The organism is Cytobacillus sp. NJ13 (genome assembly GCA_030348385.1).
GTDB lineage: Bacteria > Bacillota > Bacilli > Bacillales > Cytobacillaceae > Cytobacillus.
Genome location: JAUCFP010000006.1, coordinates 3,437,501 through 3,495,171, shown reverse-complemented (window position 1 = coordinate 3,495,171; position 57,671 = coordinate 3,437,501). Strand labels below are relative to the sequence as shown.

Sequence of the window (57,671 nt, the reverse complement as noted above, 5' to 3'; positions counted from 1 at the left end):
AAAGACGTTTTATTTAACCACTCCAATTTATTATCCTAGCGGAAATTTACATATAGGGCATGCCTATACAACTGTTGCCGGTGATGCAATGGCGCGCTACAAGCGCATGCGCGGCTTTGACGTTATGTACCTGACAGGAACGGATGAACATGGACAGAAGATTCAGGAGAAGGCGGAAGAAAAAGGGGTAACACCGCAGCAGTACGTAGATGAAATTGTCGCCGGCATCCAGGATCTCTGGAAGAAACTCGATATTTCCTATGATGACTTTATCCGCACAACTCAGGACAGACATAAGCAGATCGTAGAAAAAATCTTCGCTCAGCTTGTAGAACAGGGCGATATCTACCTAGGCGAATATGAAGGCTGGTACTGTACACCATGTGAGTCTTATTACACAGAACGCCAGCTTGTAGACGGAAACTGCCCTGACTGCGGACGTCCCGTTCATAAAGTAAAAGAAGAATCCTATTTCTTTAAGGTAAGCAAATACGCAGACAGACTTCTGCAGTATTATGAAGAAAATCCATCTTTCATACAGCCTGAGTCCCGCAAGAATGAAATGATCAATAACTTCATTAAACCGGGCCTTGAGGATTTGGCGGTATCCAGGACAACTTTTGACTGGGGAGTAAAAGTGCCGAATAATCCAAAGCATGTTGTGTATGTATGGATTGATGCACTGTCGAATTACATCACTGCGCTTGGCTATGGAACCGATGATGATTCCAAGTATCTGAACTATTGGCCTGCAGATGTTCACCTGGTTGGAAAAGAAATTGTGCGCTTCCATACGATTTACTGGCCAATCATGCTGATGGCATTAGATCTGCCTCTTCCTAAAAAGGTGTTTGCACATGGCTGGCTTTTGATGAAGGACGGCAAAATGTCCAAATCAAAAGGAAATGTAGTGGATCCTGTTACCCTTATCGACCGTTATGGTCTTGATGCACTGCGCTATTACCTGCTTCGCGAAGTGCCATTCGGCGCAGACGGAGTGTTTACGCCAGAAGGTTTTGTGGAAAGAATCAACTTTGATCTTGCCAACGATTTAGGAAACCTTTTAAACCGTACGATTGCGATGGTTAATAAATATTTTGACGGTGTTATTCCGGCATATAAAGATTCAGAAGGAGAGTTTGACCAGCAGCTGATGCAAATGAACCGTGAGACGGTTTCTAAGTATGAGGAAGCTATGGAAAAAATGGAGTTCTCTGTTGCCCTATCTGCAGTCTGGCAGCTTGTCAGCAGAACGAATAAATATATAGATGAAACGCAGCCTTGGGCTCTTGCCAAAGAGGAAGAGAAAAGGGAAGAGCTGGCGAGTGTGATGGCTCATCTGGCGGAATCCCTGCGAAGAATCGCGGTGCTTCTGCAGCCATTCCTGACACGTACGCCAAAAGAAATCTTCACACAGCTGAATGTAAACGAAGAAGCATTAACATCCTGGGAAAGCCTTGAGACATTTGGCCTGATTCCAGAAGGCACAAAGGTATTAAAGGGAGAACCAATTTTCCCTCGCCTGGATATTAATGAAGAAGTTGACTTCATTAAAACCAAAATGCAGGGATCAGCTCCTAAAGAAGAAGCAAAGCCGGAAGCAAAAGCAGAGGAAAAACCGGATAGTGAGGAAATCTCAATCGATGACTTTATGAAGGTCGATTTAAGAGTGGCTCAGGTCATTGAGGCTGAACCGGTGAAAAAAGCTGATAAGCTCTTAAAATTACAGCTGGATCTTGGCTATGAAAAGCGCCAGGTCGTTTCCGGAATTGCCAAATTCTATAAGCCGGAAGACCTGGTCGGCAGAAAAGTCATCTGCGTCACAAATTTGAAGCCTGTGAAACTTCGCGGCGAGCTTTCAGAAGGAATGATTTTAGCAGGTGGAAAAGACGGCGAACTTTCCCTTGCTACAATCGCTGAATCTCTTCCATTGGGTGCACGGGTAAAATAATATTATTTATTTCTCCTGTTAAACAAAAAACATAGAAGTGTTAAGCGTATACCGTGAGCATTTCTATGTTTTTTATTTTGGGAAAAAAATTATTTTTGAAAAGTAATTTCTGGTGAGTTTATTCAATTTCAACCATTCTGCCAGCACATTATTTTTGTTACATCCCTGACATAATAGTAATAGAAAAATAATATGAACAAAAAGGAGTTTTTTGATGTTTTTCGACACACACGCACACCTTAATGCCGAACAATATAACGAAGATTTACAAGAGGTCATTGACCGGGCACTTAGTGAAGGAATTTCCAACATCGTGGTCGTTGGTTTTGACCGTCCAACGATTGAAAAAGCGATGGAGCTGACTGAGAAATACGATTTCATTTACGCCAGTGTGGGATGGCATCCGGTTGATGCCATCGATATGACAGAGGACGATCTTCAGTGGATCGAAGAGCTTTCCGGCCATCCAAAAGTGGTTGCACTGGGAGAAATGGGCTTGGATTATTATTGGGACAAGTCTCCAAAGGGTATTCAGCAGGAAGTCTTCCGAAAGCAAATCCGTCTGGCGAAAAAAGTCAAGCTTCCAATCGTTATCCATAACCGTGATGCCACAGCCGATATAGTCGAAATCCTTAAGGAAGAAGGAGCGGGAGAAGTAGGCGGAATCATGCATTGCTTTAGCGGCAGTCCTGAAATTGCCAAAGAGTGTGTGGATATGAATTTTTATATTTCCCTTGGCGGTCCGGTGACATTCAAGAATGCAAAAAAGCCAAAAGAAGTGGCCGATGTTATTCCGCTTGAAAAGCTATTGATTGAAACAGACTGCCCATATCTTACCCCTCATCCATTCAGAGGAAAACGGAATGAACCTAGCTATGTCAAACTAGTTGCAGAGCAGATAGCTGAAATAAAAGGACTTTCGGTAGAAGAAGTTGCACAAGCAACCACGGAAAATGCAAAAAAATTATTCGGCATAAACTGATATCTCTTTTTGTCGAAACCTGTGGGAGCTTGTCCAAATTTTTTCTGATTCTAAAAAGTTCTACATGTCTCCTTCCTCTCATAGGATAACCATGTCGATAAGTCTCTCTTTCCTTTCTCCTGGTTTTTTTGCATAATAGGAAATACGTTTACGAGAGAGCTTGCCATTTACTAGAAAAAGGTGCTGTTTTAGTACCCCTGCTGATCGAGCGGAGGGCGTTTGCTGCTAGTTGAGGAGCGTAACAGATAAAGAACCGGCAGTCTAAAGGCTTGAGGAACTTCCGGAAGCACTCCCGATTGCTGAACGCCTGGTCGGCAGAAAATAAGGGATTACCAAAAAGACGTAAAAATCCCTAAATCAAAAAAAGAAGGATTTTTCACATGAGTGTGGAAATGTATAAATCCAAGGCAAGCATCATCGAAAACGGGGCACTTGCAAGAAGGCATGCATAGAGAGGAGCTGTCTTTCATACATAGAGATAGAGTGCAGTTCTATGGATACAGGCAATCCTAGCCCGATGCCTGCATTCCGCCAGCCTTTCGGAAGCTGGAAAATTGAAAGAGTTGACAGTCGGCAAGATACTCTATATAATCACTCCGAGAGAAAAGGAGGCGTTTTTCATCGTGATTCAAAACATGAAAAACCTGTTATCCAAGTCTTTGAGTAAAAAGAAATTGGCCATTTTTTCTGCTAGTTTAGTAGTCTTTGCTGCTGCCTGCGGTTTCATTGCATATGAAACGACAAAGAAAACAGTAGCACTGACGATAGGTGGCCAAGAGAAAGTCATCAAAACGCATGCATCAACGATTCAAGATATATTCGATGATCTAGATATTTCACTTCGCTCAGAAGATTATGTGTTTCCCTCGGTAAACACAGAGGTTAAGGACAATACAGAAATTGTCTATGAACCGGCTAAACAGGTGAAAGTTGTAACAGATAACGAGAAGAAAACGATTTGGACGGCTGCAAAGACGGTCGGGGACGTTTTAAAAGAACAGAATATTACTCTGACTGAACATGATAAGGTTCAGCCAAAACCAGAGGATAAAATTAAAAGCAACCTTGAAATTCAAGTAGAGAAAGCATTCGCTTTAACGCTTAATAATGGCGGTAAAGAGAAGCAGGTTTGGTCAACTTCGACTACGGTCGCTGACTTTTTATCACAGCAGGGAATCAAGATCAATGATTTAGACCGTGTTGAACCAAAGTTGGAAGAGACAGTCAAAGCCAATGACAATATAAAAGTCATTCGAGTTGAAAAAGTCACCGATGTAGTGGAAGAACCAATTAATTTCGCAGTTGTGACAAAAAAAGATAATAGCTTGGCTAAAGGCACTGAAAAGGTGATGAATGCTGGAAAAGAAGGCCTAAAGGCGAAAGAATTTGAAGTCGTCCTGGAGAATGGCAAGGAAGTTTCCAGAAAGCTGATCAGTGAAAAGCAAGTGAAAGAGAAGCAGGATAAAGTCGTTGCTGTCGGAACAAAGGTGGCTGCAGCAACACAGGTCGTTTCCCGTGGAACAAGCAGCAAGGCAAGCGGAAAAGAAATATATGTATCGTCAACTGCCTATACGGCCAATTGCAGCGGATGCTCAGGCAAAACCGCTACTGGCTTGGATTTGCGTGCCAATCCGGGTGCTAAGGTAATAGCTGTTGATCCAAGTGTCATTCCACTTGGAACGAAGGTCTATGTTGAAGGCTATGGCTATGCCGTTGCAGCTGATACGGGCGGTGCTATTAAAGGAAACAAAATCGATGTATTCTTCTCTTCCAAATCAGAAGCTTACAAATGGGGAAGAAAAACCGTAAAGATTAAAATACTGAACTAATTTTTGTGATACAGGGGCTTTCCCCTGTATTTTTTATTTTATTGCAGAGAAGGTTAATAATTAACATTTTTTCATTTTCCAGCTGCATCATATATAATAAGAACTATTCTTTATTAATATATTCTTCTTACATCTAATTAGACGAATTACATTACAGAAATGTTTCAAGTTTTTTTCAATTTTTTTATATTTTCTCGCGGAAAGAGAAGTTATATAATTTTGAACATCGATAATTGTCTAGCGCAAGCAGCCTGCTCCCTCGAGGGGGCTTAGGGTGGGCTGCTTGCGCTTTTCTTAGGAGGAAACATGAAGATCAAAGAAATTATTGTTGTAGAAGGCAAGGATGATACAGCGGCGATCAAAAGAGCCCTGGATGCCGATACAATCGAAACCAATGGATCTGCCATTAATCAGGAAACCATTGAAAAAATAAAGCTTGCCCAGAAGACCAGAGGGGTAATCGTATTCACAGACCCGGACTTTCCCGGACAAAAAATCCGGAATACGATCACCAATGATGTACCCGGCTGCAAGCATGCCTTTATAGAAAAAGCGGATGCTCTTCATAAGCATGGCAGAGGAGTTGGCGTTGAGCATGCATCGCCTGAAATGATCCGCCAGGCACTAAAGGACGCCCAAGTTATGCAGGAAACCTATGAGGAAACCATTACCCAGGAAGACCTGGTAACGGCAGGCCTGATTGGCGGAGAGGGAGCCAAGGAAAGAAGAGAAAAGCTGGGCAGACTTCTCAAAATCGGCTACACAAACGGCAAGCAGCTTCATAAGCGCTTAATGATGTTTCAGATCAGCCAGAAAGACTTTGCTGAGGCAATCGAAGCTATTCGCAAGGAGGAACAAAATGCATAAAGATATTGCAACGCCAGCCAGAACACGGGCGATTTTGGATAAATACGGATTTTCTTTTAAGAAAAGCCTGGGACAGAACTTTTTGATCGATACGAATATTCTCCGGAGAATTGTCGATCATGCAGATTTAACGGTCGAGTCGGGCGCCATTGAAATTGGCCCCGGAATTGGGGCGTTGACTGAACAGCTGGCCCGGAGAAGCAAAAGGGTGCTTGCTTTTGAAATTGACCAGCGGCTGCTTCCCATTTTAGAGGAAACTTTATCGCCGTATCCCCATGTATCCATCATCAATGAAGACGTATTGAAAGCAGATGTTAAGACAGCGATTGAACGGGAGTTTGAAGGCTTTGACGATATTATGGTTGTCGCCAACCTTCCGTATTATGTTACAACGCCGATTATCATGAAATTGCTCGAGGATAAGCTTCCGATCAGAGGAATCGTCTGTATGCTCCAGAAAGAGGTAGCGGACAGAATTTCAGCCCGTCCTGGAACGAAAGAGTACGGCTCACTCTCCATCGCTGTCCAGTACTATACAGAGGCTGAAACGGCCATGATCGTGCCGAAGACGGTCTTTGTGCCGCAGCCGAATGTGGATTCAGCGGTCATTAAACTGACAAAGCGCAGAGAGCCTGCAGTGGCGGTGAAAAGCGAATCCTTCTTTTTCCAGGTGACAAAAGCAAGCTTTGCACAAAGACGCAAGACTCTGCTGAATAATTTAACAAGCCAGCTCCCTGGAGGAAAACAAAAGAAGGAACAGATTCTCTCCGCTCTCGAACAAGCCAATGTCGAGCCGGGCAGAAGAGGGGAAACTCTATCCATCGAAGAATTTGCCCGATTGAGCGATGCCCTGCTGCCGCATTTTTCGTAAAAAAGGCAAGCCCTGCTGAGAACAGCGGGCTTTTTTTTTGCCTCAAATTTTGAACGTCGATAACGGGCCAGCACCACAAGGAACACCTCGTCAGCTTCATTATCGCACGACTAAAAGCATAGCTTTTAGGAGGGCACCTGCCCCCTCGGGAAGTCGGGGGGCAAGGCTTTTCCGCTTTTCTAATTCTACGCACATGTTTATAGACGAATGCATAATTTATGACATAAATAATAAATCACAAACAAGAGACCAGAAGCAGCCCGCGTTTACCCTCGGGCAATTGGAGTGACGACATTGACTATAAATACGATGGATATCGTCGGAAGAATTTCGTATCACTGTGATATTTTATTCCGCGTGATTGATATTAAAGACCAGGGCGGCAAAAAAATGGCTGTATTATTCGGAGAGGATATTCGTCTCGTTGCGGATGCTCCCTGTGAGGATTTAATCGTCATTAACCGGGCGCAGCGGATGAAGTTTGAGCAGGAGTATAGGTCGCTTGAGGAACAGTCTTTCCAGCTATTCAGGCAAGACCTCGCTCTTTTGAGGGAGAAGCAGGAGTATGAGGTAACTGACGGCTACAGCAAGACGCTTAACTATTTTCAGATACCAGGCAGGGTGCTTCACCTGGATGGTGATCCATCTTATTTAAAGAAATGCTTAAGTGTCTATGAAAAAATAGGCATACCCGTAACAGGAATCCATTGCAATGAAAAGGAAATGCCGATGAAAATCGGACAGCTCATCGATCATTACAGGCCTGATATCCTGGTTGTAACAGGGCATGATGCCTATTCAAAGGCAAAGGGGAAGAAGTCGGATATCAATGCTTACAGGCACTCCAGGGAGTTTGTGCAGACGGTGAGGGAAGCACGCAAAAAAATACCGCACCTTGATCAGCTTGTCATTTTTGCCGGAGCATGCCAGTCCCATTTCGAATCGCTGATCCATGCAGGCGCCAACTTCGCCAGTTCTCCTTCCAGGGTGAATATCCATGCCCTTGACCCCGTATACATTGTTGCGAAAGTCAGCCTTACACCATTTATGGAAAGAATCAACTTATGGGATATCTTAAGAAATACATTAACAGGTGAAAAGGGACTCGGAGGAATCGAAACCCGGGGAGTACTGAGAACAGGAATGCCTTACAATGACGATGATTTATACGAATCCTAATCAGCAGGCCGTTTGCGATATATAGCGGCTTGTTTTTTTATGCTTTTCCGGAAAATAAGAATTTATTAAGCATTTTTCGAGCAATTTCGCGCGGGTGAATTTCGACTATTTCCCAGGTAATGAAGTGCAGTCTTATAAGGCTTTCAAAAACTATACATAATCTTTGCCATTTAAGGCAATCCTAAAATTGTTGAAAATTAGAAGAAAAAGTAGAACAAAACATATTGACATTTATTTTTAAACACTGTTATAATTTATATTTTTGTTTGACAGTATTGTGTCAGTGTGATATACTTAACATAGTGAGGTGGACCGAATGGCAAAAACATTATCAGATATTAAAAAAGCTCTTGATTCAAATCTTGGGAAAAGGCTCCTGCTAAAAGCAAATGGCGGGCGCAGAAAGACCATTGAACGCTCAGGAGTTCTGGCAGAAACGTATCCTTCAGTATTTGTGATTGAGTTAGATCAGGATGAAAATGCATTTGAACGGGTATCTTACAGCTATGCAGATGTTTTAACAGAAACGGTTCAAATTACATTCTATGAAGACACATCAGGACAGGTTGCTTTAAGCTAATATATATGACAGCGGGCGGTGAACAAATTGTTTACTGCTTTTTGTTTGCCTTTTTTCAGAGCTGCCTAGCGTAAGCAGCCCACCCTATCGAGGTTTCGGGGGTGAGCACTATGGATGGGCATCCTTTGATACTCTTCACACGAACAAGCGGTATTGGCTTGTTCCGAAGTCGCTTGCGCTTTTCTTAATGAATGTAAGGCTCCTTTCACATACTATACATACCGCAGTGCGAAAGGGGATGTTAATGTTGGGCAGAAGACGGGGCGTTATGTCAGATGGTTTAAAAGAAGAAATTGCGAAAGAGCTTGGCTTTTATGATGTGGTCCAAAAAGAAGGCTGGGGCGGCATCCGTGCCAAAGATGCCGGCAATATGGTTAAGCGGGCTATCGAAATTGCGCAGCAGAACCTTCTTAACAAATAGCATTCGCACAGATTATGTTTAAGCATTAATATGCACTGCGTCAGCCGAAGCTTATGCTTCGGCTTTTCTGTTTGTCAAATAGTGATAACTTCTATTCCAGGCCACCTGAGCTTTTATGTTTATTTTGTGGTAAAATAGGACAAAAAATGGAGACGCTCTAGAAGAAAAGCACAATGCTGCCGCTTATTTCCGGTTAAAATAAAGTCAATACTGAATGATGGTATGGCTTTCCCTTCAGAATGAGCCGGCAGGGCCAAAGTGCCTCGCTTGTGGAGCTGGACAGGAGTCCGATTTATAGGAAAGAAGTAGGTGGAAATGTTGAAGGTCATGGTTAAGGCGCCTGCTAAGATCAATTTGTCATTAGATGTTTTGCATAAACGGGAAGATGGCTATCATGAAGTGGAAATGATAATGACAACGATTGATTTGGCAGACCGCCTGGAATTAACACTTTTAGATAAGGACGAGATAAAGATTATCTCTCATAACCGTTTTGTTCCGGATGATCAGCGGAATTTGGCTTATCAGGCTGCACACCTTCTTAAGGAACGGTTTCAAGTGAAAAAAGGTGTGTCCATTACAATAGAAAAAGCGATTCCGGTTGCTGCGGGACTTGCTGGAGGCAGCAGTGATGCAGCAGCAGCTCTAAGAGGCCTTAACAAGCTGTGGGATTTGGGGCTTTCATTGAATGAGCTTGCCGAAATCGGTACGGAAATCGGTTCAGATGTTTCTTTTTGTGTATACGGAGGAACTGCATTAGCTACAGGAAGAGGAGAAAAAATTCAGGAGCTTCCTGCCCCTCCAACCTGCTGGGTCATACTGGCTAAGCCGTTCATCGGCGTATCGACTGCTGATGTTTATAGAAGACTGGATGTAGAGCAGGTACAGCATCCGAATACTGCGGGAATGATCGAAGCGATAAATACGGGCAGCTACTATGATGTCTGCCGGAACATGGGGAATGTTCTGGAGGATGTAACACTAAATATGCATCCCGAGGTGCTGCAAATAAAAGACCAGATGAAACGATTTGGAGCGGATGCTGTTCTGATGAGCGGCAGCGGACCGACCGTCTTTGGGCTTGTGCATCATGATTCAAGAATGCATCGGATTTATAATGGCCTTAGAGGGTTTTGCGACCAGGTTTTTGCGGTCAGAATGCTCGGAGAAAGACATAAGCTTGATTAAATCCGTATATTAATGGTATATTATCGTTAAAATATTCGGATTTAAATGGGGGTTCCACAATGAAATTTCGCAGAAGCGAACGGTTGATAGATATGACCAATTATTTATTGAACCATCCGCGTCAGCTGGTATCCTTAACTTTCTTTTCAGAAAGGTATGGTTCTGCCAAGTCTTCGATCAGTGAAGATCTCACAATCATCAAAGAAACATTTGAGCAAAGAGGAATAGGCACGCTGCAAACCGTTTCTGGAGCAGCAGGCGGCGTAAAGTTTCATGTTAAAGTAACCGATGATGAAGCCCGGCCATTTGTAGATGAGCTCTGCAGCTTAATTGCCAGTCCGGAAAGGCTTCTTCCCGGCGGCTATCTTTATATGACAGACATTCTTGGAGATCCTTTAGTTGTACAGCGTGCAGGAAGGCTTTTTGCCTCAGCCTTTGCAGATAAGCCTGTTGATGTGGTCATGACGGTAGCTACAAAAGGGATTCCGCTTGCATATGCTGCAGCTAATTATCTCAATGTGCCTGTTGTCATCGTAAGACGGGACAGCAAAGTGACAGAAGGATCCACGGTAAGCATTAACTATGTGTCAGGTTCCGCCAAAAGGATTCAGACCATGGTTCTTTCAAAAAGAAGCCTGGCAGAGGGATCCAATGTCTTAATCATTGACGATTTTATGAAAGCTGGGGGAACGGTTAATGGCATGGTCAGCATGCTGGAAGAATTCAAAGCAAACCTCGCTGGCATTGCTGTCCTGGTCGAGGCAGAAAAAGCAGAAGAACGGCTGGTTGATGAGTACCTTTCTCTTGTGCGTCTATCCGATGTTGACGTGAGGGAAAAGAAAATCAATGTAAGTGAAGGCAACTATTTTAAAAAATAATCATATTTTTTAGGGGGAGAATTCATGAAAGTCATTCAAACGAATCACGCGCCGGCAGCAATTGGGCCATATTCTCAGGGGATTACTGTAAATAACCTATTCTATAGCTCAGGACAAATTCCGCTTACGGCAGAAGGCGTTATGGTTGATGGGGATGTAAAAGAACAGACGCATCAGGTATTTAAAAACCTTCAGGCAGTGCTTGAAGAAGCGGGCGCGTCATTAGATACCGTGGTAAAGGCAACGGTATTTATCAAGGACATGAACGAGTTTGCAGCCATCAATGAAGTGTATGGGGAATATTTCAGCACACACAAGCCTGCGCGCTCCTGTGTGGAAGTGGCACGACTGCCAAAGGATGCATTGGTTGAAATTGAAGTAGTGGCCCTCGTAAAATAAATAACCGCGTTTATTTCGCCCGTTCATATGAACGGGCGTTTTTTATTACAGAAAAGTGCTTTAACAGACAATGTTTTACTTTGAACAAAATATTCAAAAAATATTTTTTATCTAAGAAGGAGATTCAGGAAATATGTTGAATTTATACAATTAGGATTATATCTTCTCGAAAAGGTGGTGAACAGAATGGAAGTGACAGACGTAAGATTACGCCGCGTTAACACGGATGGACGAATGAGGGCAATCGCATCTATTACGCTGGATCATGAATTTGTTGTTCATGATATCCGTGTGATCGATGGGAATAATGGCTTATTTGTAGCTATGCCGAGCAAACGTACTCCGGATGGGGAGTTTAGAGATATCGCGCACCCGATCAATTCAGGAACGCGCGGTAAAATCCAGGAGGCTGTATTAGCCGAGTACCACCGTTTAGGTGAATTAGAAGTGGAATTTGAAGAAGCCGGTGCTTCCTAAGAAAATATATCAACAAGGGCCTGCTACATAAGTAAGGCTCTTTTTTATTTTAGCTGTGAAGAATTCAAGCTCTGAGACCCCCTGCTACAGGCGGTGCTCAGGGCTTTTTTTCTATCTTGTTCATTACCCTGTCTGTGAAAATATTAAACCATTTCTTCAGAAAATACCGTTAATGGTAATGACAAATATATGTACTTTGTCATCATTTCTTGAAATAAGAGCCCATTTAAGATATATTCGTTATGGATAAAAAGGTTAAATTGGAGGCCTGTCAATGTCTAATCGATACGCGGTCATTTTAGCCGCAGGCCAGGGGACAAGAATGAAGTCAAAGCTTTACAAAGTCCTTCACCCTGTTTGCGGCAAACCGATGGTTCAACATGTTGTTGATCAAGTTACAAAGCTTAACATAAAAGAAATTGTCACCATTACTGGACATGGAGCGGAAATGGTGGAGCAGCAGCTTGGCTCAAGCAGCAAATATGCTCTTCAGGAAGAGCAGCTGGGCACCGCTCATGCCGTTATGCAGGCTCGCGATATGCTTGAAGGCAAAGAGGGCGTGACGCTCGTAGTCTGCGGAGATACACCGCTCATCAAACATGAAACAATGGAAGCGCTTTTCAAGCATCATGAAGAGCTATCTGCCAAAGCGACTATTTTAACAGCCCATGCGGAAAATCCATTCGGATATGGACGAGTGATCCGAAATGACATGGGGATGGTTGAAAAAATCGTTGAACAGAAAGACGCTTCCGAGGAAGAACGAAAGATAAAAGAAATCAATACTGGGACCTATTGCTTTGATAATAAGGCCTTGTTTGAAGCATTAAACAAAGTTACAAATGATAATGTGCAGGGTGAATATTACCTTCCGGATGTGATTGAGATCCTGAAAAATGAAGGTGAAGTCGTTACGGCTTACCAGACGGCTGATTTTGGGGAAACCCTGGGTGTCAATGACCGGGTAGCCTTATCACAGGCCGAATCCTTCATGAAACAGCGGATTAATGAAGAACATATGCGAAATGGCGTTACCATTATCGATCCGTCCAACACGTATATTGGTGCGGATGTGAAAATTGGGTCTGATACAGTTCTTTACCCTGGAACAATCATTTCCGGCAATACAGTCATCGGTTCCGAATGTGTGATCGGACCTCAAACAGAGATTTCTGATTGCCATATTGGGGAAGGCACAGTGATCCGCCAGTCTGCTGCACATGACAGCCATATTGGTTCACAAGTGAATATTGGGCCGTTTGCTCACATTCGTCCGCAATCAGATATTCATGATGAAGTGAAAATCGGCAACTTTGTAGAAGTGAAGAAATCTGTTTTCGGAAAAGGAAGCAAAGCCTCTCATCTGAGCTATATTGGCGATGCAGAAGTAGGCAAGGATGTTAACCTGGGCTGCGGCTCAATCACTGTCAATTATGACGGCAAAAATAAGTACCTGACCAAAATCGAAGATGGTGTATTCGTTGGGTGCAACTCCAATCTCGTTGCACCGGTAACGATTGGAGAAGGTGCATATGTGGCAGCAGGATCGACGATTACAGAAGATGTGCCGGGAGAAGCCCTATCCATTGCCCGTGCTCGCCAGGTGAACAAGGAAAACTACACGCAAAAATTAAACATTAAGAAATAAACCGAACTTTCTATATGTAAGAAATAAATCGATGGAGGCCCAAAATGTCAAACCAGTATTTAGATCCAAACTTAAAGGTGTTCAGTTTAAATTCAAACCGCAAGCTAGCTGCAGAAATCGCCAATGTGATTGGTGTGGAGCTTGGTAAATGTTCCGTGACGCGCTTCAGCGACGGCGAAATCCAAATTAACATTGAAGAAAGCATCCGCGGATGCGATGTATATGTGATCCAGTCTACAAGCTCTCCTGTTAATGAGCATTTAATGGAGCTTTTGATCATGATCGATGCTCTTAAGCGTGCATCTGCCAAAACGATCAACATCGTAATGCCTTACTATGGCTATGCCCGCCAGGACCGCAAAGCCAGAGCGCGTGAGCCGATTACAGCTAAGCTAGCAGCAAACCTTTTGGAAACAGCTGGTGCAACCCGCGTGATTACACTTGACCTGCATGCGCCGCAAATTCAAGGGTTCTTCGATATTCCTATCGATCATTTAATGGGTGTGCCAATCCTTTCTGATTACTTTAAGAACAAAATCATGGATGGCGACATCGTAATCGTGTCTCCAGACCACGGCGGTGTAACACGTGCGCGTAAAATGGCTGACCGCTTAAAAGCACCGATTGCCATCATTGACAAGCGCCGTCCAAGGCCAAATGTGGCTGAAGTCATGAACATTGTGGGGAACATCGATGGAAAAACTGCCATCTTAATCGACGATATCATTGATACTGCCGGAACCATTACATTAGCAGCAAATGCCCTGATTGAAAACGGTGCATCAGAAGTCTATGCATGCTGTACGCACCCGGTTTTATCTGGACCTGCCATCGAACGAATTGAAAACTCAACAATCAAAGAATTGGTTGTGACAAACTCAATCACTCTTCCAGAAGAGAAGAAAACAGACAAGATTGTCGAACTTTCCGTTGCACCGCTAATCGGTGAAGCGATCATCCGAGTTCATGAAGAGCAATCTGTCAGCACTCTTTTTGATTGATCGGTAATTAAATACCTTATCCAGGCTTGCTGTACAGCAAGCCTGTCTGCGTTTTTTCTGAAAAATAATAAACCTGAAAAAACAAAAACGTTTAGACTTCCTCATTTTAGGGCATTTTTTTATATAGACAATACTTTATAAATTTTTCTAAATGAGGAAGGGGACGTATTTATGACAGCTGTATTGCAAGCAAAAGAAAGAAAGGGTTCACGCAACTCCAACTTAACTTCACTGCGAAAAGAAGGTAATATTCCGGCAGTTGTGTATGGTTCAAAACTGCAAAGCAAATCCATCTACTTAAGCGAAGCCGATTTTCTTAAAACGATAAAGGAAGTAGGCAGAAACGGCGTGTTTTCATTAGATGTGGATGGCAGCAAACATGAAGTGATGCTTGGTGACTACCAATCCAATCCGATTAAAAATGAAATTGTCCATGCCGATTTTCTTGCGGTGGATATGAATAAGGAAATGACTGCAGATGTACGGGTCATCTTGACTGGAGATGCGGCAGGAGTAAAAGATGGAGGCGTTATGCAGCAATCCATGCATGAAGTCTCTGTCACAGCCACACCGAATAATATTCCATCTTCTGTTGAAGTGGATGTAACGAATCTGCAGGTGAATGAGACATTAACAGTTGCTGATATCAAGGCCGATCGAGGCTATGAAATCAATAATGAAAATGACGAGGTTATCGCTTCCATCCTTCCTCCAAGACAGGAAGAAGAAATCAACAGCGGTGAAGAACAGGAAGCAGGCACACCTGAAAATGAAGAAGGCAGAGAAACAACAGCAGATGAAGATAAAACAGGTGAAGAATAAGCTCGAGGGAAGCTATTCTTGCAGGGGCTTGGCAATTATGTCCAGCCCCTTTTGCTTGGTATTAGAATAAGAAAGAGGTGTAAATGGGATTAAATGAGTGCGGATCCGGCACACCATCCGACAGAATCTTCTTATCGAACAACACACTTTCTACTATAATGAAAAAGAGAATCGAAAAAGTTCAGAGCGCATTCCTGGTTAATTACTAGACGTCTGCGCTTTTCGAATATGGGGTGAGAAAATGAAATTAATTGTAGGGTTAGGGAATCCCGGCAAGCAATATGATAAGACGAGGCACAATATTGGCTTTGATGTGATTGATGTTTTATCGGACCGGCTGAATATTCCTTTAAATCAGGCCAAGCTGAAAGGAGTATTTGGCACAGGCTATGTGAACGGAGAGAAAGTATTTCTGCTTAAACCTCTTACATATATGAATTTATCCGGAGAGTCCATTCGGGCTGTTATGGATTATTTTGAGATTAATGATGATGAATTTGTGGTCATTTATGATGATCTGGATCTTCCTGTAGGCAAGATACGGCTCCGCCAGAAAGGGAGCGCAGGAGGCCATAATGGTATCAAATCTACAATCGCGCATCTGGGAACACAGGAATTTAACAGAATACGAGTTGGCATCGACCGTCCGCCGAGCGGCATGAAGGTGCCTGACTATGTGCTGGGCCGCTTTACTAAAGAAGAACAGGCCATTATGGACGAAACGGCTAAAAAGTGCGCAGATGCCTGTGAGGATTGGTTCAGAAAACCATTTTTACAGGTAATGAACGATTTTAATCAATAATCTTCATATTTTATCAATCTTATCATAGAATAATGTATATCAACTTTGCCGGCGGCAGCCGGATGCATGAATAAGTTCCCTGCCCGAAGTCCATACTATAATTATGGACAGTTTAACGGGAGGGACAGGCATGGCTATTCACTATCATTGCCGTCATTGCGGAATAAAGATTGGTTCAATAGAGAACAGCTCTGTTTATTCAGAGCAGCTTGGCTTCCATAAGCTAAACGATCAGGAACGCCAGGAAATGATCTCCTATGATCAATCAGGTGATTTGCATGTAAAAGCAATCTGTGAGGATTGCCAGGAATCACTGGAACGCAATCCGGATTATCATCAGCAGGACTTCATTATTCATTAACAAGCTTTGGAGACGATCCAAAGCATTTTTCTATTTCTATTTTGAGGCAATCATTGTATTTGATAGAAACCGTTCTATAGATTCTTGTTGCATCCATATTTTATTTAGTAAGATTAATGATAGTTAAAATGAATTTTGCAGACTGTCAATTATCTGGCTCGATGGGCCTGGAATGGCATCTGCTTTTTGGCGGTTGAACCTGCCTGAGCGCCATGTGCGCTTTTTAAGATAAAAATCCTTGTAACTTTGAACCTATTTAGCTCCAGCGCCAGTCCCCTTGAGGAGTCGAGGTGCTTGTGCTTTTAAAAGATAAAGGGAAACTTTGAACGTTGAGAACTGTCTAGCTCCAGCGTCTACCCCCTCGAGGTGTCGGGGGTGATAGAGGCGCTTGCGCTTTTCGTTATAGGAGGGGCTTTCATGTTAGGTCTTAAAGAGATTATTAGCCGGCAGGATGATGTAAGTTCCATCTTGTCTGGCATAGAGGGAGGACTAAGGGAGCAGATGCTTGCCGGATTATCAGGATCGGCACGCACCTTGTTTTTGTCTTCCATATATGAGCAATCGGGAAGGCCGATGCTTGTTGTAACACACAACCTTCTGCAGGCACAGAAGCTATATGATGATATCGTCAATCTGGCAGGAGAAGCTGAAGTGTTTTTGTATCCGGCAAATGAATTGATTGCAGCGGAAATTGGGATTGCAAGCCCGGAGTTAAAAGCCCAGCGGATTGAGGCTTTAAATTATTGGAGCAAACATAAGACGGGAATCATGATCGTCCCGATGGCTGGGCTGCGAAAAATACTTCCGCCTCCAGGCCACTGGAAGAAATACCAGCTGTCTTTAAAAATTGGCGATGAATTGACTGATGATCAATTAAAAAGATTTGTCCAGATGGGCTATGTCCGTTCTGAAATGGTTTCTTCACCGGGAGAATTCAGTGTCAGGGGCGGAATCATTGATATCTATCCACTGACTGAGGCTGATCCGGTTAGGATTGAGCTGTTTGATACAGAAGTTGATTCGATCCGGACTTTTTCCTTGGAGGACCAGAGATCAAAAGAAAAACTAAACGAGATTTCGATTGGACCAGCAACCGAAATCCCTCTTGATTCAGAGCACTTCCAGACAGTAATTGAAAAACTGGAAAAAGGTTTGGGGTCAAGCCTGAAAAAACTGAAAGACGATAAAGCGAAAACACAGCTGGCCCAGAATGTTGGCTATGAATTAGAACAGCTTCGAATGGGGAACAAGCCTGAACAGCTTTTCAAATACCTATCGTTTGCCTTTGAGGAAGGAAGTAGTTTAGTAGACTACCTCCCTGCCAATGGCTTAATTTTCATTGACGAAATCAGCCGTGTTCAGGAAATGAACGACTCCCTTGATAAGGAAGAGGCCGAGTGGTATACAAGCCTTTTAGGTGAGGGCCAGATTATTCATGATGTCAAGGTTTCCCACACCTTAAAAGAGTTTCTGCACCGTTCCAAGCATCCGATTACGTATATGTCGCTGTTCCTGAGACATGTACCGAATACAAATCCGCAAAACATCATTAATGTCACCTGCAAACAGATGCAGAATTTCCATGGACAGATGCATGTGCTGAAAAGCGAGCTGGACAGATGGAAAAAAGGCAGATATTCAGTCGTATTCCTGGGTCCAGACGAAGAGAGGATCAAAAAGCTGCAAAGAGTGCTTGAGGACTATGAGATAGAAGCGGCATTTGTGAGTGAGAATGATCCGATTTTAACAGGGAAAATCCAAATTACAGAGGGCAGTCTGCAGACCGGCTTTGAGCTTCCAAGCCAGAAGCTGGCTGTTATTACGGAAGAGGAGCTATTTAACAAACGCACAAAAAAGAAAGCCCGCAGGCAAAAGCTTTCGAATGCAGAAAGAATTAAAAGCTATTCCGAATTGAAGGTTGGAGACTATGTCGTTCATGTTAATCACGGGATCGGAAAATATTTGGGGATTGAAACTCTTGAGATTAACGGGGTCCACAAAGATTATCTCCATATCCGCTACCAGGGCAGCGATAAGCTGTATGTGCCAGTGGAACAGATTGATCTTGTCCAGAAATATGTCGGCTCCGAGGCAAAAGAGCCAAAAATTTATAAGCTGGGCGGAAACGACTGGAAGCGGGTTAAGAAGAAGGTTCAATCCTCTGTTCAGGATATTGCGGATGATCTGATCAAGCTATATGCAGAGCGCGAGGCATCAAAAGGCTATGCCTTCAGTCCGGATGGGGATATGCAAAGAGAGTTTGAAGCGGTCTTCCCTTACCAGGAAACAGAGGACCAGATCCGCTCTATCCATGAAATTAAGAAAGATATGGAGAGGGAACGCCCGATGGACCGCTTATTATGCGGAGATGTGGGCTATGGGAAAACAGAAGTAGCCATCCGTGCCGCCTTTAAGGCAATTGCGGATGGAAAACAGGTTGCCATCCTCGTTCCGACAACCATCCTGGCTCAGCAGCACTATGAAACAATGAGAGAACGATTCCAGGATTACCCGATCGAATTGGGACTTTTAAGCCGATTTAGAACAAAAAAGCAGCAGACCGAAACCCTTAAAGGCTTAAAGGCAGGGACTATTGATGTAGTTGTCGGCACACACCGGATTTTATCAAAGGATATTCAATATAGAGATTTAGGCCTGCTCATTATTGATGAAGAGCAGCGCTTTGGCGTAACACATAAAGAAAAGATCAAGCAGCTTAAGACAAATGTGGATGTCCTTACCCTGACAGCAACGCCAATCCCGAGAACCCTTCATATGTCAATGCTTGGCGTCAGGGACCTATCGGTCATAGAGACGCCGCCTGAGAACCGATTCCCGGTCCAGACTTATGTGATGGAATATAATGGTGCATTGGTTCGTGAAGCAATTGAAAGGGAACTGGCGAGGGATGGACAGGTCTATTTTCTATATAACCGGGTGGAGGATATAGAACGAAAAGCCGAGGAAATATCCATGCTAGTTCCAGATGCAAGGGTAACATATGCCCATGGGAAAATGACGGAAAATGAGTTAGAATCTGTTATGTTAAGCTTCCTGGAAGGCGAGTCCGATGTTCTTGTCAGCACAACGATCATTGAAACAGGCGTAGATATTCCAAATGTCAACACGCTGATTGTCCATGATGCAGACAAAATGGGTCTGTCCCAGCTTTATCAGCTTAGGGGCCGGGTTGGCCGTTCCAACCGGGTTGCCTACGCGTATTTCACGTATCGAAAAGATAAAGTATTAACGGAAGTAGCTGAAAAGCGGCTTCAGGCCATAAAGGAATTTACGGAGCTCGGTTCAGGTTTCAAAATTGCCATGCGGGATTTATCAATCAGAGGCGCCGGTAATCTGCTTGGAGCCGAACAGCATGGATTTATCGACTCTGTCGGTTTTGATCTGTATTCGCAAATGCTTAAAGAAGCGATTGAAGAACGGAAAGATAAGCTGGATGGCGTCGAGGAAAAACCGGCTAAAATTGAAATTGATCTGGATGTTGATGCCTATATTCCTGATTTTTACCTGTCTGATGGTCATCAGAAAATAGAAATGTATAAGCGCTTCCGCGGCATTTCTTCGCTAGAAGATGTGGAAGAGCTCCAAGATGAGATGATCGACCGTTTTGGCGAGTATCCGGATGAGGTGGGGTATTTATTCCAGATTGCTGAAATGAAGGCTTACGGTGAACTTGCCGGTGTCGAGACAGTTAAGCAATCCAAACAGGAAGTGCTGATTCTTTTATCGGAAAAGGCCAGTGAACATATAGACGGCCAGAAGATTTTCCAGATCACCAGCAAATACGGCAGAATGATTGGCCTGGGCATGGAAGGAAAGAAACTGAAAGCTGTCCTCCATATTAAAGGCGTCAAAACAAATGAATGGCTTAGCATTGCATATGAAGTGATCAAAGGAATGCAGGAAGCTAAAAAAGAGCAAGAACATCCAACTGCGTAAAATTATGGAAACACCACTGTCAATAAAATGAAACAATAGAAATGTTTATCTCTTTCTAACGAGGGTAATTTTAAGTTGAAGGATCATCTGGAATGTTTATCCGATTTTGGAATGAATAACATCTATGAGAAAAAGTTTTTGTGCACGTATATAACTTTCCATATGAAAGATACTAAGTTCAAACATGGCGATGCATTCATTTTCTCCCAATTATGGATCATAGCCAAAAGAGGAAAGAGTAAGTGCTGTGCTGGAGATAGCGTTGTCTAGCTCCAGCGCCCAGCCTCTCGAGTCATAAGCCAAATCACTCCAGAAATCAGGACAAGGAACGCTCCGGCAGCGATACATCGCCCGACCAAAGCGAGCTTTGGGAGGCTTCCTGCCTGATTCGTCTTATGCTTGTCGGACTGGCACAGGATGTGCTGGCATCTGCGTTCGCCACAGGACGTGGCGGTTTTAAGCAGATATTCATACATCTTGATGTGCGCTTCCGCTTTTCTATTAAATCATCAGATGAAAGTGAGGCAACGTTGGATGAAAGCAACAGGTATAGTTCGTCGAATCGATGATTTGGGTCGTGTAGTCATTCCTAAAGAAATCCGCAGAACACTGCGTATTCGTGAGGGGGACCCGCTGGAGATTTTCGTAGATCGTGATGGAGAAGTCATCTTAAAGAAATATTCACCAATCAGTGAACTGAGCGATTTTGCAAAAGAATATGCAGAAGCATTATATGACAGCCTGGGAAATCCAGTGTTAATCTGTGACAGAGATACTTACATTGCTGTTGCAGGAGGTTCTAAAAAGGATTACTTAAACAAAAACATAAGCGATCTTGTTGAAAAAACAATGGAAGAGCGCAGTTCAGTCCTGGTTAACCAGTCAGGCGACATCTCGCTTGTTGACGGGAACACAGAATCTTCCTCCGCTTATACGATTGGCCCAATCATTGCAAACGGCGACCCAATTGGAGCAGTTATCATTTTTGCAAAAGAAGATTCACTTGGCGACGTCGAACAAAAAGCAGTTGAAACGGCAGCAGGCTTTCTGGCCAGACAAATGGAATCATAAAAATGGATACTTAATGAAAGGGGTAGCGGAATGCTGCCTTTTTTCTTTGGTCGGAGGTGCCGCGCGTAAACTGGGTGAAAGCGCGCGTGAAAGTCCTTGATCAGCGCGAAATCGTAAAAGGAGCGCGCACAAACCGAGGAATCCCGCGCACAAAGTAAGAGAGCGCCCACAATTGAAGGAAATTCGCGCACAAAAGCCCCGAATCAGCGCGTAACTGAAAAATTGACGCGCGAAAAAAAAGATTTCCCGCGCACAAGGTTAGGGAGTGCGCGCAGCCCAAGGATATCCGCGCGCAAAAATACCAATGCTGCGCGTACCAAAAAAACAACGCACGCAATCCCGTAAATCCGCGCACAAACAAAAATATCCGCACCAAACCCAAGCGTTCCCGCGCATAAAGCCTCAATATGCTATAATACTGTCGAATTCAATTGGAAGGAGATGGGCAATTGAAGCCCGTTCAGACATCTGGCGATTTGTTTAAGGGTGCGATTATCCTAACGATTGCTGCCCTGATTACAAAAATTTTAAGTGCTATTTACCGGGTCCCCTTTCAAAATATCGTCGGGGATGTAGGGTTTTATATATATCAGCAGGTTTATCCGTTCTATGGGATCATTATTGTGTTATCTACATATGGATTTCCTGTTATTATTTCTAAGCTTTATGCCGAGCATGCCGCTCTAAAGAAAGAGAAGGATATTCAGAACTTATTTGCCGTTTCTGCCTTTGTTCTGTCCATAATAGGTTTTATCGGATTCTCCATTCTGTATTGGGGTTCGGACTGGCTGGCTGTCAGGATGGGCGATCCGCAGCTGGCGATTTTACTCAGAGTAGTGGCGGCCGTGTTTCTTCTTTTTCCAATGCTGTCCCTTTTCCGGGGATATTTTCAAGGCAAAGGAGACATGGTTCCAACCGCAGTTTCCCAGGTAGGTGAACAGCTTGCAAGAGTCATTACCATCCTGCTTGCCGCTTATTTGCTTGTTAAGGGAGGAAATTCTCTTTACATGGTGGGAGGCGGGGCCCTGTTTGGGGCCATAACCGGCGGACTTATTGCCATTCTGATTTTAGTCACCTTCTTTTATATAAAAGAAAGAAAAAACCTGCCGTCCGCCATTGCCATCGATTTTAAAAAAAGCGGCAAGCTGGCCAAAACAATTATCATACAGGGATTTGCCATCTGCATCAGCAGTCTCGTGCTTATTTTTATTCAGCTGGCAGATTCGTTCAATTTATACTCGCTTCTACTAACATCCGGAATTGAAGGGGAGGAAGCGAAGGCGCTGAAAGGTGTGTATGACCGCGGACAGCCGATTGTCCAGCTGGGCATTGTTGTGGCAACATCCATGTCCCTGTCGCTGGTGCCGCTCATTTCCAAAGAAAAAATGAGAAATCAGCCCGCATTCCTTCAAAATAAAATCAGACTTGCCCTTCAAATCAGCATTCTTGTTGGAGCTGCAGCAACGGTGGGGCTTTGGAATATCATAAAGCCTGCAAATATTATGCTGTTTGAAAACTCGTCAGGATCGGATGTCCTAGCGATTCTTAGTCTGCTGATTTTGCTGAGCAGCCTGATCATCACAATCACAGGCATCCTGCAGGGACTGGGATTTATCTTTTTCCCGGCAGCGGCCATTCTGATGGGGTTTGCGGCAAAACTTGTCCTGAACATCCTATTGGTGCCTAATTACGGCACAGCAGGCGCAGCGGCTGCATCGTGCCTGGCCCTAGCTGCTGTCTTAATTTTTCTTATTGCAAAGCTTCGTTTATATTTGAAAATATCATTGCTTTCTCTGCGCTTTTTATTGGTGGCCGGATTTGCTGCTTTAATGATGTCGATTGTTTTGCAGCTGTACCTTCAGGCCACAGCCATGCTGCCAATACCGGAACCGGGCAGAATGTTTGCCGCATTCCAGGCGTTAAGCGGCGTAGCGCTTGGAGGCTTTACGTATTTGTATATTGTGTTTAAAGGCAATACTTTTAAAGAGGAAGAGCTTGCTCTGCTTCCGCTTGGAAGCAAACTCATGTTCTTGCTTCCCAAAAAGACTAGGAGATGAATAGCTTTATGAAAAAAATAACCATTCTCGGGCTTGGAGCAGGAGATTTGGATCAGCTTCCTTTTGGCGTATATCGAAAACTTAAACAGGCAGAGGCCTTGTACCTGCGGACAAAGGAGCATCCGGTTCTGCGTGACCTCGAACAAGAAGGACTGCCGTATCAGTCTTTTGATCATATCTACGAAAAGCATGAGAAATTTGAAGAAGTGTATGAGGAAATTTGTGAATTTCTCCTGGAAGAAGCTCTTGCGAAAGAAATTACATATGGAGTTCCAGGCCATCCGCTGGTTGCGGAACGTACGGTGCAGCTTCTCATAGAGCGTGCCCCGCAGAGAGGCATTGAGATTATGATCGGAGGAGGACAAAGCTTCCTTGATCCTCTATTTCAGGCTTTGAAAATTGATCCAATTGAAGGGTTTCAGCTGCTGGATGGAACCGGTCTAAAACGAGATGAGATCCAGGTGGCCCAGCACGTTATCATTGGACAGGTTTATGATCAGTTTGTTGCGAGCGACGTCAAGCTGACACTAATGGAAAAACTGCCTTACGATTACGAGGTTTATATTGTAACAGCTGCCGGCAGCAAGGAAGAGGTTATTAAAAAAGTGCAGCTGCATGAACTGGATCATAATATGGAGCTGAATAACTTAACTTCTGTATACGTGCCTCCTGTAAAAGATGATGCCGTTCTCTATAAAGATTTTTCAAAACTGCGGAGCATTATTTCGGAACTGCGGGGGCCAAACGGCTGTCCGTGGGATAAAAAGCAAACTCATGAATCATTGAAGAAATATTTAATTGAAGAAGCCTATGAGCTGATTGAAGCGATCGATAATGATGATAGCGAGCATATGACAGAAGAACTGGGAGATGTCCTTCTCCAGGTGATGCTTCATGCTCAGATAGGCGAGGACGAGGGCTATTTTAGCATCGATGATGTGATCGAGGGCCTTTCGGAAAAAATGGTCCGCCGTCATCCCCATGTCTTTGGGGATGTCCAGGCTGAAGATGAAGAGGATGTGCTGAAGAATTGGCAGAGCATTAAGCAGGAAGAGAAGGGTGAAAAGCAGGAGTCCATGATGGATTCTGTACCGAAATCATTCCCGAACTTAATGAGAGCGGCTGAAATTCAGAAAAAAGCAGCAAAAGTCGGCTTTGACTGGAAGGAAGTTGAGCCTGCCTGGGAGAAGGTAAAAGAAGAGATTGCCGAATTCGAGAAGGAAGCCGTGAACTCCAGCCCCGAGATGGAGTCGGAATTTGGCGATATCCTGTTTGCACTTGTGAATATTGCACGTTTCTATAAAATTGATGCCGAAGAAGCTGCGAGAAAAACCAATGAAAAATTCATTCGCCGTTTTACATATGTAGAAGAACGGGTAATGATGAGCGGCAGAAATTTTGAAAACTTTACGCTTGACCAGCTTGATGAATTTTGGAATGAGGCAAAAGCCAAAGGTTATTAATAGAGGGAGTGGGAAAAGATGAGATTAGATAAATTCTTAAAAGTCTCAAGGCTGATAAAGAGAAGAACACTGGCAAAAGAGGTTTCAGACCAAGGGAGAATTTCAATAAATGGACAGCAGGCCAAAGCAAGCTCAACCGTTAAAGTGGGAGATGAGCTTCAAATCCGCTTTGGCCAGAAACTGGTAACGGTAAAAGTGGAGCGCCTGCAGGAAACAACCCGCAAGGAAGAGGCAGCAGAAATGTACTCGATTGTTAAGGAAGAGAAAGTGGAATCGGAAGCATAAGCGGCCTGCAGCTATGGAGATTGGCCGATAAAAGACCGAAATTTACCGTTAAATTCCCGTTTTAGGCCGATATGATCTTTATTTTGGCCGTTAAATCTTCATTTGCGGAATTTCGTCAGTATCATAGTTCCAAATTCAGCAGCACCTCCGCTTTTCCTATTGGCTTGTTCTATTTTAATCCCCCTTTTCATAAACATGTACAAAAAGGTTGTACTATGTTGATTGCGGGGGATGGATAATGAGTCAATATTACGAGTCAAGCTCAAACAAAACCAATACTCAGGAACATGATGTCATTATGAGAGGCAGAAGGCTGCTTGATATTACTGGCGTTAAACAGGTCGAAAGCTTTGATAATGAAGAGTTTTTGCTGGAGACGGTGATGGGCTTCCTGGCCATTAGAGGGCAGAATCTGCAGATGAAGAATCTGGATGTGGACAAGGGAATTGTTTCCATCAAGGGGAAGGTATTTGACCTTGTTTATATTGACGATCAGAATGGAGATAAAGCTAAAGGCTTCTTTAGCAAGTTGTTCCGATGACACTGACCACTCAATTTGTGACTATGCTGGCGATGATCGGCATGGGAAGTGTATTTGGGGCTGCCCTTGATACGTATAATCGTTTCCTGCAAAGGACCAAGCGGAAAAGCTGGCTTGTTTTTATTAATGATATTCTTTTTTGGCTCGTACAGGGCCTGGCAATCTTCTATATTTTATTTCTGGTGAATAAAGGCGAATTAAGGTTTTATATTTTCATTGCTTTGCTGTGCGGTTTTGCCGCTTATCAAGGCTTATTTAAGAAAATGTATCTGCGGGTATTGGAGATATCCATCCGGATGGCGATCTCCATATACCGCTTTTTCGTGAAGACCTTTACTTTGCTCATCTATAAACCCATCCAGGGTCTTATTTTGGCATTAATTGCGATAGCCATTATGCTTGGAAAAGGACTTTATTCCCTTTTAAAAGTCATACTTCGAGTCTTTTGGTTCATCTTGAAAGTAGTTTTTCTGCCTGTCAAATGGATTTTGTCACTTTTGTGGAAATTATTGCCGAAAAAGATTAAAAAAACAGTCGAGAAGTTATATAATAAATTGGCAGGATATTTACAGCAGATAAAGAATTATGTTTTAAAATGGATTGCAAAGTGGAAAAAACCTAAAGAGTAAGGAGGGAGTGCGGAAGTGAGTGTCACCAAGAAGAAAAATGTAGCCAAAATGGAAACCAGCTATGTCAAACAGCAGGAAGCAGCAGAGATCAGTGCGGGCCGTAAGAAAAAGCTATTATTTCGCAGATTAGCGGCATTTTTAACACTGGCAGCCGTCGTTTCATTTTTTATGATCTCCACACTCGTTACGCAGTCTGCTGCTCTGGAAGAAAAAGTGGAAGAGAAAACCCGGCTGGACCAGGAGCTTTCTGACCTGAAGAAAAAGGAAGTCATGCTCGAAGAAGAAATTGTTAAGCTGAATGATGATGAGTATATCGCGAAGCTTGCCCGTAAAGATTACTTCCTATCTGACAATAATGAAATCATTTTTAACCTCCCTGAAGAAGAGGCGGAAAAAGAAAAGAAAAAGGAAAAAAAGGCCGATTGACGCTATATTGACACTCTTTTTTTGATTTCTGTATAATATATAGTAAGTTTTGATTTAAATCTTTCAAGGAGGCAATTTTTTTAATGTCAATCGAAGTAGGCAGCAAGTTAAAAGGAAAGGTCACTGGCATTACAAAATTCGGAGCATTTGTGGAGCTGCCGGAAGGCTCAACGGGTCTGGTGCACATAAGTGAAGTCGCTGACAAGTATGTAAAAGATATTAATGAGCACCTCAAAGTGGGTGACATGGTTGAGGTAAAAGTCATTAATGTCGAAAAGGACGGCAAGATTGGATTATCCATCAAAAAGGCAAAAGACCGGCCTGAGCGTTCTGAAAGACCTGAAAGAGGCGACAGAAAAGAATTCAGACCTAATTCAAACTCTGGCCGACCTCGCCATAACAGATCAAACGACCATCGCCCTAAAGAAAACTTTGAAGCCAAAATGTCTCGTTTCCTAAAGGACAGCGAAGATCGTCTGTCATCGCTAAAACGCCATACTGAATCCAAACGCGGAGGAAGAGGCGCTAAACGAGGATAACTTGCTGCTGATCGATCTATCTATATAGCAGGATGGAAAACAAGTCCGATTGGGCTTGTTTTTTTGTGCTGTTTAACGCTGTAAATTCTGCTGGAAGCTTATTAATAGTGAAACCTTGATACAGCGCGAAGTGACCGATATATCGTAAAAGTAACCGATAAATGAGAATGCTGACCGATATATCGTAAAAGTAACCGATATATTGAAAATCTGGCCGATAAACCTGAAAAAGTGACCGATAAACTGGAAGGGAATTAAAATAGTTTAATCAATTGCTTGGTAACATCTAAATATTATGTTCTGAAAGAAGAAAAAATCCTCCAAATCCATCAAAAAAACGCCAGCCTAAGGCTGACGCTCTTTTGAAATGACCCGTACGGGATTCGAACCCGTGTTACCGCCGTGAAAGGGCGGTGTCTTAACCGCTTGACCAACGGGCCAGGATAAAATTAGACTTGGCAACGCGCTTCCGCATTCTATGTTGTCCAGCTTCAGCGCCTACCCCCTCGAGGTCACAAGCCGCTCCTCCCAAAAAGGTAAAGAACACCTTTCTGTGCGGATCGTCTTGTGCTTGTCGGGGGTGACCGAGGCGCTTCTGCATTTCATGATAGCGGCGGAGGGGATCGAACCCCCGACCTCACGGGTATGAACCGTACGCTCTAGCCAGCTGAGCTACACCGCCATATTTTAATAGATTTATAGATGTGCTCTGAAGCACAAGATTTATAATACAAATTTTTAAAAAGGAAGTCAATAAGATATTTAAAGAAATATGTCGTAAATCTCCCTTGCCTCTTCGTCAATTTCTTCCATGCTTCTCTTTCCGCAGAAAGCTGTCATTCCAAGGGTTTGTTTACTTTTTTTGTAAGAGCCAAGTCCAACTTCAGGAAGTCCCATTTTAAATCTTGTTATCTATCCCCATATATAGTGGAAAACCGTCGAACGAAAAGCCGGGGCTTGTCCGCTATTTTGACAAACTTCTGGAGCGCTGGATTTTATAATTGTCAGCAACGATAAAAATATGGGGAGTGTAGTTTAATGGAAAAGGTAGAAAGGAATGTAATGGAGCCGATCGGGGAAGTGCCCTTCAACAAACCGAAACTGGATTTTGCCAAAGGCTTAAAAAAACTCCACTCAGGGTTGGAGAATTTCTTTCTGAAAAAAGGCTATGTTCTGCTGATCATTGGCTTTTTGCTTGGAAGAGCCTTGATATTGGCGAAGCTTACCCCATTTAGCCTTCCGTTTTTTGCAGCGGTTTATTTCATACGAAGGGATAAGGCGCCCCTGGCACTAGTGGGATTAATGGCAGGTGCTGCCACATTGTCCATCTCCAATGCTGTATCCGCTTTTGGAATAACCTTCATCTTTTTATTTGCCTTCCGGGTCTCGAAAAAATGGATGCATAATGAAATCAGGGCACTGCCTTTTTATGTATTCTTTACTCTTTTAGGAGGCAAGCTCCTGGAGGCATTCATTATGAAGGGCCAGCTGACTTTATATGATGGAATGATGGCCGGAGTTGAGTCAAGCCTTGGCTTCATTCTAACGCTGATTTTTCTGCAGGGGCTGCCGCTGCTTTCGATAAATAAACGAAGACAATCACTGAAAACCGAAGAAATCGTCTGCCTGATTATTATGCTGGCTTCTGTCATGACGGGAACAATTGGCTGGACGGTCTATGATCTATCAGTCGAGCATATTATGTCACGCTATCTTGTCCTTCTCTTTGCCTTTGTGGCAGGAGCAACAGTCGGTTCTACAGTAGGGGTGGTAACTGGCCTGATCTTCTCCCTTGCGAATATATCTAGCTTTTATCATATGAGTCTGCTCGCCTTCGCGGGTCTTTTAGGCGGTCTTTTAAAAGAAGGCAGGAAGTTCGGTGTGGCATTCGGCCTTCTGATTGCGACACTCCTGATGGGCATGTATGGAGAAGGAAGCGGAAACCTTATGAAAACTCTGTCCGAAACAGGCGCAGCGATTCTTTTATTTTTATTAACTCCGCAGGCTTTAACGATGAAATTGGCCAAGCACATCCCGGGAACGCCTGAATATGCCGCTGAGCAGCAGCAATATATGAGAAAAATGCGCGATGTGACAGCACAGCGTGTTGCCCAGTTCTCAAGTGTCTTCCAGGCCCTTTCCAAAAGCTTTTCCTCTCATGATAAGCCTTCTGAATGGGAAGAAGACGGTGACAGGGAAGTGGATTATTTCTTAAGCAATGTAACCGAAAAAACATGCCAGACCTGCTTTAAGAAAGATCATTGCTGGTCAAAGAACTTTAATACAACCTATGATTATATGATGGATATTATGCATGATGTGGACAACAATGAAGGTGCTCTTTCTCCTAAGCTTGCGAGGGATTGGGAAAAGTACTGTACAAGATCGAAAAAAGTGACAGAAGCTGTACAGCAGGAGCTGACTTATTTTAAGGCGAACCAAAGGCTTAAGAAGCAGGTTCAGGAGAGCAGAAGGCTGGTAGCTGATCAGCTGATGGGTGTTTCCGAGGTGATGGGCGATTTTGCCAAAGAAATCCAGCGAGAGCGGGAGAATCATCATAAACAGGAAGAACAGATCTTTGAAGCGCTTCAGGAGTTTGGCATTCATATCGAGCAGGTGGAAATCTACAGCCTGGAGCAGGGAAATGTTGACATTGATATGACCATCCCATATTGCCAGGGGCATGGAGAATGCGAAAAGCTAATTGCACCGATGCTATCTGACATTTTGGGAGAAACGATATTAGTAAATTCAGAGGAATGCGCCCCGTTCCCGAATGGATATTGCCATGTCACATTCCGGTCAGCCAAGGCATTTGTGGTTGAAACAGGCGTTGCACATGCTGCGAAGGACGGCGGTTTAGTATCAGGGGACAGCTATTCCACTATCGAGCTGGGCTGCGGAAAGTATGCGATTGCCATCAGTGATGGAATGGGCAATGGGGAACGGGCTCATGCGGAAAGCCAGGAAACACTTCAGCTCCTGCAGAAAATTCTTCAATCGGGCATTGAAGAGCAGGTTGCCATTAAATCAGTCAATTCCGTTCTTTCTCTAAGGACCACAGACGAAATTTTCTCCACCTTGGATTTGGCCATGATTGATTTGCAGAATGCTGACGCAAAATTTTTGAAAATTGGATCAACTCCAAGCTTTGTAAAAAGAGGCCATAAGGTAATGAAAATTCAGGCCAGCAACCTCCCGATGGGCATCATTCAGGAATTTGATGTAGATGTGGTCAGTGAGCAGCTTAAAGCGGGAGATTTGCTGATCATGATGAGTGATGGCGTTTTTGAAGGTCCGAAGCATGTTGAGAACTTTGATTTGTGGATGAAGCGCAAGGTATCCGAGTTAAAGACGGACGACCCTCAAGAAGTGGCAGATTTAATTATGGAAGAGGTGATCAGGTCAAGATCCGGGAATATTGAAGATGATATGACGGTGGTGGTGTCAAAGGTCAAACACAATACTCCTAAATGGACCAGCATCCCCGTACATGCCATCCGCCAAAAGGCCAACTGACTAATTTGCTCATCGAGACGTATTTATATGTATATTTCCCCTCCTTTCAGTCGAAAATGCTAACAACTCAAATGTGGAGGGGAGTTTCAAATGAAAACAGGAACACTGAAGCAAATTTTACTGATAACGGATGGCTGTTCAAATCAGGGTGAAGATCCCATTGCCATGGCGGCACTGGCCAAGGAGCAGGGAATAACTGTGAATGTAATCGGAGTCATGGAGCAGGATGTCATTGATGAACAGGGAATGAATGAAATTGAAGGAATCGCTATGTCAGGAGGCGGAGTCAGTCAGGTTGTCTACTCACAGCAGCTGTCCCAGACTGTACAGATGGTGACGAGAAAAGCCATGACCCAGACACTTCAGGGAGTTGTGAACAAAGAGCTCCAGCAGATCCTGGGCGGCTCAAAAACGATGGAAGACCTTCCGCCTAATCAGCGCGGGGAAGTGATGGAGGTTGTGGATGAACTGGGTGAAACGGTTGAACTTGAAGTGCTGGTTCTCGTGGATACCAGTGCAAGCATGAAGCACAAGCTTCCTACCGTTAAAGAAGCCTTGCTGGATCTGTCCTTGAGTCTTAATGCCCGATCTGGTGATAACCGTTTTTCCGTATTTGTATTTCCCGGGAAAAAGAAAGATGTCGAAAAACTGCTGGATTGGACACCGAATCTTGAATCGCTGACCAGTATTTTCTCGAAGCTGACAACAGGAGGGATTACGCCTACAGGTCCGGCCATTCATGAGGCACTAAACCATTTTAAGAAAAAACGTTCCTTAAGGAGTCTGCTTTCCCGTGATGATGAATCATTCTTTGAAGAGTCAGTGTAAAGTAAACCCTGGTACTGTAATTGAAGGAAAGTGGCACCGAAACCGATATACCATTATAAAGGAATTAGGGTATGGTGCTAATGGGATTGTTTATCTCGCCAAAAACCAAAATCAGCAGGTTGCTTTGAAAATGAGTGATAACGGGATGTCCATCACGTCTGAAGTGAACGTCCTTAAATCCTTTGCAAAGGTCCAAGGCTCTGCCCTCGGGCCTTCTTTGCTTGATGTGGATGATTGGGAAAGAAGGAGCGGAAAGGTTTCATTCTATGTAATGGAATATATACAAGGCCCTGATTTGCTGACATTTATCCAGCAAAAAGGATCCTCCTGGACTGGTGTTTTAATCGTACAGCTGCTGAACGATCTGGATTCGTTGCATAAAGCGGGCTGGGTTTTTGGTGATTTAAAGCCGGATAATTTGATCGTAACAGGCCCTCCCTCTAAAATACGCACCATTGATGTGGGCGGAACTACCATTCAAGGCAGGGCGATAAAAGAATTTACCGAGTTTTATGACCGCGGCTATTGGGGATTGGGGACCAGAAAGGCTGATCCATCCTACGATCTCTTTGCTGCTGCCATGATTTTAATCAATACGGTATACCCAAAAAGGTTTGCCAAAACAACAGGTGACCTCAAACAGCTTAAAATGATGGTCCGCCAAAAGAAAGAACTGCTGAAATACGAAGATGTTATTCTAAATGCCCTGCAAGGCAACTATAGCTCGGCTGGTGAAATGAGAAATGATATGCTCCAGCTCACTCGTTCAAATCCAGCGCAAAGGAGCACAGTACACAGGAATCCCGGACAAACAGCAAGTCCTCAGCCTGCCAGCAGGCAAGTGTACAGGCAAAAAAAACAGAAAGGGAGCATCTTTGAAACACTGCTGATTACCCTTATCGTGATGCTTCTTTATTTTATATATATTTATGGGCAGCTGCTTTAAATTTGAGAAAAATGAAACTTTCTTCTCCCTGATCCGTATAGTAAGCTTAATCCCTTTTGATATTTACCCTTTAAAAATGATATGCTTTCTATATGAAGGATTATGCTGCCCTTTGCAGGGGTAGTATAAAGTGAAACTTCAATTAGAGGATAATTTTTTTCCTCTGATTGTCAGCGATAAATATATTTCTACCGGATAAGGAAGAAGCCTATGCTCCAAGAGAAAGTGAGTGCTTTCCTTAAGAAAAAGGGACTGGATTTAAATAATAAGAAAATAGTAGTCGGTGTATCGGGAGGGCCGGATTCAATCGCCCTGCTCCATTATTTTTGGAGCCGGAGACAGCAGCTTCAAATCGAACTAATCGCCGCCCATGTCGATCATATGTTCAGAGGCGAAGAATCTTTTCAGGACGCCATGTTTGTGAAGGATTACTGCAGAAAGAAAGCCATTCCATTTGAAATGGAAAGAGTGAATGTACCTGAGTATATGGAGAAGTCCGGGAAGAGTTCCCAGACAGCTGCAAGGGATTGCCGCTATAGCTTCTATCAAAGAACCGCCACGAAATATGGGGCAGACTTTATAGCGCTGGGACATCATGGCGATGATCAGGTTGAAACCATATTAATGCGGCTTACAAGAGGAAGCTCCGGCAGCGCAAGGGCAGGAATTCCCTTCATGCGGCCATTTGGCGATTATTTTATCATCCGCCCTTTCCTATGCTTGAATAGAGCGGAAATCGAAAGCTACTGCCTAAAAGAACACTTGAACCCCCGGCGGGATCCAAGCAATGAAAAAGGCATATACAGCCGCAACCGATTCAGGCAGGAAGTGCTCCCATTCCTGAGAAAAGAAAACCCTCAGGTGCATGAGCATTTTCAAAGATTCAGTGAAGATTTGCAAAGTGATGAAGCATATCTGCAGGAATTAACTGTCCATAAAATGAATACAGTAATGAAAAAGAAAGCCAATGAGGAAATTAGTATGGATATCGATGCTTTCGAGGCAATGCCAATGCCTTTACAAAGGAGAGGGATTCAACTAATATTAAACTATCTTTATAAGGAAAGGCCGGCATCGTTATCGGCATCTCATATAGAGAGCATTTTTTCCTTAGTGAAAAGTCCTCATCCATCGGGAAATTTAGATTTTCCAGGCGGTTTACACATTGTACGCTCCTACCGGCAATGCCACTTCTTATTCCCGAAGGAACCTGTACAATCCTATCGATATGAAGTCTTCGAACCTGCAAGCATTAAACTCCCAAACGGCGGATCGATTATCCTTGAATATGCTGACTGTCCTGAAGGAATTCTAAACAATGATACCCTGGTATTAGGCAGGGAGGATGCTTCTCTTCCAATCATTATCAGGACAAGAGAAATGGGAGACCGCATGACGCTTAAAGGAATGCAGGGATCCCGAAAGATTAAGGACATTTTCATCGATCATAAAGTACCGCTGCATGATCGGAAAACCTGGCCGATTGTGACAGATGCACAAGGCAGGATCCTTTGGGTGCCTGGTTTGAAGAAATCACATGATGATAGGCAGCAGCAATCTTGTACCGGTTATATTATTTTAAAATACATAAAGCAATGATCTTCTAGGGGGCACAATAAATGATGAAAAATGATATTGAAAAAGTACTGATTTCGGAAGAGGAGCTGCAGGATAAGATTAAATCCCTTGCTGCAGAACTTACTGAAGAATACCAGGACCGATTCCCGCTTGCCATTGGGGTTTTAAAAGGGGCGATGCCTTTCATGAGCGACCTTTTAAAGCGCGTGGATACATATCTTGAGATGGACTTCATGGATGTATCAAGCTATGGAAATGCAATGGTTTCTTCGGGAGAAGTGAAAATTCTGAAAGACCTTGATACTTCTGTGGAAGGCAGAGATATTCTTATCATTGAGGATATCATCGACAGCGGCTTGACACTCAGCTACCTTGTTGAGCTGTTCCGCTACAGAAAAGCGAAAAGCATTAAGATTGTAACACTGCTTGACAAGCCAACAGGAAGAAAGGCTGATATCAAAGCTGATTATGTAGGATTTATTGTTCCTGATGAATTCGTAGTCGGCTACGGCCTGGATTACTCGGAAAAGTACCGTAATCTTCCATATATTGGAGTCTTGAAGCCGGAAGTATACAGCAATAACGATTAAGGAAATCCTAAGCATTGATTTTGCATTAAAGCCCTTTACTGAAACAAGAATCACCCGGTTTTAAGAAGTCTAATTCCTTGTATTGGCACGATTTTCTATGATACTATACACTATAGTTTGTTTACCGTGGGAGGAGGTAAGGGATGAATCGGATCTTCCGGAATACCATCTTTTATTTATTAATATTTTTAGTCATTATTGGAGTTGTCAGCTTCTTTAACGGCAACAATGAACCAACGGAGCACATCTCTTATAATAAATTTGTTGATCACTTGGAAAGCGGCGATATTACGTCCATTTCCCTTCAGCCTGAGAGAGGTGTATTTGAAGTACGGGGTCAGCTAGAAGGATATGAGGAAGGCAAATACTTCCTGACTTATATCATGAACAATGATAATATCCTTGACCGTGTGGATCAATTAGCCCAGTCTTCAGAGGTTGAAGTCATGCCGGCTAAGGAAACAAGCGGATGGGTGACATTCTTTACGTCAATCATTCCTTTCATCATCATCTTCATACTATTCTTCTTCCTGCTGAATCAGGCGCAGGGCGGAGGCAGCCGTGTGATGAACTTCGGCAAAAGCAAAGCCAAGCTATATGATGAAAGCAAAAAGAAAGTGCGCTTTAAAGATGTTGCAGGCGCCGATGAAGAAAAGCAGGAGCTTGTTGAGGTCGTTGAGTTCCTTAAAGACCCGCGCAAGTTTGCTGAATTGGGAGCAAGAATTCCTAAAGGGGTTCTTCTTGTAGGACCTCCGGGAACAGGTAAAACTTTGCTTGCACGGGCAGCAGCCGGTGAAGCAGGCGTTCCGTTCTTCTCTATAAGCGGTTCTGATTTCGTTGAAATGTTCGTAGGTGTGGGTGCTTCCCGTGTCCGTGACTTATTCGAAAATGCCAAAAAGAACGCGCCATGTATTATTTTTATCGATGAAATTGATGCTGTAGGACGCCAGCGTGGTGCCGGCCTTGGCGGCGGACACGATGAACGCGAGCAGACCCTTAACCAGCTTTTAGTTGAAATGGATGGGTTTGGAGCAAATGAAGGAATTATCATCATTGCTGCCACAAACCGTCCGGATATTCTTGACCCGGCATTATTGCGTCCGGGACGTTTTGACAGACAGATTACGGTTGACCGCCCAGACGTCAAAGGCCGTGAAGCAGTGCTTAAAGTACATGCCCGCAACAAGCCTTTAGATGAGTCGGTTAACTTAAAGAGCATTGCGATGCGTACACCTGGTTTTTCAGGTGCAGACCTTGAAAATCTATTGAATGAAGCAGCGCTTGTAGCTGCCCGCCGCAATAAGAAAAAAGTCGATATGGAAGATATCGATGAAGCAACAGACCGCGTTATTGCGGGACCAGCTAAGAAAAGCCGTGTTATTTCCAAAAAGGAAAGAAACATCGTTGCTTTCCACGAAGCGGGTCATACGGTCATCGGTTTAGTGCTTGATGAAGCTGAAATGGTTCATAAAGTGACAATCGTGCCGCGCGGCCAGGCTGGCGGATACGCAGTTATGCTCCCGAAAGAAGACCGATACTTCCAGACGAAGCCTGAGCTTCTCGACAAAATTGTCGGCTTGCTTGGCGGACGTGTTGCGGAGGAAATCGTGTTCGGCGAAGTAAGTACAGGTGCCCATAATGACTTCCAGCGTGCGACAGGTATTGCCCGCCGCATGGTTACTGAATTTGGAATGAGCGACAAGCTTGGACCATTACAGTTCGGACAGTCTCAGGGCGGCCAGGTCTTCCTTGGACGTGACTTCCATAATGAACAGAACTATTCAGATGCAATAGCATATGAAATCGATCTTGAAATCCAGCGCATTATCAAGGAATCTTATGAAAGAGCAAGAAAGCTCTTAACGGAAAACCGAGATAAGCTGAATCTGATCGCCAATACATTGCTTGAAGTCGAAACGCTTGATGCAGAGCAAATCAAGCATCTATCAGAACATGGCAGACTGCCTGACCGTTCAGTGACTTCCATTTCAACTGATGAAGATGTGAAAGTGAACATCAGCATCAAGAAAGAGGATCCTGCTGAAACAGGCGAAATTCCTGAAACCAGGGAAGGCTCAAGCCCTGCAGAAGCGGATGTGCCTCCTGCCATCGATGAAGAACGCAAAGACAAATAACCAAAAAGCGCCTCTAGGGGCGCTTTTTTTTGCGGGAAAAATATCAATTGCCAGACCGGTTGGAATTTTCGATTACACGAAACAATAACAGTTGTGATATGATGTTTTCAGTGTAAAAAAATTAGGCTCTTGAGTTTTTTATTTTCTTAAAATTTATACGTTGTACTTTGAGAACTGTCTAGCGCAAGCAGCCTGCTCCCTCGAGGTTTCGGGGGCGGGCAAAGCGCTTGCTTTTCTAAATAATCATAAAGTGGTGAGAATGTTGATCTTTGTTTTCGACGTGGGAAATACGAATATCGTTCTGGGTGTCTATGACCAAGATGAATTAAAGCATCATTGGCGAATTGAAACCAACCGGAATAAAACAGAAGATGAATACGGAATGATTGTAAAGTCTCTGTTTGAGCATGTGAATCTTTCCTTTTCAGATATAGATGGCATTATCATTTCCTCTGTAGTGCCGCCAATCATGTTTTCGCTTGAAAGAATGTGCCAGAAATACTTCCATGTTAAGCCCCTTGTCGTGGGTCCTGGAATCAAGACAGGCTTAAACATCAAGTACGAAAATCCGAGGGAAGTTGGTGCAGACCGCATCGTCAATGCAATAGCAGCCATTCATGAATATGGCAGCCCGTTAGTCATTGTCGATTTTGGAACAGCCACTACCTATTGCTATATCAATGAAAATAAGCAATATATGGGTGGCGCAATTGCTCCCGGAATCGGAATCTCGACCGAGGCTCTTTACTCCCGTGCAGCCAAGCTTCCGAGAATAGAAATTGCCCGTCCTGATCATATTGTCGGGAAGAATACCGTATCTGCCATGCAGGCTGGGATTTTATATGGTTATGTTGGCCAGGTTGAAGGTATAGTAAAAAGAATGAAAGATCAGGCAGTTCAAAAACCTACTGTCATTGCCACTGGGGGTCTCGCAGGCCTAATTGCGCAGGAATCGGATATTATTGATGTCGTGGATCCATTTTTAACTTTAAAGGGTCTGCAGATTATTTATAAACGAAATATGGAAACCATAAAAAATAGGACGTAAGCTTTTAAAAAGCCGCTGCATTATAAGCGGTTTTCTGGAAGATAAGTATGTGTAAACTTTTTGGACTTCGAAAATTGTCTAGCGAAAGCAGCCTGCCCCCCTCCAGGGTGTCGGGGGTGGGCAAGGCGCTTGCGCTTTTCGTAGAAAGGAGCAAAAAATGAGCGATTATCTAGTAAAAGCACTTGCATATGATGGACAAGTCCGTGCCTATGCATCCCGCACTACCGAAACAGTTGGGGAGGGCCAGCGCAGGCATTATACATGGCCAACCGCCTCAGCTGCATTGGGCAGATCCATGACGGCTGGTGTGATGATGGGGGCCATGCTGAAGGGCGATAACAAACTGACCATTAAAATTGAAGGCGGGGGTCCAATTGGCGCTATCCTGGTAGACAGCAATGCAAAGGGAGAAGTGCGCGGATATGTAACAAACCCGCAGACCCACTTCGATCTTAATGAACAGGGCAAGCTTGATGTGCGCCGTGCGGTCGGAACTGAAGGGACCTTGACTGTCGTGAAGGACATCGGAATGAGAGAACACTTCACAGGACAGGTTCCGCTGATTTCCGGAGAACTTGGAGAAGATTTCACTTATTACTTTGTTACTTCTGAACAGGTGCCTTCTTCCGTTGGAGTGGGTGTTCTCGTTAACCCCGACAACTCCATTCTTGCTGCTGGGGGCTTCATTCTGCAGCTTATGCCGGGAACCGGTGAAGAGACGATTACATTAATTGAAAACAGGCTAAAAGAGATCCCGCCTGTATCCAAATTGATCCAGCAGGGATTAACGCCTGAAGAGCTATTGGAAACGATCCTTGGCAAAGACAATGTGAAGTTCCTTGAGAAGCTTCCTGTATCCTTTACTTGTACATGTTCAAAAGAGCGTTTTGCCAATGCAATTATCAGCCTGGGTGAAGAGGAAATCCAGCAGATGATCGATGAAGACGGCCAGGCTGAGGCTTCCTGTCATTTCTGCAATGAGAAATACCATTACACTAAAGAAGAACTGGAAGAATTAAAGAACGAAGTAAAGTAATAAGCTTGAAATTGATTAAGCGTCTGCCTAAAGGACCCAAATAGCTCCCGAAAAAAAGTTAAGCCGTTTGGGGGAACGGGAAGCTTACGCTTTTTGTATTAACAAAATTTATATCTTTGAACTTCGAGAACTGTCTAGCTCCATCGCCTATCCCCCCGAGGTGTCGGGGGTGGGCAAGGCGCTTGCGCTTTTCGTAGGGGGAGGAGCACTTGGAAAAGAGACAGCTTTTAATGATCATTGCCGGTTTGGTGCTGCTGAATCTTATCACATTGGCCTTTTTGCTTTTTAAAGGCGATGGCAGCGGGGAAGCAGTAGCAAAAGTCGGCGGAGACAAAATCACTCGCCAGGAATGGATGAGTGAAATGGAAACAAAATACGGGAAAAGCACATTAAGTGAATTAATTGATCAGAAGGTCATTGAAGAAGCAGGGGAAAAATACGGGGTGAAGATCTCTGATAAGGCTATAGATCTTGAACTGAAAATGGTCAAGACCATGTACGGCGGCAATTTCACCGAAGAGATGAGCGAAGACAAGTGGCGCAGGCAAATCAAAAATAATCTTATTCTTGAAGAACTGCTGACTGCCGATGTCTCCGTCTCAGAAGAAGAAATGAAGAGTTATTATGAACAAAACAGCAGCCAGTTCCAAGTTCCGGACACCTATCACATCTCTCAGATTATCGTTAAAACAAAAGAAGAAGCGGAGCAGACATTAAAGGAGCTGGATGAAGGCTCGAGCTTCTCTGTGCTGGCGATGGAACGGTCGATCGATGAATTTACCGCCGGTCTGGGGGGGAATGCAGGGTATGTCAGTGAAGATGATGAACACATACCGGCAGAAGTCCTGGAACAGGTTAAAACCCTTAAGCCCGGCAAGTGGACCAAGCCTATTAAAACGGAAGATGGATATGCCGTTGTAAAGCTTCATGAGCATTTAAAGGGAGAAAATTATTCCTTTAAAGAAGTGAAGAGCATGATTCGCCGCCAGATCGCTCTTGAGCAGATGGATGTTCCTGTCTCTGCCAAGCCCTTTTGGAATGAAGCAGAGGTTGAGTGGTTTTACGGTGAGCAGTAAATAAAGAGCACGGAGGGAGTTCCGTGTTTTTTTCTGTATAAATTGCGATTCATGTATAAAAATGGGCAGTTTAAATATAATGACAAAAGTATGAATTTTCTTTTAAATAGCAATCAAATTCATTGACATTCCCATTGGAAATTGGTAAATTTGTATTAAACCAATAAAAATAGTCGGAAATGAGGAGTGGGGAAAATGGTACGTGTAGCAAATTCTATTGCAGACCTTGTTGGCCAGACGCCAATTGTGAAACTAAACCGTTTAGTTGATGATAATAGTGCAGATGTTTATCTAAAATTGGAGTACATGAATCCTGGCAGCAGCGTAAAAGACCGTATTGCCCTGGCAATGATCACTGCCGCAGAGAAAGAAGGAAGCCTCAAACCAGGTGATACCATTATTGAACCTACAAGCGGAAATACAGGAATCGGATTAGCGATGATTGCAGCAGCAAAAGGCTATAAAGCGGTTCTTGTCATGCCGGAGACGATGAGTATGGAGCGCCGCAATTTGCTTCGTGCTTACGGTGCCGACCTTGTACTCACACCTGGACCGGAAGGAATGGGCGGTGCGATCCGCAAGGCGCAGGAATTGGCAAAGGAAAATGGCTATTTCGTGCCTCAGCAGTTTGAAAACCCTGCGAACCCTGAAATTCACCGTTTAACAACAGGACCAGAAATCACAGAGCAAATGGGCGACCAGCTGGATGCATTCATATCCGGAATCGGTACAGGCGGAACGATTACAGGTGCCGGCCAAGTGCTTAAAGAAAAATATAAAAATATCAAAATTTACGCAGTTGAACCAACTGATTCACCTGTACTATCAGGCGGAAAGCCGGGTCCTCATAAAATCCAGGGCATTGGAGCAGGATTTGTACCGGATACGCTGGATACAAAGATTTATGATGAAGTGATTCAAATTACAAATGATGAGGCATTTGATTATGCCCGCCGCGCGGCCAAGGAAGAAGGGATCCTAGGAGGAATTTCCTCTGGTGCGGCGATCAGTGCGGCGCTAAAAGTTGCTAAAGAGCTTGGAAAAGGGAAAAAGGTTCTGGCCATTATCCCAAGTAACGGCGAGCGTTATTTAAGTACTCCTTTATACCAATTTGAAGCTGAATAATTGATATGACAGCGGTCTCTGATGGCCGCTGTTTTTTGCGTACAATAAAAATTATGAAAGCATGCCCTACATAATGTATGATGAAAAAAGAGAAAAATATAGGGGTGACATTCATTGAAGCAGCTTCACATCCATGCCAAAAAAATACCTTATACATATAATCGGTTCTTCCGCCAATACCGCTCACAGTCGGAGGGATTGGCACATCATATTTTACTTGAAAGCGGACGGGGAGGCAGGTACAGTATCGCAGCTTTTGAGCCGGATGCCATTTTAACAGGCAAAAATTCAGAACTTGAAATTGTTAGAGACGGCGAAAAACAGGTGCTGGAAGGTAACCCCCTTCACTTGATGCAGGAATGGCTGAATCAATATAAAGCAGATAAGCTCGATGAACTTCCTGACTTTCAGGGAGGTGCAATCGGGTTTATCAGCTATGATTACGCACGTTATATCGAAAAGCTTCCAAATGACGCTCAAGATGATCTGCAGATACCTGATATTCATTTTTTCATTTATAAAGAATGCTTTGTCTTTGACCATGAAACCGAAGAGCTCTGGCTGATTTTCTTATACGAAAAAGGGGAAGAGCAGGCGATTGAGGAACGGGTAGAGAATTGGGAGCAGAGATGGAAGAATGAAAGTGAGGAGCCATCTGCGAAAGCGGAATACAATCAGGCTGAAAATACACTTGGTGTATCCATGAATGAAGAAGAATTCATGGCTGCCGTCAGGAGTATTCAGGAATATATTTCACAGGGAGATGTCTTCCAGGTAAATCTCTCGGTATGCCAAAGCCGCCCAATTCATATCCAGGCAATGGATGTATACGAGCAGCTGAGAGCGTTAAACCCCTCTCCATACATGGGGTATTTCCACACGCCGGGATACCAGCTTGTAAGCGGATCTCCGGAACTGCTGATTAAGAAAAAAGGAAACACCGTCAGTACGCGGCCGATTGCCGGGACAAGATCCCGCGGGAAGGACCATGAGGAGGACCTCAAACTCGCCAGTGAACTGATTGAAAATGAGAAAGAACGTGCAGAGCACGTGATGCTGGTCGATCTTGAGCGAAATGACCTGGGAAGAGTCTGCAAATATGGCACCGTTACAGTGGATGAGTTCATGGTCATTGAAAAATACTCACATGTGATGCATATCGTCTCCCATGTAAAAGGGGAGCTGACAGAGGGGAAGACTGCTGTTGATATCATCGACGCTGTGTTTCCGGGAGGGACCATTACAGGGGCCCCAAAGGTGCGGACTATGGAGATCATTGAAGAGCTTGAACCGGTCACAAGGGGGCCATACACCGGATCTCTTGGCTGGATCAATTTCAGCGGCGACCTGGAACTGAACATCATCATCCGGACGATGCTTGTTAAAGAAGGACAGGCCCATGTGCAGGCGGGTGCCGGCATTGTCATTGACTCTAATCCGAAAAATGAATACAAGGAGTCGCTGAAAAAGGCTATTGCTCTTTGGAAAGCAAAAGAACTCGCAGAACAGGCAAAAGGGGATCAGCTATGATTTATATGATCGATAATTACGACTCTTTTACGTATAATCTCGTACAGTATCTTGGTGAATTAGGCGAAGAGCTGGTTATAAAAAGAAACGATGAAACGTCTATTTCTGAAATTGGCAGTTTGCAGCCGAAGTTCCTAATGATCTCTCCGGGGCCGTGCAGCCCGAATGAAGCAGGCATCAGCCTGGAAGCCATTGAAGCATTTGCGGGCAAAATCCCTGTTTTCGGCGTTTGTTTGGGACACCAATCAATTGCCCAAGTATTCGGCGGTGATGTTGTACAAGCAGAGCGGCTCATGCATGGAAAAACCTCTGACATTTTTCATGATGGGAAAACGATTTTTAAAGGCTTGCCCAATCCGTTTCCTGCCACCCGCTACCATTCGCTGATTGTAAAAAAGGAGACTCTGCCAGATTGCCTTGAGGTTTCGGCCTGGACGGAGGAAGGAGAAATTATGGCCATTCGCCATAAGGAACTTCCTGTGGAAGGGGTACAATTCCATCCGGAGTCGATTTTAACAACGGCCGGAAAAGAATTGCTGCAGAATTTTATTCAGCATTACAAAGCATCACTGCAAACAGAGGGGATGTAAACCTTGTATATTTACATGAATGGTGAAGTTATCAGGATAGAACAAGTGAGGATCTCTCCTTTTGATCATGGCTTTTTATATGGATTGGGTCTGTTTGAAACCTTCCGTGTCTACAATGGTCATCCTTTTTTACTGGATGACCATCTGGAAAGGCTGAACCGGAGCCTGGAAGTTCTGAATATCGATGCAAGCTATAAAAGAGAAAGTGTGCTCGAGGCGCTGGAGATGCTTCTCGAAAAAAACGGATACAACAATGCCTATATCCGGATGAATGTGTCAGCGGGGAATGGTGAGATAGGCCTGCAGACAGCTCCGTACTCAAACCCGAATACGATTCTCTTCTGCAAACCGCTTCCCCCAAGAAGTACTGGCGCGGAAAAGCATGCAGTATGGCTGAAGATTCCCCGCAATACACCTGAAGGGACAGAACGCCTGAAGTCCCATCATTATTTAAATAACATTCTGGCTAAAAAAGAAGCGGGTGACGACCCTGGCATAGAAGGGATATTTTTGACAAAAGAAGGCTTTTTGGCAGAAGGGGTCACTTCGAATTTATTCTGGATTAATGAAGGCCACTTATTTACGCCCTCGCTTGGTACTGGCATACTAAACGGCATTACCCGAAGATTTGTGATCAGGCTTGCAGAGAAATTGGGGATGATTGTACAGGAAGGCATGTATAGGCCGGAAGCTATATTGGGAGCAGATGAAGTTTTTGTAACGAACTCCATCCAGGAAATTGTACCGATTTGCTCGTTTGATGGCCATCCCATGCAAGGGCTTTCCGGCAAGAAAACAACAGAGCTCCAGCTTCACTATGAAAACCACTGTGAACAATTATGGAGCAGGAATGAACTGTAGGAGGATTCATAATGTCTAAAACAACAATTCAGTGTGGCCCATATACGTTGGATTACGGAAAGAAAACCATGGTGATGGGAATTTTGAATGCAACGCCGGATTCATTTTCAGATGGCGGCAAATACAGTCATCAGGATCTGGCAGTCAAGCATGCCCTGGAAATGGTTGAAAACGGAGCGGATATCATCGATGTCGGGGGAGAATCAACCCGTCCGGGATTTGATCCGGTGCTAGCAGACGAAGAGCTGAAGCGTGTTCTTCCTGTCATCGAGGCGATTTCAAAGGAAGTCGATGTTCCAATATCGATTGATACCTATAAAGCTGAAGTCGCCAGGCAGGCCATTGAAGCCGGAGCTCATATTATCAATGATGTCTGGGGTGCTAAAGCGGATCCTCAGATGGCATCAGTCGCAGCGGAAACGGGAGCGCCGATTATCTTAATGCATAACCGCAAAAATATGGAATACACTTCATTTTTCCGTGATGTCATGAATGACCTGTATGAAAGCATCGCGCTTGTAAAGTCTGCCGGTGTTAAGGACGAGAACATTATCCTTGACCCGGGCATCGGTTTTGCCAAAGACTTGAATTATAACCTGCAAATGATGAGAGATTTGGACAAGCTTGTTGCCATCGGGTATCCAGTGCTGCTTGGAACATCGAAAAAGCGGATGATCGGAACCATCCTGGACCTTCCGGTTGAGGAAAGGACAGAAGGGACCGGAGCCACAGTCTGCTATGGCATCCAAAAAGGGTGCCAGATCATTCGCATCCATGATGTAAAGGAAATGGGCCGAATGGCTAAAATGATGGACGCTTTAATGGGAAAAGGTGAATACAATGGATAAAATCTATGTAAACCGAATGGAGTTCTATGGCTACCATGGTGTTTTTCCGGAAGAAACACGCCTTGGACAGCGCTTTGCTGTAGACCTTACCGTGGAAGCAGACCTGAAAAAGGCGGGGGAAACAGATAATCTTGATGACTCCATTAACTATGGCGAGCTGTATGCAGTCTGCAAAGAGGTTGTGGAAGGAAAGCCCTATAAGCTGGTTGAAGCTGTAGCAGAAAAGCTGGCAGCAGAACTTCTTTCGCGTTTTCCGCTGATTCTGCAGCTGACTGTCAAAGTCATCAAGCCTGATCCGCCCATTCCTGGCCACTATCAATCAGTTGCCGTTGAAATTACGAGAGGCAGATCATGAAGAATTCCGCTTTTATTGCACTTGGCTCAAATATCGGCAGCAGGTTTGATCACTTGAAGGAAGCTATTGAGATGATTGATCAGCTTCCGGATACCCGAGTGGTAAATACTTCATCTATTTACGAAACCGACCCGGTTGGTTATGAAGATCAAGAACAATTTTTAAATATGGCGATCCAAATTTCTACAGGATTAAGTCCTTGTGAATTGCTGGATGCATGCCTTGATATAGAATTAAAACTTGGGAGAAAAAGGGAAATCCATTGGGGGCCCCGGACAATAGACCTTGACATTTTGCTGTATAATCACGAAAATATTGAAACAGAGAAGCTTATTGTTCCTCATCCTCGGATGCATGAAAGAGCATTTGTCCTTGTTCCTCTTTTAGAGGTTGATTCCAGCATCAGGCTTCCGAAGATGGAGAGGCCCTTAATTTCAATACTGGAAGATATACCTGACAGAGAGGGAGTACGGATATGGAAGCAGAAAAATGGGGAAGACGTATTCGCGCTTTTCGAAAGCTAAAAGGATTTACACAAGAAGGATTTGCGAGAGAACTGGGTGTATCGGTTTCGATCTTAGGTGAAATTGAAAGAGGAAACCGCATGCCTGCACCTGCTTTAATTGAGCAGATCGCTCTGGCACTTAAAGTAACACAGGAAGAATTGGCTCCCAGGCAGGAGCATGATTAATATATACGCTTGAATATTTTAAAAGGAGGTGCAATCATGTTCAAAATTGGCGATATCGAGATGAAAAACCGTGTGGTACTGGCTCCGATGGCCGGAGTGTGCAACTCGGCTTTCCGTCTGACTGTAAAAGAATTCGGTGCCGGTCTCGTATGTGCTGAGATGGTCAGCGACAAAGGCATTGTCTTAAAAAACGAACGAACAATGAACATGCTATATATCGATGAAAGAGAAAAACCGCTAAGCCTGCAGATTTTCGGTGGCGAAAAAGAAACGCTGGTAGAAGCAGCGAAATTTGTAGATAAAAATACGAATGCAGATATCATCGACATTAACATGGGTTGCCCTGTCCCTAAGATTACCAAATGTGATGCAGGTGCCAAGTGGCTCCTTGACCCGGATAAAATTTATGAAATGGTTTCGGTTGTAACAGATGCTGTCGAAAAGCCTGTTACCGTGAAGATGCGCATGGGCTGGGATGAAGATCACATCTATGCTGTTAAAAACGCTCAGGCTGTTGAACGCGCAGGCGGCAAAGCTGTAGCCCTTCACGGACGTACGCGTGTTCAAATGTATGAAGGGAAAGCAAACTGGGAGATCATCCGCGAAGTGAAGCAGAGCATTAACATCCCGCTTATCGGAAATGGTGATGTGCAGACACCCCAGGATGCTAAGCGTATGCTCGATGAAACAGGCTGTGACGGTGTTATGATCGGACGTGCTGCGCTAGGAAACCCATGGATGATTTACCGCACAGTCAAATACCTTGAGACTGGTGAATTAATGGGCGAGCCTTCTGTACGCGAGAAAATTGAAGTGTGCATTCTTCACCTGGACCGTCTGATTTCATTAAAAGGCGAATTTATCGCTGTCCGTGAAATGAGAAAGCATGCAGCATGGTACCTTAAAGGAATCCGCGGCAATGCGAAAGTCCGCAATGCGGTCAACGAATGTGATACGAGAGAAGATCTTGTTACATTGCTGAACGCTTTAGTTATCGATGCAGAAGAAAAGGAAAGAAGCCAGACACAGGCTGGATAAGCGGCGTATAGTTTGACAGGCTGTCATTCTTTGCCTATAATACTTTTGATAAAAGGAAACTGCCAGTGCATGAACTGGCAGTTTTTATTCTATTTAAATATTTAGGATGTCTGATTTACTCACTTTGTGTAAAATAATAGAGATATACATTTTTGAAGGACCGCAGAATTGTGCGTACATAAAAAGATTTACAAAATGGAGATGATTTTAGTGAGCCAGAGTCATGAAGAATTAAATGACCAGTTAAAAGTAAGACGCGAAAAAATGAACAGCTTGCGCGAACAGGGAATGGATCCTTTCGGGAAACGTTTCGACCGTTCTCACCAAAGCAAAGAATTAATTGAGCAGTACGGTGAGCTTGAAAAAGAAGAAATTGAAGAAAAGAATGTTTCTGTCACGCTGGCAGGCCGCATTATGACAAAACGCGGAAAAGGGAAAGCCGGATTCGCTCATATACAAGATCTATCAGGACAAATTCAAATCTACATCCGCAAAGATGCAGTTGGGGAAGATAGCTATGCAATCTTTGAATCTGCCGACCTGGGAGATATCATTGGGGTCAGCGGTACGCTCTTTAAAACAAAGGTAGGCGAACTGTCTGTAAAAGCGCAGGAATTTGACCTTCTGACAAAATCCCTGCGTCCGCTTCCGGATAAGTTCCACGGTCTTAAAGACGTTGAGCAGCGTTACCGCCAGCGTTACCTGGATCTAATTATGAGCGAGGAAAGCAAACAGACTTTCATCACGAGAAGCCGCATTATCCAATCCATGCGCCGCTACCTTGACAGCCATGGCTACCTTGAAGTTGAAACACCTATGATGCATTCCATTGCAGGGGGAGCATCTGCACGTCCATTTATCACTCATCATAATGCGCTGGATATGGAACTTTATATGCGTATCGCGATTGAGCTTCACCTGAAGCGCCTGATTGTGGGCGGCCTTGAAAAGGTATATGAAATTGGCCGGGTATTCCGTAATGAAGGTGTATCAACACGGCACAATCCTGAATTCACTATGATTGAATTGTACGAAGCTTATGCTGACTATAGAGATATTATGAGCCTGACAGAAAACCTTATTGCCCACATTGCCCAGGAAGTCCTTGGAACAACTACTGTGCAATACGGTGAGTATGAAGTGGATCTTAAGCCTGAATGGAAAAGGCTTCATATGGTAGATGCCATTAAGGAATACACAGGGGTAGACTTCTGGAAAGAAACAAGCAAGGAAGAAGCGCAGCAGCTTGCCAAAGAACACGGTGTTGAAATCAAAGACAATATGGAATATGGACATATTGTTAACGAATTCTTCGAGCAGAAGGTTGAAGAAAAATTAATTCAGCCTACATTCATCTATGGACATCCTGTCGAGATTTCACCGCTTGCGAAGAAAAATGAGGAAGATCCGCGCTTTACAGATCGATTTGAATTATTCATTGTAGCCCGTGAACATGCGAATGCCTTCACTGAGCTGAATGATCCGATTGACCAGCGCGAGCGTTTTGAAGCACAGCTGAAAGAACGCGAAGAGGGCAATGATGAAGCTCATATGATGGATGACGACTTCATTGAAGCTCTTGAATACGGCATGCCGCCAACTGGCGGACTTGGCATTGGGATTGACCGCCTTGTTATGCTGCTGACAAACTCTCCTTCTATTAGAGATGTTCTGTTATTCCCGTTAATGCGCCATCGTTAAAATTTATAAATCAAGGCAGAGTACAGCGCGTGCTCTGTCTTTTTTTGTTTTATATAAAGGATTTAGGAACGTAAGATCTGCATAAATGATACTTTTTTTCGAGCAGAATAATGGGAATATTTTTTCTTTCTTTTTTGCGGATAAAAAAGAAAAAAACATATTGCATGTTGTCCTGTGAGGTGATATATTTATATTCGTTGCTGCGAGACAGCGACTTACAAAAAAGATTTTAAAAAAAGTTATTGACTCAGATGATTGAATCTGATAAGATAATAAAGTCGCCTTTGGGCGGCGGATTGATCTTTGAAAACTGAACGAACAAAAACGTCAACGTTAATTCTTTAGTCTTTTTTTTAAAAGACAATTTATGAGCTTAATCAACTCTTATATGGAGAGTTTGATCCTGGCTCAGGACGAACGCTGGCGGCGTGCCTAATACATGCAAGTCGAGCGGACAGATGGGAGCTTGCTCCCTGAAGTCAGCGGCGGACGGGTGAGTAACACGTGGGCAACCTGCCTGTAAGACTGGGATAACTCCGGGAAACCGGGGCTAATACCGGATAATTCTTTCCCTCACATGAGGGAAAGCTGAAAGATGGTTTCGGCTATCACTTACAGATGGGCCCGCGGCGCATTAGCTAGTTGGTGAGGTAACGGCTCACCAAGGCGACGATGCGTAGCCGACCTGAGAGGGTGATCGGCCACACTGGGACTGAGACACGGCCCAGACTCCTACGGGAGGCAGCAGTAGGGAATCTTCCGCAATGGACGAAAGTCTGACGGAGCAACGCCGCGTGAGTGATGAAGGTTTTCGGATCGTAAAACTCTGTTGTTAGGGAAGAACAAGTACCGGAGTAACTGCCGGTACCTTGACGGTACCTAACCAGAAAGCCACGGCTAACTACGTGCCAGCAGCCGCGGTAATACGTAGGTGGCAAGCGTTGTCCGGAATTATTGGGCGTAAAGCGCGCGCAGGCGGTTCCTTAAGTCTGATGTGAAAGCCCCCGGCTCAACCGGGGAGGGTCATTGGAAACTGGGGAACTTGAGTGCAGAAGAGAAGAGTGGAATTCCACGTGTAGCGGTGAAATGCGTAGAGATGTGGAGGAACACCAGTGGCGAAGGCGACTCTTTGGTCTGTAACTGACGCTGAGGCGCGAAAGCGTGGGGAGCAAACAGGATTAGATACCCTGGTAGTCCACGCCGTAAACGATGAGTGCTAAGTGTTAGAGGGTTTCCGCCCTTTAGTGCTGCAGCAAACGCATTAAGCACTCCGCCTGGGGAGTACGGCCGCAAGGCTGAAACTCAAAGGAATTGACGGGGGCCCGCACAAGCGGTGGAGCATGTGGTTTAATTCGAAGCAACGCGAAGAACCTTACCAGGTCTTGACATCTCCTGACAACCCTAGAGATAGGGCGTTCCCCTTCGGGGGACAGGATGACAGGTGGTGCATGGTTGTCGTCAGCTCGTGTCGTGAGATGTTGGGTTAAGTCCCGCAACGAGCGCAACCCTTGATCTTAGTTGCCAGCATTCAGTTGGGCACTCTAAGGTGACTGCCGGTGACAAACCGGAGGAAGGTGGGGATGACGTCAAATCATCATGCCCCTTATGACCTGGGCTACACACGTGCTACAATGGATGGTACAAAGGGCTGCGAGACCGCGAGGTTAAGCGAATCCCATAAAACCATTCTCAGTTCGGATTGCAGGCTGCAACTCGCCTGCATGAAGCCGGAATCGCTAGTAATCGCGGATCAGCATGCCGCGGTGAATACGTTCCCGGGCCTTGTACACACCGCCCGTCACACCACGAGAGTTTGTAACACCCGAAGTCGGTGGGGTAACCATTTGGAGCCAGCCGCCTAAGGTGGGACAGATGATTGGGGTGAAGTCGTAACAAGGTAGCCGTATCGGAAGGTGCGGCTGGATCACCTCCTTTCTAAGGATATTTACATGAAACGTGACGCGTTTTGTTCGTTCAGTTTTGAGAGTTCAATCTCTCATTGAAAGATTCGTTCTTTGAAAACTAGATAATGTTAATGAAGAAGCAATAACCGAGTAATCGCCATCTTAGTTTTTTTTCTCTTATTATTGTTTTAAAACAACGTAAGAGCACAAACCATGAGGACGATGAGCGGCAAGGAGATCAAGGAAGCGACCGAGTGAGCACCGGAGCGTACTTCAGTACGTGAGGAGCGGAGCGAGAGAGCTGACGCAGAGATCCGCAGTCGATCAGCGGCCGAAGTAGGTTAAGTTAGAAAGGGCGCACGGTGAATGCCTTGGCACTAGGAGCCGATGAAGGACGGTACTAACACCGATATGCTTCGGGGAGCTGTAAGTAAGCTTTGATCCGGAGATTTCCGAATGGGGAAACCCCCTATCCGTAATGGGATAGGATCTTTACCTGAATACATAGGGTATGGAAGGCAGACCCGGGGAACTGAAACATCTAAGTACCCGGAGGAAGAGAAAGCAAACGCGATTCCCTGAGTAGCGGCGAGCGAAACGGGATTAGCCCAAACCAGGAGGCTTGCCTCCTGGGGTTGTAGGACACTCTACACGGAGTTACAAAGGAACGAGGTAAATGAACAGGTCTGGAAAGGCCGGCCAGAGAAGGTAAAAGCCCTGTAGTTGAAACTTCGTTCCCTCCAGAGTGGATCCTGAGTACGGCGGGACACGAGAAATCCCGTCGGAAGCAGGGAGGACCATCTCCCAAGGCTAAATACTCCCTAGTGACCGATAGTGAACCAGTACCGTGAGGGAAAGGTGAAAAGCACCCCGGAAGGGGAGTGAAAGAGATCCTGAAACCGTGTGCCTACAAGTAGTTAGAGCCCGTTAATGGGTGATAGCGTGCCTTTTGTAGAATGAACCGGCGAGTTACGATTACATGCGAGGTTAAGTTGAAGAGACGGAGCCGCAGCGAAAGCGAGTCTGAACAGGGCGAATGAGTATGTGGTCGTAGACCCGAAACCAGGTGATCTACCCATGTCCAGGGTGAAGTCCAGGTAACACTGGATGGAGGCCCGAACCCACGCACGTTGAAAAGTGCGGGGATGAGGTGTGGGTAGCGGAGAAATTCCAATCGAACTTGGAGATAGCTGGTTCTCTCCGAAATAGCTTTAGGGCTAGCCTCATGTAGTAAGAGTCTTGGAGGTAGAGCACTGTTTGGACTAGGGGCCCCCATCGGGTTACCGAATTCAGACAAACTCCGAATGCCAAAGACTTATCCATGGGAGTCAGACTGCGAGTGATAAGATCCGTAGTCAAGAGGGAAACAGCCCAGACCACCAGCTAAGGTCCCAAAGTATACGTTAAGTGGAAAAGGATGTGGAGTTGCTTAGACAACCAGGATGTTGGCTTAGAAGCAGCCACCATTTAAAGAGTGCGTAATAGCTCACTGGTCGAGTGACTCCGCGCCGAAAATGTACCGGGGCTAAACGTATCACCGAAGCTGTGGATTGACATCTTCCGATGTCAGTGGTAGGAGAGCGTTCTAAGGGCGTTGAAGCCAGACCGCAAGGACTGGTGGAGCGCTTAGAAGTGAGAATGCCGGTATGAGTAGCGAAAGATGGGTGAGAATCCCATCCACCGAATGCCTAAGGTTTCCTGAGGAAGGCTCGTCCGCTCAGGGTTAGTCGGGACCTAAGCCGAGGCTGAAAAGCGTAGGCGATGGACAACAGGTTGATATTCCTGTACCACCTCTTTACCGTTTGAGCAATGGGGGGACGCAGGAGGATAGGGTAAGCGCGCTGCTGGATTAGCGCGTCCAAGCAGTTAGGCCGGTAACGAGGCAAATCCCGTTACCACACAGGCTGAGCTGTGACGGCGAGGGAAATTTAGTACCGAAGTTCCTGATTCCACACTGCCAAGAAAAGCCTCTAGCGAGGGAAAAGGTGCCCGTACCGCAAACCGACACAGGTAGGCGAGGAGAGAATCCTAAGGTGAGCGAGAGAACTCTCGTTAAGGAACTCGGCAAAATGACCCCGTAACTTCGGGAGAAGGGGTGCTCATTAGGGTGCATAGCCCTGATGAGCCGCAGTGAATAGGCCCAGGCGACTGTTTAGCAAAAACACAGGTCTCTGCGAAGCCGCAAGGCGAAGTATAGGGGCTGACGCCTGCCCGGTGCTGGAAGGTTAAGAGGAGAGGTTAGCGCAAGCGAAGCTTTGAATCGAAGCCCCAGTAAACGGCGGCCGTAACTATAACGGTCCTAAGGTAGCGAAATTCCTTGTCGGGTAAGTTCCGACCCGCACGAAAGGCGTAACGATCTGGGCACTGTCTCAACGAGAGACTCGGTGAAATTATAGTACCTGTGAAGATGCAGGTTACCCGCGACAGGACGGAAAGACCCCGTGGAGCTTTACTGTAGCCTGATATTGAATTTTGGTACAGCTTGTACAGGATAGGTAGGAGCCTGAGAAGCCGGAGCGCCAGCTTCGGTGGAGGCGTCGGTGGGATACTACCCTGGCTGTATTGAAATTCTAACCCGCGCCCCTGATCGGGGCGGGAGACAGTGTCAGGTGGGCAGTTTGACTGGGGCGGTCGCCTCCTAAAAAGTAACGGAGGCGCCCAAAGGTTCCCTCAGAATGGTTGGAAATCATTCGCAGAGTGTAAAGGCACAAGGGAGCTTGACTGCGAGACCTACAAGTCGAGCAGGGACGAAAGTCGGGCTTAGTGATCCGGTGGTTCCGCATGGAAGGGCCATCGCTCAACGGATAAAAGCTACCCCGGGGATAACAGGCTTATCTCCCCCAAGAGTCCACATCGACGGGGAGGTTTGGCACCTCGATGTCGGCTCATCGCATCCTGGGGCTGTAGTCGGTCCCAAGGGTTGGGCTGTTCGCCCATTAAAGCGGTACGCGAGCTGGGTTCAGAACGTCGTGAGACAGTTCGGTCCCTATCCGTCGTGGGCGCAGGAAATTTGAGAGGAGCTGTCCTTAGTACGAGAGGACCGGGATGGACGCACCGCTGGTGTACCAGTTGTCTTGCCAAAGGCATCGCTGGGTAGCTATGTGCGGAAGGGATAAGTGCTGAAAGCATCTAAGCATGAAGCCCCCCTCGAGATGAGATTTCCCATAGCGTCAAGCTAGTAAGATCCCTGAAAGATGATCAGGTTGATAGGTCAGAGGTGGAAGCGTGGCGACATGTGGAGCTGACTGATACTAATCGATCGAGGACTTAACCAAGTCATATGGTTATTACTCGGCAAACACTTCTTCATGCATTATCTAGTTTTGAGGGAACGAAGTTTCTTCAACCAAATAGTCCGGTGGCGATAGCGAGAAGGTCACACCCGTTCCCATACCGAACACGGAAGTTAAGCTTCTCAGCGCCGATGGTAGTTGGGGGCTGTCCCCCTGTGAGAGTAGGACGCTGCCGGGCATATATAATGGAGGATTAGCTCAGCTGGGAGAGCATCTGCCTTACAAGCAGAGGGTCGGCGGTTCGATCCCGTCATCCTCCACCATATTTGCCGGCGTAGCTCAATTGGTAGAGCAACTGACTTGTAATCAGTAGGTTGGGGGTTCAAGTCCTCTCACCGGCACCACTTCAATTCTTTTAGAGAATGAAGCCATTCAGGCTTTAGGAAGTCTCATAACATTATGAGCCATTAGCTCAGTCGGTAGAGCATCTGACTTTTAATCAGAGGGTCGAAGGTTCGAGTCCTTCATGGCTCACCATTTTTAATTTCATATTGCGGGTGTGGCGGAATTGGCAGACGCACCAGACTTAGGATCTGGCGCCGCGAGGCGTGGGGGTTCGACTCCCTTCACCCGCACCATTTTAAGCGGAAGTAGTTCAGTGGTAGAACATCACCTTGCCAAGGTGGGGGTCGCGGGTTCGAATCCCGTCTTCCGCTCCATTTTTATGCCGGGGTGGCGGAACTGGCAGACGCACAGGACTTAAAATCCTGCGGTAGGTGACTACCGTACCGGTTCGATTCCGGTCCTCGGCACCATTTAATTTCATTTTGCGCCCGTAGCTCAATTGGATAGAGCGTTTGACTACGGATCAAAAGGTTAGGGGTTCGACTCCTCTCGGGCGCGCCATTATACGGGGAGTAGCTCAGCTTGGTAGAGCACTTGGTTTGGGACCAAGGGGTCGCAGGTTCGAATCCTGTCTTCCCGACCATTTATTATTGGGGCCTTAGCTCAGCTGGGAGAGCGCCTGCTTTGCACGCAGGAGGTCAGCGGTTCGATCCCGCTAGGCTCCACCAAAAAACTTTTAAAAAAGTTATTGACTCAGATGATTGAATCTGATAAGATAATAAAGTCGCCTTTGGGCGGCGGATTGATCTTTGAAAACTGAACGAACAAAAACGTCAACGTTAATTCTTTAGTCTTTTTTTTAAAAGACAATTTATGAGCTTAATCAACTCTTATATGGAGAGTTTGATCCTGGCTCAGGACGAACGCTGGCGGCGTGCCTAATACATGCAAGTCGAGCGGACAGATGGGAGCTTGCTCCCTGAAGTCAGCGGCGGACGGGTGAGTAACACGTGGGCAACCTGCCTGTAAGACTGGGATAACTCCGGGAAACCGGGGCTAATACCGGATAATTCTTTCCCTCACATGAGGGAAAGCTGAAAGATGGTTTCGGCTATCACTTACAGATGGGCCCGCGGCGCATTAGCTAGTTGGTGAGGTAACGGCTCACCAAGGCGACGATGCGTAGCCGACCTGAGAGGGTGATCGGCCACACTGGGACTGAGACACGGCCCAGACTCCTACGGGAGGCAGCAGTAGGGAATCTTCCGCAATGGACGAAAGTCTGACGGAGCAACGCCGCGTGAGTGATGAAGGTTTTCGGATCGTAAAACTCTGTTGTTAGGGAAGAACAAGTACCGGAGTAACTGCCGGTACCTTGACGGTACCTAACCAGAAAGCCACGGCTAACTACGTGCCAGCAGCCGCGGTAATACGTAGGTGGCAAGCGTTGTCCGGAATTATTGGGCGTAAAGCGCGCGCAGGCGGTTCCTTAAGTCTGATGTGAAAGCCCCCGGCTCAACCGGGGAGGGTCATTGGAAACTGGGGAACTTGAGTGCAGAAGAGAAGAGTGGAATTCCACGTGTAGCGGTGAAATGCGTAGAGATGTGGAGGAACACCAGTGGCGAAGGCGACTCTTTGGTCTGTAACTGACGCTGAGGCGCGAAAGCGTGGGGAGCAAACAGGATTAGATACCCTGGTAGTCCACGCCGTAAACGATGAGTGCTAAGTGTTAGAGGGTTTCCGCCCTTTAGTGCTGCAGCAAACGCATTAAGCACTCCGCCTGGGGAGTACGGCCGCAAGGCTGAAACTCAAAGGAATTGACGGGGGCCCGCACAAGCGGTGGAGCATGTGGTTTAATTCGAAGCAACGCGAAGAACCTTACCAGGTCTTGACATCTCCTGACAACCCTAGAGATAGGGCGTTCCCCTTCGGGGGACAGGATGACAGGTGGTGCATGGTTGTCGTCAGCTCGTGTCGTGAGATGTTGGGTTAAGTCCCGCAACGAGCGCAACCCTTGATCTTAGTTGCCAGCATTCAGTTGGGCACTCTAAGGTGACTGCCGGTGACAAACCGGAGGAAGGTGGGGATGACGTCAAATCATCATGCCCCTTATGACCTGGGCTACACACGTGCTACAATGGATGGTACAAAGGGCTGCGAGACCGCGAGGTTAAGCGAATCCCATAAAACCATTCTCAGTTCGGATTGCAGGCTGCAACTCGCCTGCATGAAGCCGGAATCGCTAGTAATCGCGGATCAGCATGCCGCGGTGAATACGTTCCCGGGCCTTGTACACACCGCCCGTCACACCACGAGAGTTTGTAACACCCGAAGTCGGTGGGGTAACCATTTGGAGCCAGCCGCCTAAGGTGGGACAGATGATTGGGGTGAAGTCGTAACAAGGTAGCCGTATCGGAAGGTGCGGCTGGATCACCTCCTTTCTAAGGATATTTACATGAAACGTGACGCGTTTTGTTCGTTCAGTTTTGAGAGTTCAATCTCTCATTGAAAGATTCGTTCTTTGAAAACTAGATAATGTTAATGAAGAAGCAATAACCGAGTAATCGCCATCTTAGTTTTTTTTCTCTTATTATTGTTTTAAAACAACGTAAGAGCACAAACCATGAGGACGATGAGCGGCAAGGAGATCAAGGAAGCGACCGAGTGAGCACCGGAGCGTACTTCAGTACGTGAGGAGCGGAGCGAGAGAGCTGACGCAGAGATCCGCAGTCGATCAGCGGCCGAAGTAGGTTAAGTTAGAAAGGGCGCACGGTGAATGCCTTGGCACTAGGAGCCGATGAAGGACGGTACTAACACCGATATGCTTCGGGGAGCTGTAAGTAAGCTTTGATCCGGAGATTTCCGAATGGGGGAACCCCCTATCCGTAATGGGATAGGATCTTTACCTGAATACATAGGGTATGGAAGGCAGACCCGGGGAACTGAAACATCTAAGTACCCGGAGGAAGAGAAAGCAAACGCGATTCCCTGAGTAGCGGCGAGCGAAACGGGATTAGCCCAAACCAGGAGGCTTGCCTCCTGGGGTTGTAGGACACTCTACACGGAGTTACAAAGGAACGAGGTAAATGAACAGGTCTGGAAAGGCCGGCCAGAGAAGGTAAAAGCCCTGTAGTTGAAACTTCGTTCCCTCCAGAGTGGATCCTGAGTACGGCGGGACACGAGAAATCCCGTCGGAAGCAGGGAGGACCATCTCCCAAGGCTAAATACTCCCTAGTGACCGATAGTGAACCAGTACCGTGAGGGAAAGGTGAAAAGCACCCCGGAAGGGGAGTGAAAGAGATCCTGAAACCGTGTGCCTACAAGTAGTTAGAGCCCGTTAATGGGTGATAGCGTGCCTTTTGTAGAATGAACCGGCGAGTTACGATTACATGCGAGGTTAAGTTGAAGAGACGGAGCCGCAGCGAAAGCGAGTCTGAACAGGGCGAATGAGTATGTGGTCGTAGACCCGA

45 protein-coding genes, 11 tRNA genes and 5 rRNA genes (2 of these 61 running past the window's edge) are annotated in these 57,671 nt (G+C 45.2%); 59 read left to right on the top strand and 2 right to left on the bottom strand.

The features are described from left to right. From metG to QUF73_17375, 26 genes are all read left to right on the top strand, one after another. Positions 1–1,951: the 3' portion of a methionine--tRNA ligase gene (metG, locus tag QUF73_17500; protein ID MDM5227933.1), read on the top strand. It extends 14 nt beyond the left edge of the window; 1,951 of the gene's 1,965 nt are visible here — the last part of the coding sequence; its start codon lies beyond the left edge, outside the window; it ends in the stop codon at positions 1,949–1,951. Between the two features lie 214 nt (positions 1,952–2,165). Beyond that, a complete protein-coding gene (locus QUF73_17495) occupies positions 2,166–2,933 on the top strand; it encodes a TatD family hydrolase (GenBank protein ID MDM5227932.1) in 768 nt (255 codons plus the stop codon). A gap of 635 nt (positions 2,934–3,568) precedes the next feature. After that, positions 3,569–4,762, top strand: coding sequence for a ubiquitin-like domain-containing protein (locus QUF73_17490; protein MDM5227931.1), 1,194 nt, complete (start codon positions 3,569–3,571; stop codon positions 4,760–4,762). Positions 4,763–5,068: 306 nt separating this feature from the next. Further along, positions 5,069–5,629: a ribonuclease M5 gene (gene rnmV, locus QUF73_17485; protein ID MDM5227930.1), complete on the top strand. Its 561-nt coding sequence runs from the start codon at positions 5,069–5,071 to the stop codon at positions 5,627–5,629. Then, positions 5,622–6,500 carry a 16S rRNA (adenine(1518)-N(6)/adenine(1519)-N(6))-dimethyltransferase RsmA gene (gene rsmA / locus QUF73_17480; GenBank protein ID MDM5227929.1) on the top strand — a complete coding sequence of 293 codons (879 nt, stop codon included), beginning with the start codon at positions 5,622–5,624 and terminating at the stop codon, positions 6,498–6,500. The genes rnmV and rsmA overlap by 8 nt, the downstream gene beginning before the upstream one ends. 294 nt (positions 6,501–6,794) lie before the next feature. Then, on the top strand, positions 6,795–7,679 hold the full coding sequence (yabG, locus tag QUF73_17475; protein MDM5227928.1) for a sporulation peptidase YabG: 885 nt from the start codon (positions 6,795–6,797) through the stop codon (positions 7,677–7,679). A gap of 316 nt (positions 7,680–7,995) precedes the next feature. Next, a complete protein-coding gene (locus QUF73_17470) occupies positions 7,996–8,259 on the top strand; it encodes a Veg family protein (GenBank protein MDM5227927.1) in 264 nt (87 codons plus the stop codon). A 247-nt stretch (positions 8,260–8,506) separates the two neighbouring features. After that, the gene (locus QUF73_17465; protein ID MDM5227926.1) at positions 8,507–8,680 is read left to right on the top strand and encodes a small, acid-soluble spore protein, alpha/beta type; all 174 of its coding nucleotides are present in this window, start codon (positions 8,507–8,509) and stop codon (positions 8,678–8,680) included. 318 nt (positions 8,681–8,998) lie between these two features. Further along, the gene (gene ispE / locus QUF73_17460; protein ID MDM5227925.1) at positions 8,999–9,868 is read left to right on the top strand and encodes a 4-(cytidine 5'-diphospho)-2-C-methyl-D-erythritol kinase; all 870 of its coding nucleotides are present in this window, start codon (positions 8,999–9,001) and stop codon (positions 9,866–9,868) included. Between the two features lie 59 nt (positions 9,869–9,927). Continuing rightward, positions 9,928–10,746, top strand: coding sequence for a pur operon repressor (gene purR / locus QUF73_17455; protein MDM5227924.1), 819 nt, complete (start codon positions 9,928–9,930; stop codon positions 10,744–10,746). A 24-nt stretch (positions 10,747–10,770) separates the two neighbouring features. Continuing rightward, entirely contained in the window at positions 10,771–11,145 is a 375-nt protein-coding gene (locus QUF73_17450; GenBank protein MDM5227923.1) for a RidA family protein, read from the top strand. Positions 11,146–11,331: 186 nt separating this feature from the next. Then, positions 11,332–11,622: a septation regulator SpoVG gene (spoVG, locus tag QUF73_17445; GenBank protein ID MDM5227922.1), complete on the top strand. Its 291-nt coding sequence runs from the start codon at positions 11,332–11,334 to the stop codon at positions 11,620–11,622. Positions 11,623–11,896: 274 nt separating this feature from the next. After that, positions 11,897–13,270 (top strand): bifunctional UDP-N-acetylglucosamine diphosphorylase/glucosamine-1-phosphate N-acetyltransferase GlmU, encoded by a 1,374-nt coding sequence (gene glmU / locus QUF73_17440; GenBank protein ID MDM5227921.1) that lies wholly within the window; start codon positions 11,897–11,899, stop codon positions 13,268–13,270. A 44-nt stretch (positions 13,271–13,314) separates the two neighbouring features. Next, entirely contained in the window at positions 13,315–14,271 is a 957-nt protein-coding gene (locus QUF73_17435) for a ribose-phosphate diphosphokinase (GenBank protein ID MDM5227920.1), read from the top strand. Between the two features lie 171 nt (positions 14,272–14,442). Then, the gene (locus QUF73_17430; GenBank protein ID MDM5227919.1) at positions 14,443–15,093 is read left to right on the top strand and encodes a 50S ribosomal protein L25/general stress protein Ctc; all 651 of its coding nucleotides are present in this window, start codon (positions 14,443–14,445) and stop codon (positions 15,091–15,093) included. 241 nt (positions 15,094–15,334) lie between these two features. Next, entirely contained in the window at positions 15,335–15,895 is a 561-nt protein-coding gene (gene pth, locus QUF73_17425) for an aminoacyl-tRNA hydrolase (GenBank protein ID MDM5227918.1), read from the top strand. 130 nt (positions 15,896–16,025) lie between these two features. Continuing rightward, positions 16,026–16,256, top strand: a complete 231-nt coding sequence (locus tag QUF73_17420) for an anti-sigma-F factor Fin family protein (protein MDM5227917.1) — start codon at positions 16,026–16,028, stop codon at positions 16,254–16,256. Between the two features lie 417 nt (positions 16,257–16,673). Continuing rightward, positions 16,674–20,213 carry a transcription-repair coupling factor gene (mfd, locus tag QUF73_17415; protein MDM5227916.1) on the top strand — a complete coding sequence of 1,180 codons (3,540 nt, stop codon included), beginning with the start codon at positions 16,674–16,676 and terminating at the stop codon, positions 20,211–20,213. A 534-nt stretch (positions 20,214–20,747) separates the two neighbouring features. Continuing rightward, complete coding sequence (gene spoVT, locus QUF73_17410; protein ID MDM5227915.1) at positions 20,748–21,284, top strand: stage V sporulation protein T; 537 nt, start codon at positions 20,748–20,750, stop codon at positions 21,282–21,284. 449 nt (positions 21,285–21,733) lie between these two features. After that, on the top strand, positions 21,734–23,341 hold the full coding sequence (locus QUF73_17405) for an oligosaccharide flippase family protein (protein MDM5227914.1): 1,608 nt from the start codon (positions 21,734–21,736) through the stop codon (positions 23,339–23,341). An 8-nt stretch (positions 23,342–23,349) separates the two neighbouring features. Continuing rightward, positions 23,350–24,804: a nucleoside triphosphate pyrophosphohydrolase gene (mazG, locus tag QUF73_17400; protein ID MDM5227913.1), complete on the top strand. Its 1,455-nt coding sequence runs from the start codon at positions 23,350–23,352 to the stop codon at positions 24,802–24,804. A gap of 18 nt (positions 24,805–24,822) precedes the next feature. Then, complete coding sequence (locus tag QUF73_17395) at positions 24,823–25,089, top strand: RNA-binding S4 domain-containing protein (GenBank protein ID MDM5227912.1); 267 nt, start codon at positions 24,823–24,825, stop codon at positions 25,087–25,089. Between the two features lie 238 nt (positions 25,090–25,327). Then, positions 25,328–25,630 carry a sporulation protein YabP gene (gene yabP, locus QUF73_17390; GenBank protein ID MDM5227911.1) on the top strand — a complete coding sequence of 101 codons (303 nt, stop codon included), beginning with the start codon at positions 25,328–25,330 and terminating at the stop codon, positions 25,628–25,630. Continuing rightward, on the top strand, positions 25,627–26,259 hold the full coding sequence (yabQ, locus tag QUF73_17385; GenBank protein ID MDM5227910.1) for a spore cortex biosynthesis protein YabQ: 633 nt from the start codon (positions 25,627–25,629) through the stop codon (positions 26,257–26,259). The genes yabP and yabQ overlap by 4 nt, the downstream gene beginning before the upstream one ends. Before the next feature lie 15 nt (positions 26,260–26,274). Next, positions 26,275–26,685 carry a septum formation initiator family protein gene (locus tag QUF73_17380; protein MDM5227909.1) on the top strand — a complete coding sequence of 137 codons (411 nt, stop codon included), beginning with the start codon at positions 26,275–26,277 and terminating at the stop codon, positions 26,683–26,685. Positions 26,686–26,768: 83 nt separating this feature from the next. Further along, positions 26,769–27,224 (top strand): S1 domain-containing RNA-binding protein, encoded by a 456-nt coding sequence (locus QUF73_17375; protein MDM5227908.1) that lies wholly within the window; start codon positions 26,769–26,771, stop codon positions 27,222–27,224. A gap of 368 nt (positions 27,225–27,592) precedes the next feature. On the opposite strand, the gene QUF73_17370 is transcribed toward QUF73_17375, so the two are convergent. Beyond that, positions 27,593–27,664 (bottom strand) — tRNA-Glu (locus tag QUF73_17370). Positions 27,665–27,832: 168 nt separating this feature from the next. After that, a tRNA-Met gene (locus QUF73_17365) sits at positions 27,833–27,906 on the bottom strand. Positions 27,907–28,262: 356 nt separating this feature from the next. Here QUF73_17365 and spoIIE point away from each other — a divergent pair. The 33 genes from spoIIE to QUF73_17200 all read left to right on the top strand — a co-directional run. Continuing rightward, entirely contained in the window at positions 28,263–30,743 is a 2,481-nt protein-coding gene (gene spoIIE, locus QUF73_17360) for a stage II sporulation protein E (protein MDM5227907.1), read from the top strand. 90 nt (positions 30,744–30,833) lie between these two features. Next, a complete protein-coding gene (locus tag QUF73_17355) occupies positions 30,834–31,571 on the top strand; it encodes a VWA domain-containing protein (GenBank protein MDM5227906.1) in 738 nt (245 codons plus the stop codon). Beyond that, a complete protein-coding gene (locus tag QUF73_17350; GenBank protein ID MDM5227905.1) occupies positions 31,540–32,517 on the top strand; it encodes a protein kinase family protein in 978 nt (325 codons plus the stop codon). The genes QUF73_17355 and QUF73_17350 overlap by 32 nt, the downstream gene beginning before the upstream one ends. A gap of 210 nt (positions 32,518–32,727) precedes the next feature. Next, positions 32,728–34,116, top strand: coding sequence for a tRNA lysidine(34) synthetase TilS (gene tilS / locus QUF73_17345; GenBank protein ID MDM5227904.1), 1,389 nt, complete (start codon positions 32,728–32,730; stop codon positions 34,114–34,116). A gap of 23 nt (positions 34,117–34,139) precedes the next feature. Continuing rightward, positions 34,140–34,685 carry a hypoxanthine phosphoribosyltransferase gene (gene hpt / locus QUF73_17340; protein MDM5227903.1) on the top strand — a complete coding sequence of 182 codons (546 nt, stop codon included), beginning with the start codon at positions 34,140–34,142 and terminating at the stop codon, positions 34,683–34,685. Between the two features lie 143 nt (positions 34,686–34,828). Continuing rightward, positions 34,829–36,820: an ATP-dependent zinc metalloprotease FtsH gene (gene ftsH / locus QUF73_17335; GenBank protein MDM5227902.1), complete on the top strand. Its 1,992-nt coding sequence runs from the start codon at positions 34,829–34,831 to the stop codon at positions 36,818–36,820. Between the two features lie 262 nt (positions 36,821–37,082). Further along, positions 37,083–37,868, top strand: a complete 786-nt coding sequence (locus tag QUF73_17330; GenBank protein ID MDM5227901.1) for a type III pantothenate kinase — start codon at positions 37,083–37,085, stop codon at positions 37,866–37,868. A gap of 157 nt (positions 37,869–38,025) precedes the next feature. Then, positions 38,026–38,904, top strand: a complete 879-nt coding sequence (hslO, locus tag QUF73_17325) for an Hsp33 family molecular chaperone HslO (GenBank protein ID MDM5227900.1) — start codon at positions 38,026–38,028, stop codon at positions 38,902–38,904. 209 nt (positions 38,905–39,113) lie between these two features. Further along, positions 39,114–39,980 carry a peptidyl-prolyl cis-trans isomerase gene (locus QUF73_17320; GenBank protein MDM5227899.1) on the top strand — a complete coding sequence of 289 codons (867 nt, stop codon included), beginning with the start codon at positions 39,114–39,116 and terminating at the stop codon, positions 39,978–39,980. A gap of 195 nt (positions 39,981–40,175) precedes the next feature. Next, positions 40,176–41,105 (top strand): cysteine synthase A, encoded by a 930-nt coding sequence (gene cysK, locus QUF73_17315; GenBank protein MDM5227898.1) that lies wholly within the window; start codon positions 40,176–40,178, stop codon positions 41,103–41,105. A 114-nt stretch (positions 41,106–41,219) separates the two neighbouring features. Beyond that, positions 41,220–42,635, top strand: coding sequence for an aminodeoxychorismate synthase, component I (pabB, locus tag QUF73_17310; GenBank protein MDM5227897.1), 1,416 nt, complete (start codon positions 41,220–41,222; stop codon positions 42,633–42,635). Beyond that, a complete protein-coding gene (gene pabA / locus QUF73_17305) occupies positions 42,632–43,225 on the top strand; it encodes an aminodeoxychorismate/anthranilate synthase component II (protein ID MDM5227896.1) in 594 nt (197 codons plus the stop codon). Before pabB ends, pabA begins: the two co-directional genes overlap by 4 nt. Positions 43,226–43,228: 3 nt before the next feature. Further along, positions 43,229–44,086, top strand: coding sequence for an aminodeoxychorismate lyase (pabC, locus tag QUF73_17300; protein MDM5227895.1), 858 nt, complete (start codon positions 43,229–43,231; stop codon positions 44,084–44,086). 11 nt (positions 44,087–44,097) lie between these two features. Then, the gene (folP, locus tag QUF73_17295) at positions 44,098–44,934 is read left to right on the top strand and encodes a dihydropteroate synthase (protein MDM5227894.1); all 837 of its coding nucleotides are present in this window, start codon (positions 44,098–44,100) and stop codon (positions 44,932–44,934) included. Further along, a complete protein-coding gene (gene folB / locus QUF73_17290) occupies positions 44,927–45,289 on the top strand; it encodes a dihydroneopterin aldolase (GenBank protein MDM5227893.1) in 363 nt (120 codons plus the stop codon). Before folP ends, folB begins: the two co-directional genes overlap by 8 nt. After that, complete coding sequence (gene folK / locus QUF73_17285) at positions 45,286–45,813, top strand: 2-amino-4-hydroxy-6-hydroxymethyldihydropteridine diphosphokinase (GenBank protein MDM5227892.1); 528 nt, start codon at positions 45,286–45,288, stop codon at positions 45,811–45,813. Before folB ends, folK begins: the two co-directional genes overlap by 4 nt. Then, a complete protein-coding gene (locus QUF73_17280) occupies positions 45,765–45,980 on the top strand; it encodes a helix-turn-helix transcriptional regulator (protein ID MDM5227891.1) in 216 nt (71 codons plus the stop codon). Before folK ends, QUF73_17280 begins: the two co-directional genes overlap by 49 nt. Positions 45,981–46,016: 36 nt before the next feature. After that, positions 46,017–47,018 (top strand): tRNA dihydrouridine synthase DusB, encoded by a 1,002-nt coding sequence (gene dusB / locus QUF73_17275; GenBank protein ID MDM5227890.1) that lies wholly within the window; start codon positions 46,017–46,019, stop codon positions 47,016–47,018. A gap of 201 nt (positions 47,019–47,219) precedes the next feature. Beyond that, a complete protein-coding gene (lysS, locus tag QUF73_17270) occupies positions 47,220–48,719 on the top strand; it encodes a lysine--tRNA ligase (GenBank protein MDM5227889.1) in 1,500 nt (499 codons plus the stop codon). A gap of 385 nt (positions 48,720–49,104) precedes the next feature. Further along, a 16S ribosomal RNA gene (locus QUF73_17265) occupies positions 49,105–50,654 on the top strand. Positions 50,655–50,962: 308 nt separating this feature from the next. Next, positions 50,963–53,898 (top strand): 23S ribosomal RNA (locus tag QUF73_17260). A gap of 79 nt (positions 53,899–53,977) precedes the next feature. Next, a 5S ribosomal RNA gene (rrf, locus tag QUF73_17255) occupies positions 53,978–54,094 on the top strand. Between the two features lie 9 nt (positions 54,095–54,103). Further along, positions 54,104–54,179, top strand: a tRNA-Val gene (locus QUF73_17250). Positions 54,180–54,184: 5 nt separating this feature from the next. After that, positions 54,185–54,260, top strand: a tRNA-Thr gene (locus tag QUF73_17245). Positions 54,261–54,317: 57 nt separating this feature from the next. Then, positions 54,318–54,393 (top strand) — tRNA-Lys (locus QUF73_17240). Between the two features lie 16 nt (positions 54,394–54,409). Continuing rightward, positions 54,410–54,494: transfer RNA gene (locus tag QUF73_17235), tRNA-Leu, on the top strand. Positions 54,495–54,500: 6 nt separating this feature from the next. Beyond that, positions 54,501–54,575 (top strand) — tRNA-Gly (locus tag QUF73_17230). Between the two features lie 7 nt (positions 54,576–54,582). Continuing rightward, positions 54,583–54,671 (top strand) — tRNA-Leu (locus QUF73_17225). Positions 54,672–54,685: 14 nt separating this feature from the next. Further along, positions 54,686–54,762, top strand: a tRNA-Arg gene (locus tag QUF73_17220). 5 nt (positions 54,763–54,767) lie between these two features. Then, positions 54,768–54,844: transfer RNA gene (locus QUF73_17215), tRNA-Pro, on the top strand. Positions 54,845–54,853: 9 nt separating this feature from the next. Continuing rightward, positions 54,854–54,929 (top strand) — tRNA-Ala (locus QUF73_17210). 163 nt (positions 54,930–55,092) lie between these two features. Beyond that, positions 55,093–56,642: ribosomal RNA gene (locus QUF73_17205) — 16S ribosomal RNA — on the top strand. A 308-nt stretch (positions 56,643–56,950) separates the two neighbouring features. Further along, positions 56,951–57,671, top strand: a 23S ribosomal RNA gene (locus QUF73_17200) (it continues 2,215 nt past the right edge of the window). The 16S, 23S and 5S rRNA genes sit together here with 9 tRNA genes alongside, the layout of an rRNA operon.

Bases quoted from the DNA above. Each gene is read 5' to 3' on its own strand.
- QUF73_17495 (MDM5227932.1), top strand. From the start codon at position 2,166: ATGTTTTTCGACACACACGCACACCTTAATGCCGAACAATATAACGAA.
- QUF73_17490 (MDM5227931.1), top strand. From the start codon at position 3,569: ATGAAAAACCTGTTATCCAAGTCTTTGAGTAAAAAGAAATTGGCCATT.
- rnmV (MDM5227930.1), top strand. From the start codon at position 5,069: ATGAAGATCAAAGAAATTATTGTTGTAGAAGGCAAGGATGATACAGCG.
- rsmA (MDM5227929.1), top strand. From the start codon at position 5,622: ATGCATAAAGATATTGCAACGCCAGCCAGAACACGGGCGATTTTGGAT.
- QUF73_17470 (MDM5227927.1), top strand. From the start codon at position 7,996: ATGGCAAAAACATTATCAGATATTAAAAAAGCTCTTGATTCAAATCTT.
- purR (MDM5227924.1), top strand. From the start codon at position 9,928: ATGAAATTTCGCAGAAGCGAACGGTTGATAGATATGACCAATTATTTA.
- QUF73_17450 (MDM5227923.1), top strand. From the start codon at position 10,771: ATGAAAGTCATTCAAACGAATCACGCGCCGGCAGCAATTGGGCCATAT.
- spoVG (MDM5227922.1), top strand. From the start codon at position 11,332: ATGGAAGTGACAGACGTAAGATTACGCCGCGTTAACACGGATGGACGA.
- glmU (MDM5227921.1), top strand. From the start codon at position 11,897: ATGTCTAATCGATACGCGGTCATTTTAGCCGCAGGCCAGGGGACAAGA.
- QUF73_17435 (MDM5227920.1), top strand. From the start codon at position 13,315: ATGTCAAACCAGTATTTAGATCCAAACTTAAAGGTGTTCAGTTTAAAT.
- QUF73_17430 (MDM5227919.1), top strand. From the start codon at position 14,443: ATGACAGCTGTATTGCAAGCAAAAGAAAGAAAGGGTTCACGCAACTCC.
- pth (MDM5227918.1), top strand. From the start codon at position 15,335: ATGAAATTAATTGTAGGGTTAGGGAATCCCGGCAAGCAATATGATAAG.
- QUF73_17420 (MDM5227917.1), top strand. From the start codon at position 16,026: ATGGCTATTCACTATCATTGCCGTCATTGCGGAATAAAGATTGGTTCA.
- mfd (MDM5227916.1), top strand. From the start codon at position 16,674: ATGTTAGGTCTTAAAGAGATTATTAGCCGGCAGGATGATGTAAGTTCC.
- spoVT (MDM5227915.1), top strand. From the start codon at position 20,748: ATGAAAGCAACAGGTATAGTTCGTCGAATCGATGATTTGGGTCGTGTA.
- mazG (MDM5227913.1), top strand. From the start codon at position 23,350: ATGAAAAAAATAACCATTCTCGGGCTTGGAGCAGGAGATTTGGATCAG.
- QUF73_17395 (MDM5227912.1), top strand. From the start codon at position 24,823: ATGAGATTAGATAAATTCTTAAAAGTCTCAAGGCTGATAAAGAGAAGA.
- yabP (MDM5227911.1), top strand. From the start codon at position 25,328: ATGAGTCAATATTACGAGTCAAGCTCAAACAAAACCAATACTCAGGAA.
- yabQ (MDM5227910.1), top strand. From the start codon at position 25,627: ATGACACTGACCACTCAATTTGTGACTATGCTGGCGATGATCGGCATG.
- QUF73_17375 (MDM5227908.1), top strand. From the start codon at position 26,769: ATGTCAATCGAAGTAGGCAGCAAGTTAAAAGGAAAGGTCACTGGCATT.
- spoIIE (MDM5227907.1), top strand. From the start codon at position 28,263: ATGGAAAAGGTAGAAAGGAATGTAATGGAGCCGATCGGGGAAGTGCCC.
- QUF73_17355 (MDM5227906.1), top strand. From the start codon at position 30,834: ATGAAAACAGGAACACTGAAGCAAATTTTACTGATAACGGATGGCTGT.
- QUF73_17350 (MDM5227905.1), top strand. From the start codon at position 31,540: ATGATGAATCATTCTTTGAAGAGTCAGTGTAAAGTAAACCCTGGTACT.
- tilS (MDM5227904.1), top strand. From the start codon at position 32,728: ATGCTCCAAGAGAAAGTGAGTGCTTTCCTTAAGAAAAAGGGACTGGAT.
- hpt (MDM5227903.1), top strand. From the start codon at position 34,140: ATGAAAAATGATATTGAAAAAGTACTGATTTCGGAAGAGGAGCTGCAG.
- ftsH (MDM5227902.1), top strand. From the start codon at position 34,829: ATGAATCGGATCTTCCGGAATACCATCTTTTATTTATTAATATTTTTA.
- hslO (MDM5227900.1), top strand. From the start codon at position 38,026: ATGAGCGATTATCTAGTAAAAGCACTTGCATATGATGGACAAGTCCGT.
- cysK (MDM5227898.1), top strand. From the start codon at position 40,176: ATGGTACGTGTAGCAAATTCTATTGCAGACCTTGTTGGCCAGACGCCA.
- pabA (MDM5227896.1), top strand. From the start codon at position 42,632: ATGATTTATATGATCGATAATTACGACTCTTTTACGTATAATCTCGTA.
- folP (MDM5227894.1), top strand. From the start codon at position 44,098: ATGTCTAAAACAACAATTCAGTGTGGCCCATATACGTTGGATTACGGA.
- folB (MDM5227893.1), top strand. From the start codon at position 44,927: ATGGATAAAATCTATGTAAACCGAATGGAGTTCTATGGCTACCATGGT.
- folK (MDM5227892.1), top strand. From the start codon at position 45,286: ATGAAGAATTCCGCTTTTATTGCACTTGGCTCAAATATCGGCAGCAGG.
- QUF73_17280 (MDM5227891.1), top strand. From the start codon at position 45,765: ATGGAAGCAGAAAAATGGGGAAGACGTATTCGCGCTTTTCGAAAGCTA.
- dusB (MDM5227890.1), top strand. From the start codon at position 46,017: ATGTTCAAAATTGGCGATATCGAGATGAAAAACCGTGTGGTACTGGCT.
- lysS (MDM5227889.1), top strand. From the start codon at position 47,220: ATGATTTTAGTGAGCCAGAGTCATGAAGAATTAAATGACCAGTTAAAA.